At 41.8% G+C, this 57,671-nt stretch carries 43 protein-coding genes and 1 other RNA gene (2 of these 44 running past the window's edge); 37 read left to right on the forward strand and 7 right to left on the reverse strand.

The features are described 5' to 3' along the window. Positions 1-1,275, reverse strand: partial view of an NAD(P)H-hydrate dehydratase gene (locus HC965_RS19520; RefSeq protein WP_191033022.1) — the 5' portion only. Its footprint begins 237 nt before the window's first position; only the first 1,275 of its 1,512 coding nucleotides appear in the window; it begins with the start codon at positions 1,273-1,275; its stop codon lies off the left edge, out of view. A gap of 641 nt (positions 1,276-1,916) precedes the next feature. On the opposite strand from HC965_RS19520, the gene HC965_RS19525 reads away from it, so the two are divergent. The 8 genes from HC965_RS19525 to HC965_RS19560 all read left to right on the forward strand — a co-directional run bounded on the left by HC965_RS19525 (position 1,917) and on the right by HC965_RS19560 (position 8,504). Next, a complete protein-coding gene (locus HC965_RS19525; protein ID WP_191033166.1) occupies positions 1,917-2,141 on the forward strand; it encodes a winged helix-turn-helix domain-containing protein in 225 nt (74 codons plus the stop codon). 198 nt (positions 2,142-2,339) lie between these two features. After that, entirely contained in the window at positions 2,340-3,884 is a 1,545-nt protein-coding gene (locus HC965_RS19530; protein ID WP_191033023.1) for a peptide MFS transporter, read from the forward strand. A gap of 41 nt (positions 3,885-3,925) precedes the next feature. Further along, the gene (hpt, locus tag HC965_RS19535; protein WP_191033024.1) at positions 3,926-4,462 is read left to right on the forward strand and encodes a hypoxanthine phosphoribosyltransferase; all 537 of its coding nucleotides are present in this window, start codon (positions 3,926-3,928) and stop codon (positions 4,460-4,462) included. Positions 4,463-4,495: 33 nt separating this feature from the next. After that, positions 4,496-5,065, forward strand: a complete 570-nt coding sequence (locus tag HC965_RS19540; protein ID WP_191033025.1) for an adenylate kinase — start codon at positions 4,496-4,498, stop codon at positions 5,063-5,065. Between the two features lie 71 nt (positions 5,066-5,136). Beyond that, positions 5,137-6,300 carry a GTPase ObgE gene (gene obgE / locus HC965_RS19545; RefSeq protein ID WP_191033026.1) on the forward strand — a complete coding sequence of 388 codons (1,164 nt, stop codon included), beginning with the start codon at positions 5,137-5,139 and terminating at the stop codon, positions 6,298-6,300. After that, on the forward strand, positions 6,297-7,109 hold the full coding sequence (gene pgeF, locus HC965_RS19550; RefSeq protein ID WP_191033027.1) for a peptidoglycan editing factor PgeF: 813 nt from the start codon (positions 6,297-6,299) through the stop codon (positions 7,107-7,109). Before obgE ends, pgeF begins: the two co-directional genes overlap by 4 nt. Positions 7,110-7,162: 53 nt before the next feature. Further along, on the forward strand, positions 7,163-7,828 hold the full coding sequence (locus tag HC965_RS19555) for a B3/4 domain-containing protein (protein ID WP_191033028.1): 666 nt from the start codon (positions 7,163-7,165) through the stop codon (positions 7,826-7,828). Positions 7,829-7,862: 34 nt separating this feature from the next. Then, the gene (locus HC965_RS19560) at positions 7,863-8,504 is read left to right on the forward strand and encodes a M23 family metallopeptidase (RefSeq protein ID WP_191033029.1); all 642 of its coding nucleotides are present in this window, start codon (positions 7,863-7,865) and stop codon (positions 8,502-8,504) included. A gap of 8 nt (positions 8,505-8,512) precedes the next feature. Here HC965_RS19560 and HC965_RS19565 read toward each other — a convergent pair whose 3' ends face one another. Then, a complete protein-coding gene (locus HC965_RS19565) occupies positions 8,513-9,088 on the reverse strand; it encodes an RNA polymerase sigma-70 factor (RefSeq protein ID WP_191033030.1) in 576 nt (191 codons plus the stop codon). 233 nt (positions 9,089-9,321) lie between these two features. Between HC965_RS19565 and HC965_RS19570 the strand changes: the two genes are divergently transcribed. From HC965_RS19570 to HC965_RS19590, 5 genes are all read left to right on the forward strand, one after another. After that, positions 9,322-12,693, forward strand: coding sequence for a TonB-dependent receptor (locus HC965_RS19570; protein WP_191033031.1), 3,372 nt, complete (start codon positions 9,322-9,324; stop codon positions 12,691-12,693). Between the two features lie 11 nt (positions 12,694-12,704). Next, on the forward strand, positions 12,705-14,636 hold the full coding sequence (locus HC965_RS19575) for a RagB/SusD family nutrient uptake outer membrane protein (protein ID WP_191033032.1): 1,932 nt from the start codon (positions 12,705-12,707) through the stop codon (positions 14,634-14,636). Between the two features lie 251 nt (positions 14,637-14,887). After that, on the forward strand, positions 14,888-16,408 hold the full coding sequence (locus tag HC965_RS19580) for a sulfatase (RefSeq protein WP_223854960.1): 1,521 nt from the start codon (positions 14,888-14,890) through the stop codon (positions 16,406-16,408). Between the two features lie 6 nt (positions 16,409-16,414). Continuing rightward, a complete protein-coding gene (locus HC965_RS19585; RefSeq protein WP_191033034.1) occupies positions 16,415-17,359 on the forward strand; it encodes a FecR family protein in 945 nt (314 codons plus the stop codon). A gap of 32 nt (positions 17,360-17,391) precedes the next feature. Then, on the forward strand, positions 17,392-19,614 hold the full coding sequence (locus HC965_RS19590) for a beta-N-acetylglucosaminidase (RefSeq protein ID WP_191033035.1): 2,223 nt from the start codon (positions 17,392-17,394) through the stop codon (positions 19,612-19,614). A gap of 133 nt (positions 19,615-19,747) precedes the next feature. Here HC965_RS19590 and HC965_RS19595 read toward each other — a convergent pair whose 3' ends face one another. Beyond that, complete coding sequence (locus tag HC965_RS19595; RefSeq protein WP_191033036.1) at positions 19,748-20,641, reverse strand: AraC family transcriptional regulator; 894 nt, start codon at positions 20,639-20,641, stop codon at positions 19,748-19,750. Positions 20,642-20,812: 171 nt separating this feature from the next. On the opposite strand from HC965_RS19595, the gene HC965_RS19600 reads away from it, so the two are divergent. From HC965_RS19600 to HC965_RS19640, 9 genes are all read left to right on the forward strand, one after another. After that, positions 20,813-22,195 carry a sugar porter family MFS transporter gene (locus HC965_RS19600; protein WP_191033037.1) on the forward strand — a complete coding sequence of 461 codons (1,383 nt, stop codon included), beginning with the start codon at positions 20,813-20,815 and terminating at the stop codon, positions 22,193-22,195. A gap of 152 nt (positions 22,196-22,347) precedes the next feature. Next, the gene (locus HC965_RS19605; RefSeq protein ID WP_191033038.1) at positions 22,348-25,629 is read left to right on the forward strand and encodes a DUF5107 domain-containing protein; all 3,282 of its coding nucleotides are present in this window, start codon (positions 22,348-22,350) and stop codon (positions 25,627-25,629) included. A 106-nt stretch (positions 25,630-25,735) separates the two neighbouring features. Further along, positions 25,736-27,331, forward strand: coding sequence for a glycosyl hydrolase 53 family protein (locus HC965_RS19610; protein ID WP_223854952.1), 1,596 nt, complete (start codon positions 25,736-25,738; stop codon positions 27,329-27,331). A gap of 12 nt (positions 27,332-27,343) precedes the next feature. Beyond that, positions 27,344-28,699 carry a hypothetical protein gene (locus HC965_RS19615; RefSeq protein ID WP_191033040.1) on the forward strand — a complete coding sequence of 452 codons (1,356 nt, stop codon included), beginning with the start codon at positions 27,344-27,346 and terminating at the stop codon, positions 28,697-28,699. A 12-nt stretch (positions 28,700-28,711) separates the two neighbouring features. Continuing rightward, the gene (locus HC965_RS19620; RefSeq protein WP_191033041.1) at positions 28,712-31,807 is read left to right on the forward strand and encodes a TonB-dependent receptor; all 3,096 of its coding nucleotides are present in this window, start codon (positions 28,712-28,714) and stop codon (positions 31,805-31,807) included. A gap of 12 nt (positions 31,808-31,819) precedes the next feature. Then, positions 31,820-33,331, forward strand: coding sequence for a RagB/SusD family nutrient uptake outer membrane protein (locus HC965_RS19625; protein ID WP_191033042.1), 1,512 nt, complete (start codon positions 31,820-31,822; stop codon positions 33,329-33,331). Between the two features lie 33 nt (positions 33,332-33,364). Beyond that, the gene (locus HC965_RS19630; protein WP_191033043.1) at positions 33,365-35,707 is read left to right on the forward strand and encodes a beta-galactosidase; all 2,343 of its coding nucleotides are present in this window, start codon (positions 33,365-33,367) and stop codon (positions 35,705-35,707) included. A 5-nt stretch (positions 35,708-35,712) separates the two neighbouring features. Continuing rightward, complete coding sequence (locus HC965_RS19635) at positions 35,713-38,211, forward strand: hypothetical protein (RefSeq protein WP_191033167.1); 2,499 nt, start codon at positions 35,713-35,715, stop codon at positions 38,209-38,211. 105 nt (positions 38,212-38,316) lie between these two features. Beyond that, positions 38,317-41,115, forward strand: a complete 2,799-nt coding sequence (locus HC965_RS19640) for a sugar-binding domain-containing protein (protein WP_191033044.1) — start codon at positions 38,317-38,319, stop codon at positions 41,113-41,115. Positions 41,116-41,276: 161 nt separating this feature from the next. Here the strand turns inward: HC965_RS19640 and HC965_RS19645 are convergent, their stop codons facing one another. Together HC965_RS19645 and HC965_RS19650 are read right to left on the reverse strand one after the other, a co-directional pair. Then, on the reverse strand, positions 41,277-42,440 hold the full coding sequence (locus HC965_RS19645; RefSeq protein WP_191033045.1) for a lactonase family protein: 1,164 nt from the start codon (positions 42,438-42,440) through the stop codon (positions 41,277-41,279). A 175-nt stretch (positions 42,441-42,615) separates the two neighbouring features. Next, positions 42,616-43,056 (reverse strand): DUF6078 family protein, encoded by a 441-nt coding sequence (locus HC965_RS19650; RefSeq protein ID WP_191033046.1) that lies wholly within the window; start codon positions 43,054-43,056, stop codon positions 42,616-42,618. 456 nt (positions 43,057-43,512) lie between these two features. Here HC965_RS19650 and HC965_RS19655 point away from each other — a divergent pair, with 456 nt between their 5' ends. The 7 genes from HC965_RS19655 (at position 43,513) to HC965_RS19685 (ending at position 48,146) form a co-directional block, all read left to right on the forward strand. Further along, entirely contained in the window at positions 43,513-44,763 is a 1,251-nt protein-coding gene (locus HC965_RS19655) for a site-specific integrase (protein ID WP_191033047.1), read from the forward strand. Between the two features lie 191 nt (positions 44,764-44,954). Further along, positions 44,955-45,188 (forward strand): helix-turn-helix domain-containing protein, encoded by a 234-nt coding sequence (locus tag HC965_RS19660; protein WP_191033048.1) that lies wholly within the window; start codon positions 44,955-44,957, stop codon positions 45,186-45,188. Positions 45,189-45,320: 132 nt separating this feature from the next. Continuing rightward, positions 45,321-45,548 (forward strand): helix-turn-helix domain-containing protein, encoded by a 228-nt coding sequence (locus tag HC965_RS19665; protein ID WP_370539989.1) that lies wholly within the window; start codon positions 45,321-45,323, stop codon positions 45,546-45,548. Further along, the gene (locus HC965_RS19670; RefSeq protein WP_191033050.1) at positions 45,529-45,777 is read left to right on the forward strand and encodes a hypothetical protein; all 249 of its coding nucleotides are present in this window, start codon (positions 45,529-45,531) and stop codon (positions 45,775-45,777) included. The genes HC965_RS19665 and HC965_RS19670 overlap by 20 nt, the downstream gene beginning before the upstream one ends. 17 nt (positions 45,778-45,794) lie before the next feature. After that, positions 45,795-46,967 (forward strand): hypothetical protein, encoded by a 1,173-nt coding sequence (locus HC965_RS19675; RefSeq protein WP_191033051.1) that lies wholly within the window; start codon positions 45,795-45,797, stop codon positions 46,965-46,967. A 55-nt stretch (positions 46,968-47,022) separates the two neighbouring features. Then, on the forward strand, positions 47,023-47,358 hold the full coding sequence (locus HC965_RS19680) for a hypothetical protein (protein WP_191033052.1): 336 nt from the start codon (positions 47,023-47,025) through the stop codon (positions 47,356-47,358). Positions 47,359-47,360: 2 nt separating this feature from the next. Continuing rightward, positions 47,361-48,146: a phage antirepressor KilAC domain-containing protein gene (locus HC965_RS19685; RefSeq protein ID WP_191033053.1), complete on the forward strand. Its 786-nt coding sequence runs from the start codon at positions 47,361-47,363 to the stop codon at positions 48,144-48,146. 892 nt (positions 48,147-49,038) lie between these two features. Here HC965_RS19685 and HC965_RS19690 read toward each other — a convergent pair. Next, positions 49,039-49,617: an ORF6N domain-containing protein gene (locus HC965_RS19690; RefSeq protein ID WP_191033054.1), complete on the reverse strand. Its 579-nt coding sequence runs from the start codon at positions 49,615-49,617 to the stop codon at positions 49,039-49,041. A 1-nt stretch (position 49,618) separates the two neighbouring features. Then, the gene (locus HC965_RS19695) at positions 49,619-49,867 is read right to left on the reverse strand and encodes a helix-turn-helix domain-containing protein (RefSeq protein WP_191033055.1); all 249 of its coding nucleotides are present in this window, start codon (positions 49,865-49,867) and stop codon (positions 49,619-49,621) included. Between the two features lie 205 nt (positions 49,868-50,072). On the opposite strand from HC965_RS19695, the gene HC965_RS19700 reads away from it, so the two are divergent. From HC965_RS19700 to HC965_RS19735, 8 genes are all read left to right on the forward strand, one after another. Continuing rightward, entirely contained in the window at positions 50,073-50,405 is a 333-nt protein-coding gene (locus HC965_RS19700; RefSeq protein WP_223854953.1) for a hypothetical protein, read from the forward strand. A 233-nt stretch (positions 50,406-50,638) separates the two neighbouring features. Further along, positions 50,639-50,788 (forward strand): hypothetical protein, encoded by a 150-nt coding sequence (locus tag HC965_RS19705; RefSeq protein ID WP_191033057.1) that lies wholly within the window; start codon positions 50,639-50,641, stop codon positions 50,786-50,788. Between the two features lie 4 nt (positions 50,789-50,792). Next, the gene (locus tag HC965_RS19710) at positions 50,793-51,302 is read left to right on the forward strand and encodes a hypothetical protein (protein ID WP_191033058.1); all 510 of its coding nucleotides are present in this window, start codon (positions 50,793-50,795) and stop codon (positions 51,300-51,302) included. Positions 51,303-51,337: 35 nt separating this feature from the next. Then, on the forward strand, positions 51,338-51,676 hold the full coding sequence (locus tag HC965_RS19715; RefSeq protein ID WP_191033059.1) for a hypothetical protein: 339 nt from the start codon (positions 51,338-51,340) through the stop codon (positions 51,674-51,676). A 138-nt stretch (positions 51,677-51,814) separates the two neighbouring features. Beyond that, positions 51,815-52,211: a transfer-messenger RNA gene (ssrA, locus tag HC965_RS19720) on the forward strand. 279 nt (positions 52,212-52,490) lie between these two features. Then, positions 52,491-53,105, forward strand: a complete 615-nt coding sequence (locus HC965_RS19725; protein WP_191033060.1) for an RNA polymerase sigma factor — start codon at positions 52,491-52,493, stop codon at positions 53,103-53,105. A gap of 145 nt (positions 53,106-53,250) precedes the next feature. Then, positions 53,251-54,327 carry a FecR family protein gene (locus HC965_RS19730; RefSeq protein ID WP_191033061.1) on the forward strand — a complete coding sequence of 359 codons (1,077 nt, stop codon included), beginning with the start codon at positions 53,251-53,253 and terminating at the stop codon, positions 54,325-54,327. A 180-nt stretch (positions 54,328-54,507) separates the two neighbouring features. Beyond that, positions 54,508-57,671 carry the 5' portion of a SusC/RagA family TonB-linked outer membrane protein gene (locus tag HC965_RS19735; protein WP_191033062.1) on the forward strand. Its footprint extends 214 nt past the window's final position, so the window shows 3,164 of its 3,378 coding nt (coding positions 1-3,164); its start codon is at positions 54,508-54,510; the stop codon falls past the right edge of the window.

Below are 57,671 nucleotides of genomic sequence, written 5' to 3' on the forward strand. Positions count from 1 at the left end.
GCATTTGCCTTCGGGAGTGATGATCGCGGAGTAAGCACCTTTCAGTATAATGTGGACATGTGCGGCACGAGCCAGTTCACAGGCTTTTATCAGGCGTTCGTAAGAATCCTGGCATTTGCCGGTCAGGCGTTCCAGTTCCTTCGGGTGAGGGGTGAGGATAGAGCCTTTCGGCAGATGTGTAAGTGTGTGGCGGTGGTTGGCAAGGATGTTCAGTGCGTCGGCATCCAGTACAACAGGAGTTTGGCAATGTTCGAGTTGCTCGATAAGGGCAGCTTCTGTTTCTTCATTCCGTCCGAGTCCCGGGCCGATGCCGACGGCTTGATAATCGTCGGTGTCGGTAGGTACGGCGAAGTAGTTTTCGCTGGCGTCAGTCTCTACTATGGCTTCGGGGGCGGAAGTTTGCAGAATGTCGTTGTTGCATATAGGTGCGTGCACGGTAAGCAATCCTACTCCGGAGCGGAGACATGCACGGGCTGCCAATACGGATGCTCCCGCCATTCCTTTTGAACCGGCTATCAGCAGTGCATGACCGAAATTCCCTTTATGGGCGAATTGTTTACGGGGTTTGATAAGCGAGCGGATTTCTTCAATCTCCAGCATTTCATAGTTTGTCTCCGTTTCTTCTATTCCTTCTTCGCTCAACTGAATGTCCAGTAATTCCCATTCGCCTACAAATTCAGTATTTTCTGCAAAAAGGAAAGCGAGTTTCGGCAGTTGCAGGCTGAAAGTAACGTCTGCGCGGATAATATTGCTTTTTACATTGAATGTATTTTCTTCTCCCATCAGTCCGGAAGGAATGTCAATGGCTACTACCATAGAGGGGGAAGAATTAATATATTTCACTACGGCCGCAAACCCACCGCTTAACGGCTTGTTCAATCCCGAACCGAATAATCCGTCAATCACTAAATGGTCGGGTGTCAGAACGGGCGGCACAAACTGTGTACTGATTTCATGGAATGTAACTTCTTCCATCATTTCCACCAATTCTTTATTTGTCTGGCAGTCAGGCGAAAGATCTCCTTTCGTATTAAAGAGATATACTTCCGTTTTATATCCTTTTTCAGCCATCATGCGGGCTACGGCAAGGGCGTCTCCGCCATTATTCCCCGGGCCGGCGAAGATAGTGACGGGTGTTTCCGTTCCCCATCTGTCCGTGATAGCTTTGGTTAGTACTGTTGCTGCACGTTCCATCAGGTCTATTGATGCAATCGGTTCGTGCTCAATGGTATAAGCGTCCAATTTCTTGATACTGCTACTTGGAAATATTTTCATTACAATGTTTTTTTAGTTTTCGACCCACAAATGTACATGATTCTTCTGACTTTTCCCGTTTGTTGTGGGAAGAAAACTTGTTAATCATAGTTGGATAGTGTGTGGGATATTGTTGGATAAGTTATTATCTGTCTATTGGCAGACTAATCATATCAAGAATAGTCTAAACAGTACGGAAATGAACTAACCGCGCTGAAAATAACTAAACACACAATAAAGTTGAATTCCTCTCTTCCACTTTTTTCACAGGGAGGTAATTATCTGTCTAATAGGTGTTCTCGGTGAAGAAACAAAGAGGAAACCTCTTCTTCACGGTCTTCACGCCTTCACACTTTCATAGTTTGTACCTTGATTGTTCGTAGACTTCGGCTCAGATATAGCAATTGTCATCGCCTTAAATAGTTTGCATAAAAGAAGCCAACTATCGTTGTCCACCTGGCTGACTTTTGTTGTCTAATTAGTCGACTCTAGTTGTCTATATAGACAACTAGAGTTGGCGATTAGTAACGGTTACTCTTCATTACTTGCATTTTACGGAAAAAATGTTATCTTTGTAAGTAGATAATGCGAATAACATTATTTTCCTATGCTCACAATGATTAAATCATAAATAATAGATTGTTTAATCTTCTAAAGTTTGCATTATGGAAAAGACAAGAATTGGCTTAAATGCAGGAAAAGTATGGCGCATCTTAAATGAAAAAGGTGAACTTTCAATGTTCGATTTGTGTCATGAGTTAGGTTTGACGTTTGAAGACGTAGCTCTTGCTATCGGTTGGCTGGCTAGAGAAAGCAAAATCTTTCTGAGAAAAAGAGAAGGAATGCTTCTTATTAGTATCGAGAACGTTGAATTTACTTTTGGCTAAAGTGATGCCTGATTTACATTTAAGGTGGAATTCCGCTTTATTATTTACGTTGTTGAAAACTTAATGAAGTGGATAAGTGGGATTTTTTGCATTTTTCTATAATATGCTTCTGTTCTGATAAGATTCTTCTTTTTTGCAGCTTGTTCACTTACTTTTTCCTACCTTTGCACCCCATAAACTACTAAAACACATAAATACATGAGTGCATTGAAAGGGCATCCGAAAGGCCTTTATCTGATTTTTGCGACAAGCACGGCAGAACGTTTCAGCTACTACGGAATGCGTGCAATCTTTATTCTCTTCCTGACACAGGCTTTATTGTTCGATAAAGAAGCGGCAGCATCTATTTACGGTAGCTATACCGGATTGGTTTATTTAACTCCGTTGATTGGCGGATATATTGCCGATAAATACTGGGGAATCCGCCGTTCCGTATTTTGGGGCGCAGTGATGATGGCTGCCGGACAGTTCCTTATGTTTATGAGTGCTTCTACGCTGAACAATACCGAACTGGCACATTGGCTCATGTACGGCGGACTTGGATTTCTGATTTTGGGCAACGGTTGTTTCAAGCCCACAGTCTCCTCTTTGGTGGGACAACTCTACGAACCGGGCGATAAACGACTGGACGCCGCTTATACCATTTTCTATATGGGCGTAAATGTCGGCTCTTTCGCAGCCCCCTTGATTTGCGGTTATTTAGGAGATACCGGCGACCCGCATGATTTTAAATGGGGATTCTTGGCAGCCGGAATCATGACACTCTTTACTGTTGTACTTTTCGAAACTCAAAAGAATAAATATCTTTTCTCTCCGTCCGGCGAACCAATCGGTATCATTCCCGATGCAAAACGAGAGAAGAAAGAAGATAAGGCGGAACACATCTCCCATCCGAAGATGGATAAACGGACAATCATGCGTAATAGCATTATCATTACTCTTCTGACCGCCTTCCTGCTCGTATTCTTTGGCTATATATTCAGCGGTGACTGGATTAGTATCGGAATTTTCACAGCTTGCATTGTTTTCCCGGTTCTTATTTTGCTGGACGGCTCGCTGACTAAGATAGAACGTAGCCGTATCTTCGTAATCTATATCGTAGCCTTCTTCGTCATATTCTTTTGGGCAGCCTATGAGCAGGCAGGAGCATCCTTAACGCTTTTTGCATCCGAGCAAACCAACCGCGATATTCTCGGCTGGGAAATGCCGGCTTCCTGGTTCCAGTCCTTCAATCCGCTTTTCGTGGTCGTATTGGCTTATATCATGCCGGGCGTATGGAGCTTCCTGAACAAACGAAAGATGGAACCGGCTTCTCCGACCAAACAAGCTATCGGTCTTTTACTGCTCTCTTTGGGATACCTTTTCATTTGCTTTGGAGTGAAAGATGCCATCCCCGGAGTAAAAGTAAGCATGATTTGGCTGACCGGGCTTTACTTCATTCATACGATGGGTGAAATCGCCCTGTCACCTATCGGACTATCTATGGTTAACAAATTGAGTCCGTTGCGTTTCGCATCCCTGATGATGGGAATTTGGTATCTCTCTACCGCCACAGCCAACAAATTTGCAGGTATGCTGAGCGGGCTTTATCCGGAAGATGGAAAGGTGAAAACAATCCTGGGTTATCAGATTGCAACGATGTATGACTTCTTCATGGTATTCGTCGTAATGTCGGGTGTCGCTTCACTTATTCTGTTCCTTCTTTCGAAGAAATTACAGAAGATGATGCACGGGGTAGAATAAAAAATTGTATTTTTGCGACAACTTTTTTAAAATTACCGGTTATGGATACCATTCAGATAAAAGACAAACTATTTACCGTTTCTATTAAGGAACAAGATATTCAGAAAGAAGTGATTCGCGTAGCGAACGAAATTAACCGCGATTTGGCAGGTAAGAATCCGCTTTTCCTTAGTGTGTTGAACGGTTCGTTCATGTTTACCGCCGATTTGTTGAAGCATATCACAATCCCCTGTGAAATCTCATTCGTCAAGTTGGCTTCTTATCAGGGTATCACTTCCACCGGAGTGATAAAGGAAGTAATCGGTCTGAATGAAGACATTGCCGGACGTACGGTTGTTATCGTAGAAGATATTGTGGATACGGGACTGACAATGCAACGCCTGTTGGATACACTGGGTACACGCAATCCCGCCGAAATCCATATCGCTTCTCTGTTGGTGAAACCGGAAAAACTAAAAGTAGCCTTGAATATTGAATATGTAGCGATGGAGATTCCGAATGACTTTATCGTAGGTTACGGACTGGACTATGACGGCTTCGGGCGTAATTATCCCGACATTTATACAGTAGTAGATTAAATTCAAATACAAATTAATTTTTAGGTAAAAAAGATGTTGAATATTGTAATTTTCGGTGCTCCGGGTTCAGGAAAAGGAACGCAGAGCGAACGTATTGTAGAAAAGTATGGAATCAATCACATCTCGACAGGAGATGTATTGCGTGCAGAAATCAAGAACGGCACAGAACTGGGTAAAACTGCTAAAGGTTATATCGACCAGGGACAACTGATTCCTGACGAATTGATGATTGATATTTTGGCAAGCGTATTTGATAGCTTCAAAGATAGCAAAGGTGTAATTTTCGACGGTTTTCCGAGAACAATTGCACAGGCAGAAGCATTAAAGAAAATGTTGGCTGAAAGAGGACAGGATGTTTCTGTTATGGTAGATCTGGATGTTCCTGAAGAAGAACTGATGGTGCGTCTTATCAAACGTGGCAAAGACTCCGGTCGTGCGGATGACAACGAAGAGACTATTAAAAAACGTCTGCATGTATATCATTCACAGACTGCTCCGCTGATCGACTGGTACAAGAACGAAGAGAAATACCAGCACATCAACGGCTCGGGTACTATGGAAGGTATCTTTGCAGAAATCTGCGAAGCAGTAGACAAATTGTAATAATAAACAGATAGGTCAGTGGCCGGAGTATCTTGCTTTGGCTACTGACTATTTTAACTCACTAAAAGAATATGGCTGAATCGAATTTTGTTGATTACGTAAAGATATACTGTCGCTCGGGTAAGGGCGGAAGAGGCTCTACGCACATGAGGCGCGAGAAATATTGTCCTAACGGAGGTCCCGACGGGGGCGATGGCGGAAGAGGAGGTCATATCATCCTGCGCGGTAACCGTAACTACTGGACATTGCTTCACCTGAAGTATGACCGTCACGCAATGGCAGGTCATGGCGAATCGGGAAGTAAAGGTCGCAGCTTCGGAAAAGACGGCGCGGATAAAATAATAGAAGTACCCTGCGGAACGGTAGTTTATAACGCCGAAACCGGAGAGTATCTTTGTGATGTGACGGAAGACGGACAGGAAGTGATTTTGCTCAAAGGCGGTCGTGGCGGTCAGGGCAACAGCCATTTCAAGACGGCAACCCGCCAGGCTCCGCGTTTTGCGCAGCCGGGGGAACCGATGCAGGAAATGACCGTTATCATGGAGTTGAAGCTGCTTGCCGATGTCGGCCTGGTAGGTTTCCCGAATGCGGGAAAGTCTACATTGCTTTCTTCCATTTCGGCGGCAAAACCGAAAATTGCCGATTATCCGTTTACTACTCTCGAACCGAATTTAGGTATCGTTTCCTATCACGGCGGAAAATCTTTCGTGATGGCGGATATACCGGGAATTATTGAGGGAGCCAGCCAGGGTAAAGGCTTGGGACTGCGTTTCCTGCGTCATATCGAACGCAACTCATTACTGCTGTTTATGGTTCCGGCAGACAGCGACGATATTCGTAAAGAATACGATATCCTGCTGAACGAACTGCGTACCTTCAATCCTGAAATGCTGGACAAACAACGTGTGCTGGCTATCACCAAGAGCGATATGCTCGACCAGGAATTGATGGACGAGATTGAACCGACATTGCCGGAAGGCATACCACATGTATTCATATCTTCTGTTTCCGGTTTGGGTATCTCCGAGTTGAAAGATATTCTGTGGGCGGAACTGAACAAGGAAAGCAACAAGATAGAAGCAATCGTTCACCGTCCGAAGGACGTGACCCGTCTGCAACAGGAACTCAAAGACATGGGCGAAGACGAAGACATTGACTATGAATATGACGAAGATGTGGACGATGACGACGACCTCGACTATGAATACGAAGAAGAAGATTGGGAAGATAAATGATTTCACTTACAAAATATAACGAGTTGAAGGGATATGAATCATTGGAAGCATATCCCGAAGTAGCTCATTTCGTCACTACACGTCACAAAGGTATCAGTACGGGAGCTTACAGCTCATTCAACTGTTCGCCTTATACCAATGACTCATGTATGAATGTCTATCGCAACCAGAGTTGGTTGTTTCAAATCATGAAGCATCAGATTAAGGAATTATTTATTCCGGAGCAGATGCATGGTTGCGCTAGTCTGGTAATCAGTGAATCTTTTTTTGAAGAATCATTGGAAATAAGACGGCACCTTCTGCGAGGAGTAGATGCATTGATTACCAATGTGCCGGGATATTGTGTTTGTGTCACGACTGCGGACTGCGTACCTGTATTGTTGTACGACAAGAAGTTACAGGTAGTAGCTGCCGTCCATGCCGGATGGAAAGGAACAGTGAAGCATATCGTTTCCAATGTAATGGAACACATGAAGGCGAAATTCGGGACGCAAGGCGAAGATGTGGTGGCCTGCATCGGTCCGAGTATTTCTCTCGAATCATTCGAAGTAGGCAATGAAGTCTACGAAGCTTTTAAAGAGAGCGGTTTCGATATGTCCCTAATTTCTGCAAAAAAGAAGAAAACAGGTAAATATCATATCGACCTGTGGGAAGCCAACCGGATGGAACTGCTTCATGCCGGAGTTCCTGCGGAACAAATCGAACTGTCCGGTATCTGCACCTATATTCATCATGATGAATTTTTCTCGGCACGCAGACTGGGTATTGATTCCGGTCGTATATTGTCGGGGATAATGATTAGAAAGTAATAATTGGCGTCCGCAACTTTATTTGGACGCTGATAATTGGTTTATGATAAGTTATGTTTGAAATAAAAGTATCTCAGGAAATAAAGAATGCGTGCCCGGTCTTTGCCGGAGCAGCCGTATATGCCGCAGTGAAGAACACTGCTTACTGCGAAGGTCTTTGGCAGGAAATCAATGCTTTCACCGCACAACTGACTTCTACTACACAGATGGAAGACATCAAACGCCAACCTGTGATTGCCGCCACCCGTGAAGCCTACAAGCGTTGCGGGAAAGATCCGGGGCGTTATCGTCCGTCGGCAGAAGCCTTGCGTCGTCGCCTGATGCGTGGGATTCCTTTATATCAGATTGATACATTAGTAGACCTTATCAATCTTGTTTCTCTCCGTACAGGTCACTCTATCGGTGGTTTCGATGCGGATAAGATACAAGGCACACATCTTGAACTCGGTATCGGCAAGGCGGAAGAACCCTTTGAAGGTATCGGACGCGGAGTATTGAATATCGAAGGATTGCCCGTATACCGTGACTCTTTTGGAGGAATCGGAACGCCAACGAGCGACCATGAACGCACGAAAATGGATCTCGGAACAACCCATATTCTCGCTATCGTCAACGGTTACAATGGAAAAGAAGGTTTGAAAGAAGCTGCTGAAATGATCCAGTCTTTATTAAAAGAGTATACGGAATCAGATGGCGGTGAACTTTTATTCTTCGAATAATCAGCTCTGTTTGAGTTGAAAAAAGAAAATATACATGAAAAACATATTAATCTTACTTACAGTTTTATTATTGCCTGTCGTTGCCAATGCGCAGAATAAATCTCCTTTCTCTGCCAGGGAGATAAAAGATGTCCGGGTACCCACTCCCGGATTATTTGCCAAAGGCAATCATATCTACTTGCATTTGGACTCTTTGCAAGAGCATGAATATGCTTTTCCTTTGCCCGGCGGCAAGGTGATTTCCGCCTACGGAACTCGTGGAGGACATTCGGGCACAGACATCAAAACTTGTGCAAAAGATACGATTCGTGCAGCTTTTGACGGAATAGTACGCATGGCTCAACCCTATTATGCGTATGGAAACCTGATTGTCGTCCGCCATCCCAACGGACTGGAAACTCTCTACAGCCATAACTTCAAGAACTTCGTCCAAAGCGGTGATACCGTGAAAGCCGGACAACCCATCGGACTGACAGGGCGTACAGGCCGTGCCACTACCGAGCACGTACACTTTGAAACCCGTATCAACGGGCAGCACTTCAATCCGAATCTGATTTTTAATCTAAAAGAAGGTACATTGCGGAAAGGATGCATTAAATGTACAAAAAACGGGAATGGGATTATTGTAAAGCCGCAGGCTGATAACCGCGTCGCCCGAAATACTCAGACTCATTAAAACAAGTTCTAATTGAGGGACTCCCATATCCCCCAAAGAACAATCAGAAGTTCTATCCGGGATTTGATATGGCGGATAGCTTTGTAAATATGTGCTTCCACTGTCTTTTCACTGATATTCATTAATTGCGCAATCTCCTTATAGCTAAGATTTTCTTTCCTGCTCAATATAAATATTTCCTGTTGCTTCGGTGGAAGTTCCGCTATTATTTTATCAATATATTTATTCAATTCTTTGGCTTGCAGTTCTTCTTCTATATTGCAGGAGTCAATGCTTAAGTGGGCGTAAGCGCTTAAAACGGATGTCTTATAGAAGTTTTCATTGAAAGCCTTTTTTTGGCGGTTGAAGATAAGATTGCGGGTAACGATGAACAGATATCCCTTGAGATTATCATTCTCCCTCAAGAAAGAACGCGTCTCCCATAGTTTGATAAATACTTCCTGCACTATTTCTTTAATATCCTCGGATGAATTGATATATAGCCTGCTAAAATTATAAACCTGCCCGCAATATACCCTATACAGGTACTCGAAAGCTTCATGGTTATCTGATTTTAGCAATACTATGGCTTCTTGGTCATTCATCTTTTTGATTTAACGGAGATTTCAGAAGCGAAGATATGAAGAATAATTCAAAAACGACACCTTTCAAAAAAAAAATAAAAAAAGGCAGATTCGGACTAAGGGATAGATACGACTTAAATGTATTTACGATATGTCTTTAAAAAAGGCATATGATTGATTTAATTTTTAGAGAAAAATTGAGTTCTGCAGAAACTCCATGAAAAAAAACTTTGTATTAATTTTAAATTGTAATTATGAAAACAAGTACATGCGGCAGATGGTATTTAAGGCTTATCGTGCTACTGGTCTTATTTTTTCCCTTGACATTGAGCGCAGCTCAAGGGAGAGTGGCAGTGAAAGGACAGTCGATAACTTTGAAGCAAGCCATTAAGATTATTGAAGCAAATTCAAAATTTAAATTCTTTTTCAATCCGAGTGATCTTGATGCATTGCCCGGCAGAGATTTAGACTGTGAAGGAGAAATCGCTGAAGTTTTGAAAGAGGTATTCGCCAATAGCGGGGTTACGTATGTCATTATGGAGAATGACATCATTCTGAAGTTGGAAAAGAATAAAGCCGGTTCACAGCAAAAGAAGGTCGAGATTATCGGCGGTGTAGTAGACGGAAGGACAGGAGAGTCTGTGGTCGGAGCTACGGTGCAGGTGAAGGGGGCGGCCAGTGGCGTCATCACGGATATAAACGGAAAGTTTACAATCAAGGCGTCTCCCGGAGATATACTGGCTATTTCCTATATCGGTTATGAGACGAAAGAAGTGAAAGTCGTTAGTGGTAAAGTGCTTGTTGTAGAACTTGTGGAAGATACCAAACAACTGGAAGAAGTAGTCGTGACAGCTTACGGTAGCGGACAAAAGAAAGCCAGTATGGTAGGTTCCGTGCAGGCGATTCGTCCTGCGGAATTGCAAGTGCCTTCAGCTTCTCTTTCCAATTCATTTGCCGGACGTTTGGCGGGTGTGATTGCGGTTCAGCGTTCCGGACAACCGGGAGCCGATGGTTCCGACTTCTATATCCGCGGTATCTCTACGATGAATGGAGCTACCAATCCGCTGATTATCCTGGACGGGGTGGAAATCTCTTCGGGCGACCTGGACAACCTCGATCCCGAGATTATCGACGGCTTCTCTATCTTGAAAGATGCAACGGCTACGGCCATGTATGGTACGCGTGGAGCCAATGGGGTTATGATTATCACGACGAAATCGGGACGTAATATAGACAAACCGATTATTAATTTCCGCGTGGAAGGACAGATTACGGCTCCTACCAGCAAACCGAAATTCGTGAACGGTGCCACTTATATGGATTTATTTAATGAATCTTTGTTGAATAGCGGTTCGACGGAAGCTGCTTATACACCCGAAGAGATAGCAGGAACCCGTTCCGGTCTGAATCCATATGCTTATCCGAGTGTCAACTGGTATGACGAACTTTTTAAGGATCAGTCATTCAATCAGAATTTTAATGTTAATATTCGCGGAGGTGGAAGACGTGTGGACTATTTCTCCAGTGTGACCGTCAACCATGAAACGGGTATGATAAAGAACCGTTCAAAGGATTTCTTTTCTTACAATAACAACATTAATGTGATGCGTTATTCATTTCAGAATAACATTAATGCATATTTGAGTAAGGATTCCCGCCTTTCTTTACGTTTGAACGTACAGTTGAGAAAGACGAAACAACCTAATATCAGTGTGGGTGATTTGTTTGCGGGAGCCATCAATACCAGTCCGGTAGAAGCGCCGGTTTATTTCCCGAGTGATGGTGTTACTACACACATCAAATGGGGTGTCAACGACCGCTTGAAACCGGGACAACAACAGAACCCTGTTGCGCAACTGGCATCCGGCTATCAGGATAACTTCCGCAGTACGGTAGTAGCTGCATTGGAATTTGAACAGAAGCTGAATTTCATTACCGAAGGACTTCGATTCAAGGCATTGGCTTCTTTCAAAAACTGGTCGAGCACGACTAACAGTGCCGCGGCGGGTTGGAATAAATATCATTTGCAGGATTTCTCAGTAGATGATAGTGGTTTCTACTCTTTTGTAACCCGGCTTCAGAATGAAAGCGGGGGAGAAGTGTCTACAGATTTGAAGCCGGGCGTAACCAATTCCGGTGACCGTCGTTTCTATTTCCAGGGTATCATGGATTATAACCGGACTTTTGGAAAGCATGATGTGAACGCCATGTTTATTTATAATCAGGATGAAGTAGTCACCCAGTTGTTCAGCGGTGACCTGATTGCCGCGCTTCCGAAGCGTAAACAAGGTATTGCAGCCCGTTTCTCCTACGCTTTTGACGGAAAATATCTGGCAGAAGTGAATATGGGATACAACGGTTCTGAAAACTTTGCCAAGGGACACCGCTGGGGATTCTTCCCCTCTGTCGCTGTGGGATATAATATCAGCGAAGAAGAATTCTTCAAACCTCTGAAGAATGTCTTTTCAAACCTGAAAGTCCGTGCTTCGTGGGGACTTGTGGGTAATGATAACATTGGTGGTGCCCGCTTCGTGTATTTGCCGGTTGTCAATTTAGGTGGTGCCGGATATACTACAGGACTGGACGGAAATGTGACTTATAAAGGTCCGGTCTATTCACGTTACGGTAATCCTGAAGTGACATGGGAAGTCGGTAAAAAAGTCAATATAGGTTTGGACTTGCAGTTGTTCAACTCTCTGAACCTGACTATGGATTATTTCCATGAAGACCGCACAGACATTTTCCAGCAGAGAGGAACAATCCCTCAATACTTGGGTACTGCCGGAACACAGGTATTCGGGAATCTGGCGGCAATGAAGAACCGGGGTTTTGATTTTGCGGCAGATTTCAATAAGAAAATTGGGAAAGATTGGTTTATCAGTTTCAAGGGTACTTTCACGTATGCTCATAATGAGATTACGGAATATGATGAATCACCCAAATATGCTTTCCAATCCAGTATCGGACAGAGCGCGAATATTCCTAAGATTATGATTTCCGACGGTCTTTTCGTAAACCAGGATGAAGTGACCAATGCCAACCAGCAGATTGGCGGCAACCTGAGCGCTGGTGATATCAAGTATGTGAATGTCTCCAAACTACACGGTTATGACGACGACATCGTCGATATATCCGACTGGGTATGGGCGAAACATCCGACAGTCCCGGAAATAGTCTACGGCTTCGGCCCCTCTATCCGTTGGAAGAACCTTGATTTCTCTTTCTTCTTCCAGGGAGTTGCCAATGTGTCATTGGTGATGAGTGATTTCCACCCGTTCGGCGATAACAGCCTGCGCAATGTATTGACTTGGATTGCTGACGACCACTGGTCTTCGGAAAATCAGAACCCTAACGCTTCTTATCCGCGCCTGACCAGAGATACAAGCGTGAACAATACGAAAGCATCTGACTATTGGCTGCGCAACGCTTCATTTATTAAACTGAAAAATGCGGAGATTGGCTATACATACAAGAATATGCGTTTCTATGTCAGTGGAATGAATCTGGCTACTTTCTCTCCCTTCAAACATTGGGATCCCGAACAGGGAGGAGGTAATGGCTTGAAATATCCTACGCAACGCGTTTTCAATTTCGGCTTCCAAATGACTATAAATAATAACCGCTAATTTGAATAATGATGAAAAAGATATATAATTTATTGTTATCAGTAGTGTTCGTGAGTTTCTTCCTCGGTTCGTGCGATTATCTTGATATTGCGCCGAATGAAACTGCAACAGAAGAAGATGCATTTGCTTCCGAACAGGCTGCATTGAATTATTTGTATTCCTGCTATTCCTTTATGCCTGCTTATCAGAATTCCCATACTTTCATCGGGTACGCGGGTGATGAAATAGTGAGCTGTTTCAATGGCGAACCTATCAAATTATATTTTCAGGGTGGATACACTTCCGGCAATATAGGTAATGTGGATGCGACATACAGTAATATGTATAAAGGAATCCGCCAGTGTTATCTGCTGAAAAAGAATATCGCTTCAGTACCCGGATTGAGTGAAGATAAAATCAATGATTATGCCAATCAGGCGGATTTTCTGATCGCTTATTATCACTCCGTATTGATGCAACATTACGGCCCGGTTATCCTGGTGAAAGAGCTCCCGGATATGAATACGTCTTATGAGAAAATGTTACCCCGTTCTCCGTATGACGAATGTGTGGACTGGGTGGCCGAGCAATTCAGAATCGTGTCGGAAAAGTTACCGACCGAGCGTACCGGTTCTTCTTACGGACTGGCTACAAGTGTGGCAGCCAAAGCGTTGAGAGCAAGATTGTTGCTTTATGCCGCTTCCCCCTTGTTCAATGGAAATTCAGAATATTATAGTGATTTTGTCAACCATGACGGTACTTTGCTGATGTCGCAGACTTACAGTAAAGAGAAGTACAAAGTGGCTGCCGACGCGGCACTGGAAGCAATCAACTTTGCGGAAAGTCATGGATATAGATTGTATTATGCTGAAGATGACGCTATCGGAACAACGACTTATCCTTACCCGGCGGACAAGACCCAGAGACAACTCCGCCTTACTTATGTCGACAAGAATGGAAGTAAAGAAGTGCTTTGGGCAAATACACGCCTGGAAGAGATGTATAGCATACAGAATAAATCAATACCTTTCCTCTCCTTCGGCGGTGGTTATGGTCCTTCGATCACGATGCTGGAGCGATTTTATACAGAAAACGGGCTTCCGATAGAGCAGGATCCGGATTATGAATACGATAAACGTTTTGAGACAACCACATTGAATGATGATATACGCGGAGAAGGAATTACCTTGAAGTTGAATGCTCATCGTGAACCGCGTTTCTATGCTTGGATATCTTTCCACAACGGTTTTTATGAATGTCAGACAGAGAAGACAGTAGCCAACGGTACGGCAGGAACTACTTACCAGGTGGCTATGGATCGTTCGAACGGTAAAGGATTAAGATGGCTCACGCAGTACAAAAAGACTGATAACAGTGGAAAAGTAAACAGGGGAAACAACTTTTCTCCGACCGGTTACTTAAATAAGAAAGGTGTTCATCCGGGTGCTGCGGCACGCAAGTCGGACAATACCCCTTCATTGAGGTATCCGTTGCCTATCATTCGTTTGGGTGAACTCTATCTTGACTATGCGGAAGCATGCGTCGGATATGGTGAAGCCGATTATGTATCCGAAGGTATGAAGAAACTGAATGTCATTCGCGGGCGTGCCGGTGTTGATCCTGTATTGACAGCGTGGGCGAAAGCGAAAGACCCGTTGACGGATTATTCTTCAACAGGTATCGACGGACGTCTGATGCAAATAGTCCGCCAGGAACGGATGATTGAACTGTATATGGAAACTCATAATTTCTGGGATCTTCGCCGTTGGAAGTTAGGAGCAAAATATTTTGGCGTATATCCGAAAGGATTGAATGTTGAGGCCACTACTAATGACGAATTCTTCAAAGTGATAACAATGACCAGTCATATTCGTGAATTCCGTACTCCGGCGAATTATTTAATGCCTATTCCAGTCGACCAGGTAAGTAATAATCCGCAAATGGTACAGAATCCCGGTTATTAGTGAAAAGTAAAAAGCAGAACCTGTTTTAAAGTTTTTTGGGAAATGGGTTCTGCTTGTATTACTCTGTAAATGTCTTATTTTTGGAAATTTATATTTATCTTCGTTGCGAATTTATCAATAAATATAATATGGAGAATAAAATAAGGGCTTTTGGATAAGGGAGACCTTGGACTTAATTGTATTTATTATGTAACGAATTCTATTTTGTAATAATGAATAAACAAAACATTTTTTTATCGGGAATTACTGCTATGGCAGCATTGCCTTCTTTTGCACAGAACACGGCAGTAACAGAGAAACCGATGAACATATTGTACATAATGTGTGACGACCATTCGTATCAGACTATCAGTGCATATGATCATCGTTTTATAGAAACTCCTAATATTGATAGAATAGGTAACGAGGGAGTTGTTTTTACCAATAGCTTTGTAGCCAATTCTATTAGCGGTCCCAGCCGTGCCTGTATGCTGACAGGAAAACACAGTCACAAAAATGGTTTTATAGATAATGCGCACCGGTTTGACGGAAGTCAGCAGACTTTTCCTAAGCTGTTGCAGAAAGCAGGTTATCAGACGGCAGTGGTCGGCAAATGGCATCTGACCTCTAATCCCACAGGCTTTGATTACTGGAATATTCTTATCGGTCAGGGAGATTATTACAATCCTTACTTTATAGACAATGGCAAGAAAGTGCAGAAAGAAGGATATGCCACTAATATAGTTACCAACCTGGCCTTGGAATGGCTGGAGAATAAACGGGACAATGAAAAACCTTTCTGTCTGTTATTGCATCATAAAGCTCCGCACCGTACCTGGATGCCCGATACTTGTGATTTGGGAGCATTCGATCATGTGAAATTCCCGCTGCCCGAAAATTTCTATGATAAGTATGAAGGCCGTGTAGCCGCATCCGAACAGGAAATGAGCATCTTTAAAGACATGGATCTCGTCTATGACTTGAAAATGGCGGATAAAGAAAATGAGATTCATACAAAGACCGGACTTGAGAAAGGCGGCCGTCATATGTACAATCGTCTGAATCCACAGCAAAAAGCTGCCTGGGATGCCTATTATGATCCGATTATCAAAGATTTCAAGTCCCGCAATCTGAAAGGAAAAGAACTGGCAGAATGGAAATACCAACGTTATATGCACGATTATCTGAGTGTGATTCGTTCGGTAGACCGTAATGTAGGTCAGGTTTTAAAGTATTTGGAAGAAAAAGGGCTTTTGGAAAATACATTGGTCGTTTATACTTCCGACCAGGGCTTTTATATGGGAGAGCATGGATGGTTTGACAAACGTTTTATGTATGAAGAATCATTCCGTACACCTTTGCTGGCACGCCTGCCTCATGGAAAAAAAGGACATGTAGCGCAAATGGTGCAGAATATTGATTATGCTTCTACTTTCCTGGAACTGGCGGGAGTTGAAATCCCCGGAGATATTCAGGGAGTATCCTTATTGCCTTTGTTGAAAGGGGAACGTCCGAAGGACTGGCGCAAATCATTGTATTATCATTTTTATGAATATCCCGCTGAACATGCAGTCAAACGCCATTATGGGGTACGCACTGAACGTTATAAACTGATTCATTTTTATAATGATATTGATGTTTGGGAATTGTATGATTTGAAAAAAGATCCGGGTGAAATGCATAACTTATTCGGAAAGCCGGGATATGATAAGATAACAGCGAAGCTGAAAAAAGAATTAGTAAAACTTCAGACTCAATATGATGACCCTATTGAGTCACAATTAAAAAAATAAAACCTTATGGACGCCAAAGAGTTTATACAAATCGTAAAGAAGATGTTTTCCAAAGGGCTTACCCCTGTGGAAAAGACCAAACTGGCCGATGAGGGACCTGTGTATCGTTTATTACTGAAACAATGGGATAAATTCTTTGGCACTTCTATCGAAAACAAAGAAGTCGAGGAGGAGATTTGGAGTAATATCACAGATGTCTGTTGGAATCATAAGCCAGTGAAAAAGAGGGGAAGATATACATTGATTTTGAACCTCCTGACCGCTGCGGCGTGTGTTCTGCTTGTGGTGGGCACATGGGCTCTTATCAATTCCAGATATTCTTTTGATACGATTGTTCTCGGACCGACCGATGAACGTATGGCATATACTCTTCCTGATAGTTCCGTTGTGTGGCTTACAGCAGGGAGTACGCTTTCCTATCAGGAGAATTTCTTGAAGGAACGTAAGGTAGATTTGGTCGGAGAGTCTTCTTTTGATGTCAGGAAAATGATGGATGGCAATCCTTTCAGAGTCTTTTTTAAAGATGCCGTAGTTGAGGTTAAAGGGACTGAATTCAATATAAAATCTGACAATGAAGTGGCGGAAGTTACTCTCTTTGAAGGAAAAATAGATTTTCAAGTCAAAGGACAGGAGGCGATAGAGGTGAATCCTGCACAGCGTATCATCTATCATTTTGATACCAAAAAGATGGAAAGCGAGATGTTGGATATTGAGGACTATGACTGGCGAACGGGAGGATATAACTTCACGAATAAGCCGCTTGGAGAATTAATTAATTTGATAAATAAAAAGTATCATACAAAAGTTTGCTTTGCCAATAAAAAGAATAGAGAGCATCTGTTTACAGGAACCATTCGTAAAGATGAAGAATTGGAAAGGGTATTGCGGAAAATCTGTATTAGTTTTAGTTTGGAGACAAAGCAGGACAAAGATACTATCGTTTTATATTAAGAATTAATTCCCCCATTGATATATACTATATTATGAAGAAAAGCAAGATTTATTTCGTAGGAGCCTTTCTCCTCTGTGTTACCGGTGCTTTCGCACAAGAATTAAGTTTGCAACCTGCCCCCCAGCAAGTCGTTGCACGCGAGAACAAAGTCAATTTACCTTCCACCTATCTGCTGACCGGTGAAAAAGAAGCTAATCCTCATGCAGTGAAAGTCCTGCAAGAATTACTTTCGGACAAACAGAGCGGCAAGAATGGAATCCGTATTTATATCGGCGAAAAAGACGATAAGAGTGTGCGTAAATACAAGAATCTGATTCCCAAACACGATGAAGGATACTATCTTGCCATTAATGAGAAGGAAATTGTCCTGGCAGGAAATGACGAACGGGGCACCTACTATGCCTTGCAGACTTTTGCCCAACTATTGAAAGACGGAAAGCTGGCAGAAATAGAAATAAAGGATTATCCTTCCATCCGTTATCGTGGTGTAGTAGAAGGATTCTATGGAACTCCCTGGAGCCATCAGGCGCGTCTTCGCCAATTGAAGTTTTATGGAGAGAATAAGATGAATACTTATATATACGGCCCGAAAGATGATCCGTATCATAGTGCTCCAAACTGGCGTCTGCCTTATCCAGAGAAAGAAGCTGTGCAGTTGCAGGAACTGGTAAAAGTAGCCGGCGAGAACGAAGTCGACTTTGTATGGGCTATCCATCCGGGACAGGACATCAAATGGAATCAGGAAGACCGGGATTTACTACTTGCCAAGTTTGAGAAGATGTATCAGCTTGGTGTACGTTCGTTTGCCGTATTCTTTGATGACATTTCAGGTGAAGGGACGAATCCTCAGAAACAAGCGGAACTACTGAATTATATTGATGATAATTTCGTGAAAGTAAAGTCGGATGTGACTCCCCTTATCATGTGTCCTACGGAATATAATAAAAGTTGGTCTAACCCGAAAGGCAACTATCTCACTACACTTGGTGAGAAACTGAATCCTTCCGTCCAAATAATGTGGACAGGCGACCGTGTCGTTTCGGATATTACCCGTGACGGCATCAACTGGATTAACGAGCGTATCAAACGTCCGGCCTATATTTGGTGGAACTTCCCCGTATCCGATTATGTACGCGATCATTTGTTGCTCGGACAAGTTTACGGCAATGATACTACCATAGCCAACGAGATGGCGGGATTTGTCACCAATCCGATGGAACATGCGGAAGCGTCGAAGATTGCCATTTTCAGTGTAGCAAGTTACGCATGGAATCCAACTAAATACGATACGTGGAAAACATGGAAAGACGCTATCCGTAATATCCTGCCCGGAGCGGCTGCCGAACTGGAGTGTTTTGCTATGCACAATTCCGACCTGGGACCCAATGGACATGGCTACCGCCGGGAAGAATCTATGGATATCCAACCGACTGTGGAACGTTTCATCAAGAGCTACGTCAAAGACGGCAGTTATGAAAAGGCTGATTTTGAAACCTTGCAGAATACGTTTGAACGTATGGAAGAAGCAAGCGATATTCTGCTTACAAATACAGAGAACGAACCGCTTATTAAAGAAATGACTCCCTGGCTGTATCAGTTCAAACTAATGGGAGAACTAGGCGAAGAAGTCTTGAAGCTGGTAGTAGCCCAACAACAAGATTCACAATCTTATTTTTTACGGAAATATAATCGTGTCAAATCTTTGCAGCAGCAAATGTTCCATACCGATCAGAATTACAATCAGAATCCTTATCAGCCGGGTGTGAAGGTCGCTTCAAAGATTATCAAACCGTTGATTGACGAAATGTTTGTAACAGCAGTGAGTCGCTATAATCAAAAGACCGGAAGCCAACTGGATGCTATTACAAATTATATGCCTCATAAGTTGGTCAGCAATGTGGAACAGATAAAGAATCTGCCATTGCAGGTTAAAGCCAGCCGGATACTTATCTCGCCGTCCAATGAAGTGGTGAAATGGGCAGCCGGAAATGTAGTGGAGATAGAACTGGATAATGTTTATCCCGGACAAAGTATCGACATTAACTTCGGTAAAAAAGAACCTTGTACATGGGGACGTTTTGAAATTTCTGCAGATGGCAAGGAATGGAAAGCAATAGAATTAGCACAGAAGGATGCCCGCCTGACTGCGAATCTACAAAAAACTCCTGTCAAGTTTATCCGGTTTACTAATATCAGCAATGAAGAACAACAAGTCTATTTGCGCCAGTTTGTTCTGACTGTTGAAAAGAAATAATTCTGTTATACAGGGATTTTGATAGATAAGAGAATCTCATAAATAAAGAAACTAGATAATAGAAAGCTGTGTCCGGTCTTGAAAAGGCTCCGATGACACAGCTCTCTTTTTTTGATTCTTTGCGAAAAGAGAATTACCCTTTCTTGGATTTACGATACTCCCGTGGTGACATTCCCATGATTTTGCTGAACAGGCGGGAGAAGTAATAAGTATCCTCTATACCTATCTTATAGCATATCTGATTAATTTTCATATCCGTCGTATCAAGCAGCAGGCAGGCTTGTTGTATCTTTAATAAATTAAAGTAAGTCAGCGGACTATGTCCCGTTTTCTTTTTGAATAGCATGGAGAAATGTGAAGGAGAATACCCGATTTGGTCGGCAATATCTTGCAAACTGAGATGTTTCTCCATATTTTCTTTCATATAATGAATCGCCAGTTCGCTTACGTTCTCATCTTCTGTTTGATTCTCACTTGCGGTAGCATTGCGGTATTGTTGCACATATCGCAATGTACCTAGATAGAAATGGAACATAGAAAAAGCATAGCGCAGGTTTTCATTACTATACCCATTCTTTAGCGTATTGAATATTTCTTCAAACAGATTAATCCGGGTACTGATACGTGAATGTAATTCGGGCTGAATATCCATCGGCCTACCTGCTTCCTGCGCATAAAACGGAGCTAGAATCCCTTTGAAGTGTATCCAGTAAATAGTCCATGGACATGATTTGTCGGACGCATAAGCATGGGGAACTCCCGCGGGAAGAATAAAGTATTGGTTTGCGGATACCGTATATTCCTGGTCGCCGATACGATACCAGCCAGCCCCGTCTATGCAATAGATAAATACATATTGATTGACAGGCTCTTTCCGTTCCCGAAAATGATGCTTGGCTTTCGGATAATAACCAATATCAGTGATATGGAGCATGGAAGTGAGAGGATCCTCTTCCATCTTGTCTACGATAATGCGGGGAAGCACTAAGGCTCTTTCTCCGGTAAATCCATCTTTTAATTTTACCATAATCTCATAGTATATGATTCGACTGTCGGACGCAAATATATAACAATGCATCCTATCTGTCAAATAATACATGAAAAATAAGATTGTCCATCTTTATAAAATGAAATTCTATTTTTTGTGTACCTAACTAGCTCTATCTTTGCAACATCAATTAATCAATCTTCTAATGGTATGAAAAGTTATAATAAAAAATTCGTCTATTTTATCTGTTTGGTTTCCGCAATGGGTGGTCTGCTATTCGGATATGATTGGGTAGTGATAGGAGGAGCCAAACCTTTCTACGAACTCTATTTCGGTATAGCCGATTCACCGACAATGCAAGGACTGGCTATGAGTGTAGCTTTGCTTGGCTGTCTGATTGGTGCAATGGTGGCAGGTATGATGGCAGACCGCTATGGACGCAAGCCGCTCTTATTAATTTCCGCATTTATCTTCTTATCTTCAGCATACGCTACCGGAGCTTTTTCGACATTCAGTTGGTTCCTGGCTGCCCGTTTCCTGGGCGGTATCGGAATTGGAATTGCTTCGGGATTATCACCGATGTATATTGCTGAAGTAGCTCCGACATCAGTCCGTGGAAAACTGGTTTCACTAAATCAATTAACGATTGTGCTTGGTATCCTGGGAGCGCAAATCACTAACTGGCTGATTGCAGAACCTATTCCGGTCGATTTTACTTCCACTGATATTTGCGCTTCATGGAATGGACAGATGGGATGGCGATGGATGTTTTGGGGAGCAGCATTCCCGGCGGCGATATTCTTGTTGCTTGCCTGCTTTATACCGGAAAGCCCCCGTTGGCTGGCAATGAAAGGCAAAGATAAGAGAGCTTGGAATGTATTAAGTAGAATAGGCGGTGATGATTATGCCGGGCAAGAACTTCAGATGGTAGAAAGTACAAGCGGTTCAAAATCAGAAGGTGGACTACGGTTATTGTTTAGCCGTCCATTCCGCAAGGTACTTATATTGGGTGTTGTGGTAGCAGTATTTCAGCAGTGGTGCGGCACGAATGTTATTTTCAATTATGCGCAGGAGATATTCCAGTCAGCAGGTTATTCGCTGGGAGATGTGCTCTTTAATATTGTAGTGACCGGAGTAGCAAATGTCATCTTCACATTTGTGGCGATTTATACCGTTGAACGTTTAGGACGCCGTGCACTGATGCTTTTTGGAGCCGGAGGTTTGGCAGGTATCTATCTCATTCTCGGCACGTGTTACTTTTTTGAGGTAAGCGGTTTCTTTATGGTGATATTGGTAGTATTGGCTATCGCTTGCTATGCAATGTCCCTGGGCCCTATCACGTGGGTATTGCTTGCTGAGATATTCCCTAATCGTATACGTGGTGTAGCTATGGCAACCTGTACTTTTGCTTTATGGGTAGGGAGCTTTACACTAACCTATACTTTCCCTTTACTGAATAGTGCCCTGGGTAGTTACGGTACATTTTGGATTTATTCGGCTATTTGCGTAGCAGGATTCATATTCCTTTTCCGTGTTCTGCCCGAAACAAAAGGAAAATCTTTGGAAACACTCGAAAAGGAACTCATAAAATAAAGTTTGACAGGTTAGTAAGCTGACGAGTAAACAGAAGCGAGTTAGCCATATGAATCAGACAGGGAGACGATAGAATCTCCTTGTCCCTGGAATCTCTTGGCTTTTTATTCTGAAATCAATAAGTAAAAAATAAATATATAATCAGTAATAGTATGGTAAAAGCATGGAAAGAAAAGGTTGTTATTCCTACCTATGAAGTAGGGAAACCTGAAAAGAATCCTATTTTCTTAGAAAAGCGCGTGTATCAAGGCAGTAGCGGGGTAGTGTACCCTTATCCTGTGATAGAGTCTATCTCCGACGAAAAGACGGATAAGGAATACGAAGCGATTTACATCGAAAATGAATATATCAAAGTGATGATTCTCCCTGAATTGGGCGGTCGTGTACAAATGGCTTACGATAAAATCAAGCAACGTCATTTTATCTATTACAACCACGTAATTAAACCCGCTTTAGTAGGGCTGGCAGGCCCATGGATTTCGGGCGGTATCGAGTTCAACTGGCCTCAACATCATCGCCCGAGCACTTATATGCCCGTAGATACAACTATCGAAGAAAATCCTGACGGTAGCGTTACGGTATGGGTGAACGAAATGGAACGTATGTTCCACCAAAAAGGTATGGCAGGCTTCACACTTCGTCCGGGACATGCCTTCCTCGAAATCAAAGGAGTACTTTACAACCGTACCGAAGTGCCGCAGACTTTCTTATGGTGGGCGAATCCTGCCGTAGCAGTGAATGATTATTATCAGAGCGTATTCCCACCCGATATCAATGCAGTATTCGACCACGGAAAACGTGCCGTCTCCAGTTTCCCTATTGCTACGGGCACTTATTATAAGATGGATTATTCTGCCGGAGTCGATATTTCGAACTATAAAAATATCAAAGTTCCTACCTCGTACATGGCTGTAAACTCACGTTTCAACTTCGAAGGTGGTTATGAAAACGATACTCGTGCGGGTATGCTTCATGTAGCCAATCATCACATTTCTCCGGGTAAGAAGCAATGGACATGGGGAGATGGCGACTTTGGCCGTGCATGGGACCGCAATCTGACAGATGAAGACGGCCCATATATCGAACTGATGGCAGGTGTATATACCGAGAACCAACCGGACTTCACCTGGCTGCAACCCTATGAAGAAAAGAGCTTCGTACAATATTTCCTGCCTTATCGTGAATTGGGAGTAATAAAGAATGCAAGCCGGGATTTATTAATGAACATCGACCCGGAAGGAGAGGACAGTGTACGATTGAAAGTATTTGCCACTTCCCGGCAAACGGTGAATGTCGTACTAAAAGGCGAAAACAATAAAATCTATTATAATAAGGAAGTCACGATTACTCCTGAAGAATTGTTGGATGAAACCATCAATACATCAAGCGAACAGTTCAACAAACTGAATCTCGAAATCACCGCAAACGGGAAAGAACTACTCTACTGGCATGCCGAACCGGAAGAAGTAAAACCTATTCCCGATGCCGCCGAAGCTGCTTTATTACCACAAGAGATAAAGACAACAGAACAACTCTATTTGACCGGCCTGCACCTGGAGCAATACAGACATGCTACCTACAATCCCGTCGACTACTACGAGGAAGCCCTGCGTCGTGACCCGATTGACGTGCGTAGCAACAATGCGCTAGGTTTATGGTATATCCGCAAAGGCCGTTTCCATAAAGCCGAGCAATACCTGCTAACAGCCGTAAAGACATTGCAAAAACGGAACCCGAATCCTTACGACGGTGAACCTATCTATAACTTAGGACTTGCCTTAAAATATCAGGGACACTATAATGAGGCTTACGACCGTTTCTATAAATCTTGTTGGAATGCCGCCTGGCAAGATGCGGGTTACTTCGCCTGTGCTCAAATCTCCACCATGCAAGGCCGTTTGGAAGATGCCTTGGATGAAGTTGACCGTTCCTTGATTCGTAACTGGCATAACCATAAGGCACGTGCCCTGAAAGTAACTATCCTTCGTCAAATGAATAAAGCAGCTGAAGCCCTGCAACTAATAGAAGACTCATTAGCTCTTGATAAGTTTAACTTTGGCTGCCGCCATGAGAAATATCTATTGACGAATAAGCAAGAAGACCTGGCAACCTTACTAACAATGATGCGTGGCGAAGCGCATAATTACGACGAAATAGCTCTTGATTATTGTGCCGCCGGATGTTGGACAGAAGCCGCTTCCTTATGGAAAATAGCTATCACCGAAGGTATTACTACCCCAATGACCTACTATTACTTAGGATGGTGTCTGATTCAAGGCAACCTTTCCGGTGCAGAACAGGCATTTATGGACGCAAAGGCAGCCTGTCCCGACTACTGTTTCCCTAACCGCCTGGAAGCCATCCTTGCCCTACAATGTGCAATGGAGCAAAATCCGGGCGATGCGAAAGCACCTTATTATCTAGGTAACTTATACTATGACAAGCGTCAATATGACTTAGCTATGGAAGCATGGGAAACATCAGTAAAACTGGATAATAAATTCCCGACTGTATGGCGTAACCTGGCTTTAGCCTATTTCAATAAGAAGAACGAGGAAGCAAAAGCCATCGAATATATGGAACGTGCTTTCCAACTCGATACCACCGACGCACGTATTTTGATGGAACTGGACCAGCTTTACAAACGTGTTCGCCGTTCCCATGCAGAGCGTCTGACATTCTTGCAAAAATATCCTGCATTAATAGCCCAACGTGACGACTTGGTATTAGAAGAAATCACCTTACTGAACCAAACAGGTGAATACGAACAGGCAAAAACATTGCTTGACGCACATATCTTCCATCCGTGGGAAGGCGGTGAAGGAAAAGTACCTGCCCAATATCAGTTTGCCCGTGTAGAATTGGCAAAGAAAGCATTAACTGCCGGAAATCATGAAGAAGCCATCTCATTATTGGAAGAATGTCTGGAATACCCGCATCACCTAGGAGAAGGAAAACTATACGGCGCACAAGAAAATGATTTCTACTACTTCATGGGTTGTGCTTACGAAGCTTTAGGCAACCAAGTAAAAGCCATTGAATGTTGGGAACAAGCCACTGTCGGCCCTACCGAACCTGCTGCTGCCATGTACTATAACGACGCAAAACCGGATAAGATTTTCTATCAGGGACTGGCATTGTTGAAGCTCGGACGCATGGATGAGGCTAACGGACGCTTCCATAAATTGACTTCTTATGGTGAAAAGCATTTGTTTGATAAGATAAAAATGGATTATTTTGCAGTGTCACTACCCGATTTATTGATTTGGGAAGACGACTTGACGATACGAAATATTATTCACTGCAAATATATGATGGCATTAGGATATTGGGGATTGAATCAGAAGGAGAAATCCATTCGGTTATTAGAAGAGGTAGAAAGATTGGATATTAATCATCAGGGTATTCAGGCGCTGCGTAGCCTGATAGGATAGGGCTATTTTGTGACGATACATTTTGTATCGTCACAAAATCCTGTTTATTTATATATTATGAACCTTAAATAGCAAGGATATGAGAAATATTAAAAACAGTTCAATTATGAAAATCACAAATCTTATGGTAATTGGATTCTATGTTGTATGCGGGATGACTGCTTGTTCGGACGATCCTGTGACAGTTGCCGATCCCGATCCGTCTATTGTAGTTGTGAAAGTTCCAAATGGGAGTTTTGAAGACGATGCCACTGAAACAGCTTCTCCTAAGGGATGGACTGTTAGCGGAGAACATTCTGCGGCAAAAGTCGTTGCAGGTGGATGTGAAGGTAATTGTGCACTGCATTATGAAGCAGCTTCCGCATATACCGTAACCACTACCCAAACTATCAATGGCTTGGCAGACGGCATCTATGACCTTGAATTTTATTATAAAAGTACTGGCGGGCAAACAGCCTGCTATGTTGCTGCCGGAACTGATGCCACTAACCGGAAGATTACCTCTCTGCAAGCATCCCCGACTACCTGGATCCGTTCTTATGTACGTGGCATTAAAGTAGAAGGAGGAATATGCAATATTGAATTGCACAGCCAATCTGCCGGAGCGAATTGGAGTCGTTTCGACGCACTTCGGTTGAAAAAAACAGAGAAAGCATATGATTTACTGAAAGGTGGTGATATTTCACAACTGACTTATGTAGAACAAATGGGAGGGAAGTTTTATGAAAACGGAGAGGAAAAAGATTGCATTGAGATTCTTAAAGACAACGGCTTCAACATTGTCCGCCTCCGTTTGTACAATGATCCGGGAAATCCTGATTACACACCATCCAATCGTTTGCCTGAAGGTATTTCAGGCCCGGAAGATATTTTGCGTCTGGCTAAAAGAGCAAAAGAGGCCGGAATGCAAATACAGCTAACCTTTCATTATAGCGATTACTGGACGAATGGAGAAACACAGACCAAGCCACATGATTGGGAAGGATTGGATTTTCCCGCTTTAAAGAAAGCACTTTATGATTTCACTTTCGATTTCATGAATAAAATGAAAGCGCAAGGTACTACCCCTGAGTTTGTGGCATTAGGTAATGAGTCACAAGCCGGCATACTGTATCCGGACGGAAGCTATGAGAACTTTGCGCAACTTTCAGAACTGTATAATGCAGGTTATGATGCGGTGAAGGCAGTATCGCAAGATTCAAAAGTAATCATCCATCTGAATGCTGCCGGAGATAAAGACCAATATAACTGGTATTTTGGTGAACTAAAGAACAGAAACACGAAATATGATGTAATCGGAGCTTCCTACTATCCTTATTGGACACAGAAAAGTGCTGCACAGATGCGTGAGTGGGCGGACTATATTTCTGCAAAGTTTGATAAAGACATTCTGATAATGGAAACCGGCTATAGTTGGAACAGCACCTTGCCTGACGGAACTCCGGGACAATTATCACATAATGGGCCATATAAAGATTTCTCCCCGCTTGGACAGAAGAACTATATGCTCGAACTCATCAAAGAAATAAAACAAGCGAAAGATTGCCGCATACTTGGCTTCCTCTATTGGGATCCTGTCTTTATTGAAGTTGAAGGTATGGGATGGGAACTGGGTGCCAAGAATTATGTCAGCAATACTACATTATTTGATTTCTCGGGAAACAGGCTTGAAGTATTGGATGCATTCAAATATAACAACTAAAAAGAATATACCATGAAGAACGTTTTAATAACAATCGGAAAACTATATCTGTTACTGGCAGCGTTGTGTTTCGTTGTTGGTTGTGATGATGATAAGGAAGATGTGGCTCCCGGTCTTTATGTGGCAAGTGAGGAGATAGAGACATTTCCCGGTGACACGGTATTAGTTTCGGGAACAGCTTCCAACTATACAGGACTGGAAAGCATAACATTGAGTTGCGAGAATTGGGGAATTCATAAAGTATACGACTTGAAAGGGCAGAAGCCTAAAGTCTTTAATTATGATTACCGGCTCATCGTACCGAAAAACGCAACATTTGAAGACCATTTGCTGATAACGATTCGTGATGTCAACGGATGGGAAACAAAGAAAAACGTATTGCTGGCTTATATTGCGGATATGACAAGTCCGGTTATGCAAACACAGCTTCCCGAACGTATATCGGTGGACTTTAATACAACAACGAATAAAGGAAGCTGGAATCTGAATGTGAAATTCACGGACGACCGCGAATTGAAAAGTATTCGTATGCAAATACCGGATATACAAATGGACGAAACGGTAGAAGTAAGCGGTCGCAGTGGAGAACTGAAGCGTACGATTGATTTTACTACAGGTGAGTTTCCTGTTACCTTGACCCTGTCGGATGCAGGCGGAAATGAAACGATTGTAAGGACTACAATAGTCGTGATGTTGGCGGAAGAAGAAGACCCGATTCAGGATTATGCACAAATGTATGTTGTAAATGCCGGTGAGAATCCCGATGATTACGTGAATGGTTATTATCGTTATATGGATCGTAAAGATGCATATCAATATGAAGGAAAATTCTACGCTTCGACCGACAATACAGAAATCTATTTTGTACCGACCAAATCAATGGAAGGCGATTTATATGGAACGAGTCCATATGTCAGCAGCAAACTGATGAATAAGAATGGATATGTAGTTCCCGTCATTCTTCCGAAAAAAGGATATTATGGAATTTGGATTGACCTGAACGCACATACTTATAGTATTTGGGAGTATGAGATTCCTTCCGGTTCATACACGGGTGCATTGTGTGTATCGGGCACAGGTTTTACGATTGGTGACTGGGGTGCGCCTGCTGAAAATATGAAGAAAGTGGATAACGACTATCGTTACGAGTACGATATGGAACTGGTGGATGGTTATTCCGGTGATTACCAGTATTATTTTTATAGTCCTGATTGGGCACATGTATTTAGAGCTGATACGGCAGGTAACTGGTGGTATGAGTCGGCAACGGGGTCTTGCATCATCTATAAAACCGATTACGCAGGAAAAGTAAAAGTGACTTTTGACACGGCCGCTCCATGGGGTACAATCAAGAAAATAACCGAATAAAACGAAATAGGTATGAAAACAATATATTCAATAAGTAAAAAGGCGGGATTGCTTTTATCCTTCCTGTTGCTGGCTGTTTCACTGATGGCACAGAACTCGATTCATGTGAAAGGAGTAGTAAAAGACCCGGCCGGTGAAGCCATCATCGGTGCTAGTGTGGTTGTTAAAGGTACTACCAATGGTTCTATTACTGATTTGAACGGTAATTTCAATCTTTCGGACGTACCTTCGGGAGCAATAATAACAGTTTCCTATATCGGTTATATCTCTCAGGAAAAGAAGGTATCCGCCACTTCGATGGAATTTGTTCTGAAAGAAGACAATAAGACACTGGACGAGATTGTCGTAGTCGGTTATGGTACTGCTAAAAAGAGCAGTATCTCCGGGGCGGTGGCTTCGGTAAAAGCCGATGAGTTGCCGACTGCGGCATCCGCTTCGGTCGGTTCCATGTTGCGCGGACGTTCATCGGGTATGAATATCACACAGAACAGCGCCAATCCGGGTGCTTCGATGAATATTTCAATTCGTGGAGGTCTTTCCGGGCAAAACCCGTTGATTGTGATTGATGGAGTCCCGCAGGTTGCTTCTAAAACAGTAACGGCAGGAACAGCCTATAGCGGCGGCGAGAAAGACAATGGCCTGATAAACCTGAATCCGAATGATATCGAAACCATAGATATCCTGAAAGATGCATCGGCTGCTGCTATCTACGGTTCGGATGCTTCGGGCGGTGTGATATTGATTACTACCAAACGTGGAAAAACCGGTAAGCCCGATATTTCCTATTCAGGTTCGGTAGCCTTCCAGTACATAAAAGACGCACCGAAATTTCTGAAAGCACGTGATTTTATGATTGAGCAGAATAAAGTATTCGATGAACTGGGACGTGGAGATGAAAAGAAATATACCGATAGACAAATAGCAGACTTTGTAGGGGATGGAACAGACTGGATGGATGAAGTAACCCGTGTAGGTATTGTAAATGAACATAACCTTTCGGTATCGGCAGGTACGGATGCTACAAAATACCTGTTCTCACTGAGCTACTACGACCATCAGGGAATTGCGAAAAACAACTCCATGAACCGTATCACAGGCCGTTTGAATGTCGATCAGACTATCAACCGTATGCTGAAAGCCGGTATTAATTCTACATTCTCGCAAATCAAGTATCACGATGTACCGTTGGGAAACGGACGGCAGGATAATTCAGCTTTGATTTATTCGGCCATGACATTTATTCCCACCGTGCCGGTATATGATGAAGAAGGCAAATATTCTGTTAATCCGATTCGGGATATTTATCCCAATCCGGTTTCATTGCTGGACATTACCGATCAGACAGTGAGCCGTGATCTCTTTGTCAGTGGTTATTTGGAATTCAGACCTATCAAAGATTTGCTGCTGAAAGCTACTGTCGGTTTTGATATGAAAGATGTGCAGGCAGACCAATATATTCCTACTACAACGAAGAAGGGATATAGCATGGACGGTCAGGCTTCCAAGCAGAACGCAAAATCTCAAATGAACCTGTTTAATGCCATTGCCAATTATACGAAAGTTTTCAATGAAATTCACGATATAAACCTCATGGCGGGTTTCGAATACAAGAAATCGTCTTGGGAAGGAATGGGTATTGTAGCTTCCCAATTCCCTTATGACGGTTCGTTGATGAACAATATCGGAACAAGCGAACAGGAGAAACCGACAATCAGTTCATACAAAGGTGCCAGTGAGATGGCGTCTTTCCTGGCGCGTCTGAACTATTCGTTGGCATCCAAATATATCCTGACTGTCAATCTCCGTGTAGATGGTTCGTCCAATTTCTCGAAAGAACATCAATGGGGAGCTTTCCCGGGAGTATCCGCAGCCTGGCGTATGAATGAAGAAAACTGGATGAAGAATATCGGCTGGTTAAGTAACCTGAAACTTCGTGTCGGTGTGGGACAGACCGGTAATGCCGGTAATCTGACAGGTATCAATACCTATTATACCGTTTCACAAGGAGCTTTCGCACCGAATGGAAGCCTGGTAAACGGAATGGCTATCTCCAAGATAGGAAATGAAAAATTGAAATGGGAGACATTGACTGATTATAACGTAGGTATTGATTTCGGTTTCCTAAATAATCGCCTGTCCGGTTCTGTCGACTTATATCAGCGTTTACGCAAAGATGTCATCATGTCCAAGAACCTGATGTCCTACCATGAAGTAAAGACAATAGATTATAACTCAGCAACGGTTTACCGTTCCCGTGGTATTGATATAGGTATTCATAGTGTGAACTTTGATAATAAAAACTTCGGTTGGACTACCGACCTGAACTTCTCATACTATCGTAATCATACCACTAAGCGCGACCCTGATTTTATTCCCGCCGTCTATCAGGACTATGTGGAAGATTGGGGAAATGTGTATGGTTACAAGACCAATGGTCTGATTCAGATGGACCAGTCCTATAAACATTTGCAGAAATCCGGTGCGGGAGCTATCTTATATCAAGACTTGAATGGTTACCAGCTCGATGCGAACGGAGAAAAAATGCGTGATAGTGAAGGACGCTATATCCGTATTGCCGGAGAAGATGGTATTTTGGATGATGCAGACAGGGTGATACTGGCTAATAACACCCCGATTCCTTTTAGTATTAACAACACTTTCCGATGGAAGAACTGGGATGCTAACATTTACCTGTATGGCTCTCTGAACGGATGGAAAGTGAATGACATTAAATTGCAGTCTATTTACGGCATTGAGGATATTACGTATGGCGTTAATGTCCTGGATGAAGTGAAAAAGCGCTGGTCGCCCGCCAATCCCAGCGGAACAATGCCGGGTGTAGCCGAAGCATCTTCGGGAGTCGATCCCAGCAAGAGTGACTTTTTCCTAGAAAAAGCCTGGTATTTGCGTTTGGATAATGTTTCTATCGGTTACACTTTCCCTGCACAGTGCTTTAAAAACAAAATACGTTCAGTCCGTCTGTATGCTGCGGGACGTAACCTCGCTGTATTTACTCCTTATAAGGGGATGGACCCTGAAACCGGAAACGGTATCGGTGCTTATCCGAATCAGGCTTCATTTGCTATTGGTTTAGATGTGAAATTCTAATATATGATGAGTATGAAAACAATAAAATATATAGCTGCAACTCTGTTGCTGTTTTCCGTGACTTCTTGTGAACTGGAACGACTGGACTATACGGAAATCTCTCCTGATAACTTCTTCAAGACAGAAACCGACCTGAAACTGGCAGTCAATTCGCTCTATTATGATTTTAATCCCGGTGACTTCAAGTCTGTTTATTCAGCAGACTATTCCGGTTATCAAATCATCGGAGATATGACTACCGACGCATTATGGACTTGCTGGGCATGGGAATCGGATGAACTCTACTTCCAACAATGGTATGCAACTGTGGGCGGAAGCATACAGAACCATACTTATGCCAATTTTGAACGTTATAATTATCTCTCGAAAGCACGGAATACGATTCGCCGTATTGAAGCTTCGCCGGTGAGCGAAGACGCTAAATCTCTTTACTCGGGTGAGGCAAAAGCATTGCGCGGGTGGATGGGACTTTATCTTTATGATATGTTCGGCCCTGTACCTGTGGCCCCGGATGAAGTCCTGGATGACCCTCAAACGTTTGTTTACCTGCCGCGACTGACAGAAGAAGAGTATGACGCAATGATGGAAGCCGACCTGCGGGATGCTATCCGTGACCTACCCGAAGTGCCCGAAGCCCGTGGACGTATGTCCAAAGGTGCAGCGCGCATGATTCTATTGAAATATTACATGATAAAGGGATATTTTGATAAAGCGGAAACTTTGGCACGCGAACTAATGGAGATGGAAGGACGTGTATATAGCTTGCAGACTGATTATAATTACATTTTCTCAAAAGAAGGAATAGGTAATAATGAAGTGATTCTGCAACTGGCCTGCAATAATACTGCCAGTTGGTATTCAAACTATATGACCGCTGAGGTACTTCCCGCCGATTATCCTTGGTCGGAGAAAGCAACCGGATGGGGTGGTTATGTAATGCCTTGGGACTTTTACGGTACCTTTGATGAAGGTGACGCGCGTCTGAAGAATGTGATAACCGCATATACCAACAAGAAAGGGGAAAAGATAGACCGTACAAACAGTGCACAACTGGCTAAAGGTGCATTACCTCTTAAATATGGAATGGACCCTGACATGAAAGACGGTCAGAGTGGTATTGATGTGGTGATTTACCGTTACTCGGATGTACTGCTTACACTTGCCGAGTGTATTAACCGCAATGAAGGACGACCTACTACTGAAGCCATTGGTCTGGTAAATCGTGTCCGTAACCGTGCCGGTTTGCCTGCCTTGGATGATTCTAAAACAGCTTCAGCAGAAACATTCAATGAGGCCTTGCTTTTAGAACGCGGACATGAATTTTATCTTGAAGGACTTCGTCGTCAGGATCTCATCCGCTTTGGCAAGTATGTGGAATATGCCAATAAACGTATTGACGCCATCAATAAATCTGAAGGACGAGGTTACTTCAATGTACATGAAGGGCACAACCGCTTTTGGATTCCCCAAAGTTTCATTGACGAGTCCAAAGGGGCTATCAAGCAAAATAATTACGATAGATAATTGCAAAGACAAATATAAGAAAGATTTAAGCTTATGAAGAATATAATAGTAACATCGGCACTTTGTGCAATCACCACAGTAGGTATGGCGCAACAAGTATATGAACTTTCGGCACCTGCAAAAGAAAAAACGATTTACACAGGTCATCTGAAGATGGGCGGAACCAGCCCTTCCGGTGGAAGCATTGATGTAAATAGCTACTATATGTCCATAGACGGAAAGCCGGTCATCCCAGTGATGGGCGAGTTTCATTACAGCCGTTATCCGCACGAACAGTGGGAAGAAGAGATACTTAAAATGAAAGCAGGAGGAATCAATGTCCTGCCAACCTATATTTTTTGGAGTCTTCATGAAGAACAGGAAGGTGTATTCAATTGGAGCGGTAACCTTAACGTACGCAAGTTCTTTGAACTCTGTAAGAAACATAATATGAACGTCATCGTCCGTATCGGCCCTTTCGGACACGGCGAGATACGCAACGGTGCTTTGCCCGACTGGCTCTTTGCCAAGCCGCTGGAAGTCCGTTCGAATGATGAAAATTATCTTTTCTATACCAAGCGCCTTTATGGAGAAATAGCGAAGCAGATTGAAGGGCTTTACTACAAAGATGGCGGTCCGATTATTGGTACGCAGCTAGAAAATGAACATCAACACTCAGCCGCTCCATGGGGTGTGAACTATCCGGGTGAGCCGCTGGATATGACTACTGCCACTTATGATTCTTCGATAACGATGATTGGAGTGAGTGTGCAGGACAAGCAGATTACTACTGCCGAACTGGGTGACTTGCATATGAAAACCCTGAAAAAGATGGCGGAAGAAGCGGGTATTATCACTCCTATCTATACAGCTACGGGCTGGGGAAATGCTGCTGTTATCGGTAATGAAGCAATTCCCGTCACTGCTGCTTATACTTATCCATTTTGGGCAGAGCCGGAAATGTCTCCTTTCTGTATGTTTAAGGATATTCAGAAGAACCCGGATTATGCGCCGGTGCGCTATGACACAGATAAATTTCCTTCTTTCTGTGCAGAGATGGGAGCAGGTATTCAGATGATTTACAAACGCCGCCCGATTGTCACAGCCAAAGCTGCCGAAGCTTTGATGGTGCGTACGTTGGGTAGTGGTGCCAATGGCATCGGTTATTATATGTATCATGGCGGTTCCACACCGAAGATGATTGGCGGTGTAGCTTCATTCAATGATGAGCCGATGGGAATGCCGAAAATCTCTTATGACTTCCAGGCACCGTTAGGTGAATTCGGATTGGAACATGAATCCTATCGTACACTGCGCCTGCTGCATTCTTTCCTCACGGACTTTGCCGACCGTCTGGCTCCGATGGAAACGGTTCTTCCCGAAGATTATAAGGCGATAACTCCCGGTAATCGTGAAACCTTGCGCTATGCAGCCCGTATGAAAGATAATTCGGGTTTCGTCTTTATGGTTAACTTTCAAGACCATGATGCCGAACGAATCGACCAAAAAGATTTGCAACTTCGTCTGAACTTAGGAAATGAAACCTTGCAGATTCCCGCTAAAGGAACATTCACCTTACCGAAAGATGAAAGTATCATCCTGCCGTTCAACTTTTCTATGGAAGACGCTGTATTGAAATACGCCACCGCCCAACTGCTGATGAAGATTGATGATAACGGTAAAGACCATTACTTCTTCTTCACTCCCGATGGCATGAAAACAGAATATGTTTTTGATAAGTCAACGGTACGCGGAACAAATGTATTTGCACCGCTACCCGGCATAAAAAGTACTTTCAGCATCAAGACAAAAAGCGGTAAAACGATGAAAGTAACGACTCTGACTCGTGAACAGGCTTTGAATAGTTGTAAAGTGAACGGAAAGTTGCTGATTACCAAAGCAACAGTTCTTCCGGGCCGGGATGGAATACAACTGCAAAGTCTTGGCAACAACACCTTCAATTATATCCTCTATCCTTCCAAGCAGGGATTCAAAACTCAGACGATGGAAGTAGAGGCTGTGAAACCGGACTTCTCTTTCAAGAAAGTGGGTGCCCGCCGTCTGACAGTGCATTTCGAAGATAATGGACAATTCCCGCAAGTGCAGGAATACTTCCTTCGTCTGAACTATACGGGAGATGTGGCGATGGCATTTATAAACGGAAAGATGGTTCTCGACCATTTCTATCATGGTGCTCCGTGGACAATTGGCTTGAAGCGTTTCGCCGGACAAATGAAGAAAGAAGACCTGGGATTCTACTTCCGTCCTCTGCGCTCGGACGCTCCATTCCTGATAGACCTGCCCAAAGAAGCTGTTCCCGATTTTTCAAAAGGTTCGGTTTGTACCATTAACAATGTAGAGATAATTCCCGAATATGTAACAACACTCAAATTCTGAGAATGATGTGTCGAATCCTAATAATTAATTTATTTCTTGTGCTTGCAGCAGTTCTGCAAGCGCAGGAACTGGTATACTCGGATGCAGCGGGAACTATTCGCTGGAAAAAGACTAAACAGGAAGTATCTTTATTCGGAGCCAACTATTGTCTTCCTTCCGCCTGTGATTTCCGTGCGGCAGCTTATATGGGTGGCGAGCGGAAGCAAATGATTGTAGAAGATATGGAGCACTTCAAACGTATGAACTGGGATGGTCTGCGCCTATGCTTTTGGGGAGATTTTCAGAATACCGACAGTGAAGGAAATCTGTTGGAAAATGAACACTTGGACTTATTGGATTGTCTGATTGCGGAGGCTGCCAAGCGGGATATTTATATGTTGTTAAGTCCCATTGTTACTTATAATTCACAATGGCCTGAAATGACCGATACTACCAATACAGGGCTTGCCAAGTATTATCCGAAAAATACGCTTACTCATGATGAGAAGGCTATCAGGGCGCAGGAGAACTATTTGAAACAGATACTCCGGCATCGGAATCCTTACACGGGACGTTGCCTGAAAGACGAGCCGAATATTCTATTTGTAGAGTTTATAAACGAGCCGAGTCAGTTCCCGGAGGATATTCCCGGAATGGTGAGTTATATCGACCGTTTGTATAAGGCTGTGAGAAGTACAGGATGCAAAAAACTCACCTTTTATAATGTAAGTCAGAATTTTGGAGTAGCTCCTGCCATACGGAAGTCGAAAGTGCAAGGTTCTACACATGCCTGGTACCCCGGAGCATTGAATAATGGATATAGCCTTCAAGGCAATGGATTGTTGTTTGTCGACCGTTATGAGCAGATGTTGAATCCGGAGTTGAAGGGTAAGGCAAAGATTGTCTATGAATTTGATTCTACTGATATTTCTTCAGGATATATGTATCCGGCCATGGCGCGTGAATTCCGCAGGGGAGGTATTCAGTTTGCCGCGATGTTTTCGTATGATATGTTGCGTACGGCTCCGACGAATTTAGGATGGCAGACCCAATATTTCAATATGGTATACACTCCCTCGAAAGCGGTCAGTGGAATGATTGCGGCAGAAGTAATCCGCCGTATCCCTCGCGGCAAGCATTTCGGGTATTATCCTGAGAATAATATCTTTGGTGATTTCCGGGTGAGTTATGACGAACAGTTGAGTGAATTGAATGCGGACGATATGTTTTATTATTCTAATACTACATCTACCCGGCCGAAGAACTTACAAGCGTTAAGTCATATCGCCGGGGTCGGCTCTTCTCCTGTGGTGAGTTATTCCGGTACTGGTATTTATTTCTTGGATAAACAGTCTGATGACACTTGGCAGTTGGAGGTGTATCCCGACATTATGGAGTTGGATGACCCTTTTAAAATGGTTAATCCGCATCGGATTGTGAGAAAGGCTAGTTGCAATAGCCGTACTATGAAAATACAGTTGCCAGGTCTGGATACAGTGATAACTGTTTTACCCGGAAAGTATAAACTGTCAGCAGGAAAATTAATAAGTGAGGAAGAACTTCCGGCCAAAGATTTGTATCAAAGCCCGATGAAAGAATGGAAAGTGGCCAACCGGACTGTATCTGAATTTATAGCAGAAAAACAAGTGACATTCAAATGCGAAGTGTTTGCTCCGGAACGTCCTAAAGAAGTATCGCTTTATCTGATGTTGAAACCTTGGGGATGTAAACGTATCCCGATGATAGCGAAAGACGGATTTTATTATGAGGCACAAGTCGATTTGAGTTGGTTGGAAAAGGGCAGTTACCAGTACCATTATGCAATAGAAACCGGCGATGATATGCTGCTTTTCCCGGCTGGAACACATTGCTTACCGGATAGATGGGATTATTACGAACAGGATACTTATGCGTTTCGTCTGACGTCTGCAACTACTCCTTTATTACTCTTGGGAGAACGGGATAACTGGAAGCACATACGATACTCGCGTACTTATCTAAGCCCGGAAACGACGTTCAAACCGGTTTCTTCGGGTGAAGAATTGATTCCCGCATATCAACTTTCAGTCGTGGATTTAGAGAAGAAAGACAACTACGTGACTCCTTGTGATGCGACCTTCTCTCATTTTATCGGTGATAGGATGCCCTGTCGTGATATGGGTAAAGTTTCTCCTTCATTTATCAAGATTCGTGCTTATGGATTGAACGGTACTGATAAAGCTATTTGTAATATTGTGGATAAGGATGGCAGGGGATATGGTGCTGTATTCCAATTGGACAGGGAAACGTCGGATATATTGATACCTGTTTCTTCCCTTGTCCCGATGAAAGCTGCTATGTTACCTCAAGATTGGCCGGGAGTAAATTCGTATTGGTATCCTGCTTCCATGCAAACGAATACTTCTCCTTTGGATTGGACGATTGCGGAGTTTATTCAGGTTTCACTTCGGGATGAATTGTATAATGCCGGTAATCAGAAGAATAAAGGTATTGTTGTAGAGAAGATAGAATTGTTATTTCAATAACGGATAGAATATAGATGGGCATATTGGGTAATCAGCGTCATATGCCCATCTAGTAGTATTCAAGTATTACGTAGTTTATTAAACAAATAGAGAGATTAGAAGCTTATGAAATCTTTTTTATTGATAGTATTGATAGGAATTTCAAGTATTTCTACTGCTCAAAACCGATTGGATTTGAGCGGAACCTGGGGATTAGCCCTGGATAGTATGGATGTCGGAGAAAAGGAACAATGGTACATGAAGTCCTTTTCTGATGCTATAAGTCTGCCCGGTACGACAGACCAAGCACGAAAAGGCGTTCCTAATCAACTTGTTCCCAAGCTGGAAAAACCGCAACTACTTCGTTTGACCCGTAAAAACTCCTATGTAGGTGCAGCATGGTACAATCGTGAAATTAGCATACCTAAACATATGGCAGGACAGCCATTGGAACTTTCTTTAGAGAGAGTGCTTTGGCAGAGCCGGTTGTGGATTGATGGAGAAGAAATCGCGGACGCTCAGGAAAGTCTGATTACTCCTCATCGCTTCTTGATACAGAAAGGTTTGTCAGCAGGCAAACATACGATAACTTTGCGTATTGACAATAGGAAACGATACGATATTTCTGCGAATGACCTGGCGCATGCCTATACAAACGATACTCAAATTATATGGAATGGCGTATTGGGTAAAATGAGTTTGCAGGTAAAGCAAAAAGTTAGTATCCAAAACGTAAATGTCTATCCTGACGTCAAAAATGGAAAGATAAAGGTCATTGTCGCTTTAGAGAATAACGGAGATAAGTCGCGAAAAGTAAAGCTCTGTCTGCAAGTTGAGCAACTTGACGGACAACAAAAGTTTGAAAGAAAGGAAGTTCAGGCTACACTGAAGGAAGGCGTACAAAAACTGGAGTATGATTATCTGTTAGGTACGGATATAAAGAAATGGGATGAATTTACTCCGGAATTATATAGACTGTCTGTTACCTGCCAGTTTGATAAGAAGAAAACTGAACGGAAAGAAGTCTCTTTTGGAATGCGTGAGATAGACAATAGTCAAGGCATTATAACCGTAAACGGAAATAGGATTTTCCTGCGTGGAACATTGGAATGCTGCATCTTTCCCTTGACAGGGACTCCGCCGATGACAGAAGACGGTTGGATGAAAGTGTTTTCTACAGCCAAAGAATGGGGATTGAATCATTTAAGATTTCATTCCTGGTGTCCCCCGGAAGCAGCTTTCAATGTTGCTGATAAGTTAGGATTCTATTTGCAGGTAGAATTGCCCAACTGGTCTTATACTATAGGGAAGGATAAGTCTATGACTAAATTCCTCTATAATGAATTCGACCGTATGATTGAAGACTATGGAAACCACCCTTCATTTTGTATGATGAGTGTCGGTAATGAACTTCAATATGATTTTGAGTTGCTGAATTCTATGGTTAAATACATGAAAGCGCAGGATAACAGACGCTTGTATGCCACTACGACCTTTACTTTTGAGAAAGGGCATGGAGCGAAACCCGAGCCGGAAGATGATTTCTTTGTCACTCAATGGACAGATAAAGGTTGGGTGAGAGGACAAGGTATCTTTGATCAGGAACCGCCTAGCTTTTATAAGGATTACAGTGAAGCAATGCAGGGCATGGATATTCCTCTTATTTCTCATGAGATTGGGCAATATGCAGTATTCCCGAATCTGAAAGAAATTGATAAATACACAGGAGTATTGGACCCCTTGAATTTTAAAGCGGTAAAGCAAGATTTGCAGAACAAAGGATTGTATCCGAGAGCTGACGAATTTCTGAAAGCGTCGGGAAAACTGGCGGTTTTATTGTATAAGGAAGAGATAGAAAGGGCAATGAAGACGAAACAGTTTAGTGGGTTCCAGTTATTGGATTTGCATGATTTTCCGGGGCAGGGCACTGCATTAGTCGGTCTTTTAGATGCTTTCTGGGATTCCAAAGGACTGATTGAAGCCTCTGATTTCAGGCAATTCTGTGCACCGGTTGTTCCGTTGGCGCGTTTTGCCAAAGCTACTTACTCGGGAGATGAGACATTTTCCGCATCCATTGAGATAGCCAACTATTCTAATGCTGCTATCAATAACAAACAGATAGCATGGCAATTGTCCACTGAAACAGGAACACCTATTTCCAGTGGTAAACTGAATGTTGAAAGCATATCCAAAGGAATGGTAACGTCCTGTGGAGAAATTAGTGCCGGACTCCGACGGGTGGAAAAGGCTTCAAAATTATATTTCACGGTATCTATCGAAGGAACCCAATGGAAAAATACATGGGCTATTTGGGTATATCCTGCTATCAAATCATTGAATGTCGGGGATGTCTTGTTGACTCAGAATGTAGAAGAGGCATTAGCTGCGCTGAACGCGGGAAAGAAAGTATTGCTTTCTCCCAAAATGAATTTACTGAAAGGATTGGAAGGCAAATTTCTTCCGGTTTTTTGGAGCCCTGTCCATTTCCCCCGACAGGCCGGAACGATGGGACTTCTGTGTAATCCTCAACACGCTGCTTTACAGCATTTCCCAACGGAAATGCATAGTAACTGGCAATGGTGGAATTTAGTAAAAAGGTCGAAAGTACTAGTCGTAGATTCAATACCGCCGGTTGAACCGATTGTTGAGTCTGTTGATAATTTCACAAACAATAGAAAATTGGTATCCATATTTGAAACCAGGTGTGGAAAAGGTAAACTGATAATGAGTGCTATGGATATTCTCTCAGAAGAAGATAATAAGCCCGAAATACAACAGATGCTTTATAGTTTGGTTTCGTATATGAACTCCGGTAATTTTGCTCCCAAAACAATTCTTAGCGAAAATGATATTAAGAGTTTGGTACTGAAGCAGGAAAGCGAAACGGTAGAGACAAAAGCTACTTCTATCTATAGGGATTTATAGTATAAAAGAAGAAGGTGTCAAAACTCACCTTTCAACGAAATCCCCCATGCTACAACTATCTGAACTGCACTTCTAAAGTTTTATATTCAACTTTTGGGATGCAGTTCAATTTGCGGCATGGGGGATTCTAATTTATTAAAGGTTTTGGTATTCTCCTCTTTTTACGGCACAAACTTTATGCACACAGGTTTATCCACCTTTATATCTTTATGTATATCAGTCAATAATCCCGTATCAATATTCCTTTCATACACTTGAATCACATTACTATCCCGGCAAGCCACCAACAGATACTTTCCATTAGGAGTAATGATAAAATTCCTCGGATGGATTCCCGTCAATTGATAACCTGCCTTAGTCAACATTCCGTTACGCGAGTCAATGTGGAAAATGGCGACGCCATCTGCTTTCAAACGATTACTGGCATACAAGAACTTTCCGTCCGGGCTGATATGAATATCCCCACTACCTTTCGCTCCGACTGTATCGGCAACTATGGTTTGAATCTCCCTTAAATTCTCATCTTTATATTCGAAAGCGATTACCGTGCCCGAAAGCTCATTAATCAGGTAAGCATACTCTCCACTAGGAGAGAATGTCAAATGGCGAGGTCCCGACCCTGCTTCTACACTGTAAGCGGCATGATAACCTTCGGCAAGGAATGGTGCTTTATTCTCCGCATTTGCATTCGGATTGATAGTCATTTTATGTATCTTATCGGTTCCTAAATTATCGGCAAGCAGATATTTTCCGTCAGGAGTGATACGGACGCAATGCAAATGTGGCTTTTCCTGTCGTTCCTTGACCGGCCCCGAACCTGAAAACGTCAGAATATCCGAAGCGGGGAGAAGGGAGCCGTCTTTGGCAATCGGGAAAAAGGTGATACTTCCACCGCTGTAATTAGCAGTTACCACATAGTTGCCATTGGTGATGATATAACAAGGATCTTCCCCACCTGTTTTTTGGGCATTCAGAAACTGGAAAGTTCCTTTTTCTTTGTCGAAGGCCAATGCGTTTGCTGCCGCCCGTTCGTCGTTGAACTCACTGACTGCATAGATAAATTTCCCATCCGCAGAAGAGGTAAGATAAGACGGATTCTCTACTTCGACTTCGCTAAGTGGAGTCGTTGTCCCATTCTCCTCGTCGAAACGGAAGCTATATATTCCTTTACTGGTTCCCGATGTATAGGTTCCTACGAGCATGGTCAGTTCTTTTTCTCCTTTTTCGGTTGTTTCCATTTGAGTCTTCTTTTTAGATGCACAGCTACCGGCAATTATTCCAAATACACAGATAGCGGTGAAAGTTTTGAATAGATATCTTTTCATGGTAGTCTTTTATAAGTAATCTATATGGTTGTTTATTAGATGCTTAGAGTTTCCTGTAATTTCCTAAGTAGGAAACTGGCGTTTCCCGCCGTAGATACTGTCGTTTCCTTACTAGGACACGCGCGTTTCCTACTATGGAAACTGGCGTTTCTCTACGAGGAAACGGACGCATCCTTTAATCCCAGTTGTACTCTTCTATATAGCTGTCGAAATATTCCTTTTGGATAACGCCGAGAGACTTGGCGATAGCTATGACTTCCTGTTGCTCGGCAGGAGTCAGGTTCAACTCTCCTTTTCGTTTCAGGTAGTAATTCTTTCGTCCAAAATAACTAATCATCCGATACCGGAAAGTATCCGCCACACGTACGGTCAGGGCATTTACTGTACACATAAAACCTTTCGCAAAACGAACTTTCTCATTCGAACAGTAATAATCGCACTTGTCTTTTTTCATAGACTTTAGTCGGTTAGGGTTCATAATCGGTAAGAATACTTTCTTTGTCGGTGCGTATTTCAGTGCTATGTGTCGCAAGCAAGTTGAGGCGTGAGAGCAGTTTTCGGCGGCGCACATGCCGAAAGTGAAAGGTACTTGAGAGTAGTCGAATGATTCTTCCATTATCTATCAATTTAAATGATTGTGATATTTCCACAAAGGTACGGATAAAGTTTCGATGGAGTTATAATAATTGCAAAGGAATGATGAACGATAACAAAAGATTTTCTATCTTTGCACCGAAGAATGCGGGATGACCGATGGAATATAATGTACCATTTGTTACTTCTTTATTCAATGAATAGGGATTTATAATCGTTTTCTTTTGATTTTCAGCTTGTTGCTAAGTCATGGGGTTGACTGGATTTGACCACCTAACCGATTTTTTAAGAGAAAATAAAAGATAATAAAAAGAAAGGAAATGCCGATAAATAGGGTGTTTCCTTTTGTTTTTATATGTACTGATATTCATTGATATTTTCCTTTTTTTGGCTGTTATTTATGTACCTTTTGTCCCCCGTTTGTCCCCCGGTAAGGAAATCTTTTATATCTTTGCTGCCAATCTAATAGTTAAAAGCTATGCCAAGAAAAAAAACAATACTATTCAGTTCCACCGATGAATTATTAGAAGGTTATGGGCTGAAATCTCAAATAGGAGAGAAACAGGCTTCTAAAGCAAAAAATCTTGTTTATTTACGGGGCAAAAAACTTGCTTCTGGAAATGTTTCTTTATTTCTTGATGTATGTAGAGATGGGAAGCGCACTAAACAGTATTTAGGTACTTGCCTAAACTTGGAAACGAGTATTGAGATAAAGAACGAAAACGAGAAAACATATAGTATTGCTAAGACTGTTGTAAATGAAAAAAATGTAGAATTACAAAAGAATGAGGCGGGATTTACTATATCTAAAAAGTCAAAGGTTAATCTTATCACTTACATTTTATATCAAGCTGATGAAGCATTAAAAAGAAGCGGCAATAAACATGGCTATTATTATACATTGCAGGCTTTAGCAAAACATATTTCTTTGTATTCCGGTGATAATACCCAATTAAAGCAAGTAGATAAAGATTATATTAAAGGCTTTATATTCTATCTGAAAACAGCCAAGAATATTAATTATCAAAGGACGGGAACGTGTAGGGATAAAACAATAACATTGGGACAGAATACACAACACAATTTATTTATGAAATTTAAATATGTTCTACGGAAAGCGGCTAAAGCTGATGTTATAGCCTTAAACCCTATGGACAAACTAGAGAATGACGATAAGCCAAAAGACGAGGAAGGAACGCGCGAATTTTTAACCGTGGAAGAAATCAAGAAGTTAATTGTTACTCCTTGTAAAAATGATATATTGAAACGTGCTTTTCTTTTTTGCTGTTTAGTAGGTTTAAGATATAGCGATATTGCGGCTGTCACTTGGGGCGAATTGGCTAAAGATAACGATGGTAGTGTAATATTGAGGTTTAAAATGAAAAAAGTAAAGCGAGGCGAAAACGCATATATTAGTAGCGAGGCTTTGAAATGGCTACCAGAACGAGGCGAGGCAAAAGATAACGAAATAATATTCCCCTTGCCTAAAAATGATAGTGCCAATAAACAGTTAGCTAGATGGGTTAAATCAGCAGGAATAAATAAACGTATTACATTTCATTGCTCTAGGCATACGGCGGCTACTTTAAACTTATCATTGGGGACACCGATAGAAACGGTTTCTAAGATGATGGGACATACTAAGATTGCAACTACACAGATTTACGCTAAAATTATCGACCAAAAGCAAAAAGAGGCTGTGAATAAACAAAACGGTATATTTGATTAAATGCCGGGCTGAAATATTTATTAATGTTAATTTGTTGATTTGTGGATTATAGTAATCTATTGTTTATAAATGAAATATGATTTAGTATTAAGACGGTTGTTTAGAATGTTGATAATAGTTGTCGGGTAGGGAGCTACCAAAACAACTACTTACAAACATAACGGTATATTATTAATTTAAAATATACCGTTATGAATGAATTTAAAACCACAGTAGACAATTTGTCAGAAAGCAACGTATGTGAGCGCACATTAGTTGGCGTAGACGAAGCCGCCCGTATTCTTCACAAATCAAAGCACACTATTTACCAGTGGGTAAGACGTGGCGAGATTCCATGTTATAAAATAGGGAAAAATCTATTATTCCGCAAAGACGAGCTAGCGGCGTTTATCGGTATATGTAGAATCTTTATTACACCTAATTAATTTCTTTATTGAAACACAACACCAACCGATTAAACACGAAAAAGCATGGAAACAGATATTAAAGTTCAATTAGACAGAATTGAAAAACTAACGTTATTATCAGCAAAGAATGTATTATGCCTAGATGACGTTATGCTACTGACAGGTTTAAGCAAATCACACCTGTATAAACTCACTTGCTCGCATCAAATCCCATTTTACAAACCTAATAAGATAATCTATTTCGACCGTTCCGAGATTGAAAACTGGATGAAGCAAAATCGGGTCGCGACTACCGACGAAATCGAAACGGAAGCTATCAACTACATAGTGACAGGCAAAACACAGAAAGGGGGACAACGTGGCAAATCTATGCACTAACGAAGTCGCCGCCACGCGCGCGCTATTTACCAACAACCCGAATAAATCATTTTGCCGCCTGGATATTGTGGGCGCCATAAACAAACCGATTAGTAACGTTTGCCGAATCGTCTACAATCTAGTTAATGAAGGATTTATAGAAGTTGTAAAGAAAGACAAATCACCTTACACGGGCGCGATTGTAGAATTTTTGAGACTGAAAAATAATTCACAGTTAAGTATATTCTAATTATATTCTTTTATTCAATGATTGACGGCTTTAAAACAAGTAGTCTCCCCCTTGATGTGTACCAACTAGCCGAAATTTTAGGCGTAAACATAGACCCGCAAACGGTTTACGCCAAAGTTTCTAGCTTGATATTTGGATTCATCGACAGGGTGGATACTAGTACGGGAGAAATTCGCAAAGTATGTACCTTGCACGGAAGCCTACATAAGTACGCTAACGGCGGGGTGCATAATGCCGATTCTTTCCGGCTGTCTGACTTGTGCCGGGTATTTACTGAATTGCAAGAGCTTTACGGGATTAATTCGGATATTACGCGGCTTTATAGCGTCGAATTTGGCGTAAATTTAAAACTTCCCTATGATCCGCAACGAATATTGAAAGCGATAAGGATGTACAAGGGCTATACATTTACTCCGATAGGAAAGATAGGGCTTATCTACGCAGCCGATTCGTATAAGCTAAAAATATACGATAAGGGAAAACAGTGCGGCGTGCCGGGCTTTGGTAGTATTCTACGTATCGAGATAAGCGCAACAAATACATATTTAAAGAAAAAGCACATTTATACGCCAATGCTGGGAGACTTGCTTAGTGTCGATGTTTGGGAAAGGTTCGAGGCTCTTTTACTCGATACGTTGGAAGATATTGTAATTGTTGAGGCTATCCCGTTGGAAGGATTAAGCAAGAAAGAACGAGATTTATTTGCGTTATTTCTTGGTGATGATTGGCAAGCGCTTGACAAGGTTAAACGATGCAGGATGAAAAAGAAGTTTATCGCATTAGCCGAACGGATCGGAGCTACACAGATAAAAGAGAATTTAAAGAATCTCATTTCAATAGAATGTAAGTGTCTGCGAGACATGGATAACGATAAATGCAACCGAAACGGCGTTTTTGCAAAGGAAATTTCCGATGATAAAGTAAATGAAAGCGACAATATCCAACAGGAACGAAATGTCAAAAGTGTAACCGAAACGGCGTTTTTGTATGCCTCGTCAAATAGTGAAAAGTGCAACCAAAACGGAATTAAGATAAAGGGCGTTTCGGTTGCATTTTCATCACCGGAAAACGAACCACCGCCAAACGCCAATAACCCGCCGTTATTCAATGCGAAAAAGTACAACACCAATTCAAACACCGGAAAATGTAGAGGAAAGCCGCCCGATCCGGCTGAACTCAACACAGGATGAGACAACCAAAGATTAACCAAAACGATATATTCACTCAATAAAACACGTTAAAACTATGGATGCAATAAAGAAAGCCGAACGGCGCAAAGCAATGGGAGAAACAAAGAAAGTTCCGGTACGTATCGACCCGAAGCAATGGGAACGACTCGATGAAATCCGCAAAAAGTTCAAGTTTAAAAGCAATTACGAAATTATGCAGTATATTTTATCCTGCTTTCTTCGTGTTGCCGACCCAGACAATGATACGGAGATTGAACCCGTACCGGAAGAAATCGAAATGATGTTCAGTGATTTGTCAAACTCTGAACGACATTTCGAGTATGTGAAGCCGAAACGCTCCATGAATAACGCTTCTTTAAACAGCAGTAAACACAATTTAAAATCAAATTAATTATGAGTAAGATTACTATTTTCAAAAACGAGAGATTCGGAGAAGTGAGAACCGCAACAAGCGAAAGCGGAGAACCTTTGTTTTGTCTGGCTGACGTGTGTAAAGCGATAGAGCTAACAAACCCATCATCTGTAAAAGGAAGATTAGACAGGGAAGATGTACAACTGATTGATTTACACGCTCTAAAACAGAATGAGGGCGTAATAGTAGGCAATTCACTTGCAAATTTCGTTACTGAAAGCGGCTTTTATGATGTATTGCTCTATTCCGATGCGCCACAAGTGAAACCGTTTCGTAAATGGGTAACAAGTGAAGTGCTGCCAAGTATTCGCAAATACGGTGCGTATATGACAGGCGAGACACTGGCGCAAATGCTACAAAATCCCGATAGACTTATAGACCTGTTAACCGCTTTGAAATCAGAGAGGGAACGAAACACGGCGCTTTCTCTCAATATCGAAGCGATGCAGCCAAAAGCGGAGTATTTCGATACGGTGTTACGTTCGTCTAAGTTGATAGCGACTAATGCAATAGCCGCCGAACTAGGGATAAGTGCCCGAAAATTAAACAGTTTCCTGTGTGAGTCTGGAATACAATACAAACAGGGTGATTTATATTTTCTCTATTCTGATATTCGGGGAAAAGGATTAGAAGGCTATAAGACATTCACCCGCACCGACTCGGATACAGGTGAAACCAAAACAGTAAAGCACATGTATTGGACGGAAAAAGGAGCTTTTTTCATTATTAATTTATATCAAGGAACGACATCTAAACTACTGAACTAAAGATGAGTAATGACAACTTTTACTACCCCCAACGAGCACCCCCACCCGAAAAAAATATCCCGCGTGTAAAAAGATGGGGTGAAGTGGGTTTAACAGAATCGCGTCAAAAAATAAAAATCGTGCCCCCCTTTTGCCATGTCTCGAAGCGTCCGCACCCGTCTAGTATTGTTTACCGTTGAATACGGAGACGCAAGACAGCCGAACGCCTCGCCGCCTTATCAAGTTATCGCGCAAAGAAAGATTATTCCGCTACGGGCTTGTATTTGCGTAGCAACATAAAGCGAACTGAACCAAGCAAGCGAGACGAAGAAAAGTGTATCAGTTCGAAACGGTTTGCTATTCTCTGGCGCTTCCTGTTTGAATACGGAGCGATCCGGGACAGGTCAAGGGACAGCAAACGGGACAGGTTGAAACCGTCTCAACTTATTATAGTTCAATATATTTCCGGCTTAGATTGGAAGTTTTCGGGACAGGTTGAGGGACAGGGTAAGGGACAGGCGACACGCAAATAGATACGCAAACGAGTACGCAAAAGGAAACAGTAAGGAAACAGTTTAAGCAAATAGTATTCAATCACATAGCACAAACCTTGCAAGTATTGAGGAAATAGTGAGGAAACGGCAACGGACACGCAAACGGAACGCAAATCAACCAACAAATGAACCAATGCAATATCGGTGCAACTGATTGAATATTCATTCGTTATGAGGCTTTATAATCGCGATGCAACCAACGAAGCAACCAACAACTAACCAACGGGCAACCGGGTAGCCTACACCAAAGTAGCCTACTACGATTTTTTCGTACTTTGCTACTGACTACCGCGTCTACTACTGTAAAATTTACAGCCAATCGGACAGCCAATGAGACAGCCAATCGGACAGCCTATTTATTATTTCTTCTTTGGAGTGACGAAGCCGATAGGATTACGCGGCTTATCTGCTAAAGCCTTTTGCGCCTGTAATTCGGCTAACGTCTGATTGATTAACTCTAACTGCATCCGGGTGTCATCGTTAATGTCGTTGTAGTCTGCAAACACTTCTTCGATGTACTCCTTTAGTTCCTTGACTTCGCTTTGGAGTTCACGTACTGGATCGGTCGGCGGGTTTAACAGTAACTGGCGAACCGCAACGAAAGCACGCATAATATTTATATTAACCTCAATCGCTAAATCAGAGTTGAGCACACTACTAAGCATTGAAACGCCTAGTTCTGTGAAAGCATAAGGCATATATTTAGGATGCTGACCGCGTCCACCGTTTAAGGTGCTAAAATTGCACCTTAAAGAATCCCATTCATCCTTTGTTAGTTCAAACATGAAGTCACTAGGAAACCGTTTAAGGTTATTCTTTACCGACCGCTTTAAATACTTCGTTTCCGTTCCGTACATTTCCGCCAAATCAAAATCTAACATCACTTTACAGCCGCGTATGTCGTATATCTTACTTTGTATTACTTCGAGTTGTTCCATCTTATTCTACCTTGATATTGATATTCTTTCCGCAATGCGGGCACGCAATTCCGGTTGTGTTGTTCTTTGGTTGGTCGAATAGTTCCGAGATGTCGCATCCTATTGCATTTGCAATACGTTCCAACACTTCGACGGACGGATTACCGTTAATATGTTGACTTAGTCCAGTTGGTGTTATCTCCATTCGCTTTGCCACTTCGCGAACTTCTAAACCATATTCTTTGATTGCTTTTTTTATATTTAAACCCATAGCTTTAATTATTGATTATTTTGCAAAGATAGAGTTAATATTAAAATCAAAGCTATCACTTTGATTAAATAATATTAAAAAGAAGTCATTGCTTTGTTTGATTATTGTATAATCAAAGTTATAACTATATATTTGCATGAACAAATCAAAGATATAAGTTATGAAACGATACAATTTAAGCGAAATAATGAAATCAGCCCACACAATGAGAAAGTTTAGACCTGAAAAGTACCCGACCTTCTCGGAAGCATTAAAAAAAGCTTGGAAGGTTGCTAAGTTCAACAAAGAAGTAGCAGACCGTAGAGCCGAAACAATCGCCTATCACGAAGCGAAGAAACAAGAAGCACAGGAATACGCCGCCCGCGTTGCTCGTATCGAAGCAGAGAAAGCCGAACGCCTCGCAATGGAAGTAGAATCCGCAAAGCGCGAACGTGAAGAACGTGCCGCAAAGGTTGAGGCTGAATGTCTGGCATACGGCTACGGTCGGGGCGATCATTATTCATCTTTCAGCGGTTGGGGAAATTATTGCGGTGATTGATTACTAACGAACTAAATACATATTCAAATGAAAGAACTAGAAATCAGTATTAAACAGGATTCGGGCATGTGGCGAATAACTGTTAGTTGCGAGGCGAATTTAGCAAATGCAGGAATTATTAAGAACCTATTCGGGTGTCTACGGGAAGATAACGGTGTAATTCGTTCCGGTCTGCTTACTCCAAACATAATGAAGTTACTTAGTATACAAACCGAATTGTTAAGTTATTCACTATGAAAGCGATTTATGTACTCGGACTAACAGCGGGCATTATCCTGCTATTTGCTACGGAAGCGGAGACAGCCGCGCCGAATATAACGGGGCTTGCGTTGTGTGTAGCCTCATCTTACAAACTCGATTTATTCACATCTAACAAAATATAAAATCATGGAAGAAGTAGTAATTTTGGGCGCGGACGGTCGCCCGGTGAAAGGTATGCAACTTGATAGAGGTACAATTCATCTAGGAGAAGCAAACGGCGGCTATATGGGTTGCACTAAAGAAAGTGTAACCGAATTACAGCAGGAACGGTTAGAACGTTTCACGAAGAACCGAAAAGCACACCAAAAAGAGTGCATGAGTGCGGCGTGCGACATCACCCCTATTATGTTGGCGGGGTTTGATAATCCATACGACGAAATACACAATCTAATATTGCAGGGATATAATAACGCTATAGAAGCACAAGGTTTATTTTACCGGGTGGTTAATCAAGATGTAGAGATGAGGCGTTTATATAGGCGGGTGACCGAGGAAATGACAGCGAAAGAACTTGCTACCGAGTTTATTCTATCGTCTGGGAATGTCGAAGCGTTTAGAAGGTTCTGCGAGGAAAGAACCGGAAGCGCGCCGGGTGGAAGAGAGGAAGCGGGAAAGGTTCGGTTATTCGTTCGGTAATGAATTTTATTAGTAACTTTGGCAAAAAAAAGAAGATGATGGCTAGTAATGGTAAGAAAATAGAAACAAGGGTAGATTTGGAAATTTCCGAAATATTAGAGAAGGTTGCAAAGCGTCAAAAAACCTCTGTTTATGAACTTGTTAGAGGGTATATTAATAGTGGGTTAGCCGATTCAGGAGACATTGAATTAGAAGGAAATGAAGGTTACCGCGAAGTATCAACCAGCGTAACCCAAAATGAATACGGATTATTAAAGGCTTTGGCGAATAAGTATAATACATCACCACGCATAATAGCTAATAAATGCTTAAGCAAGGGTATTGAGTTTGCATTTAAGAGTGCAATAGAAAATAAAGCACAGAATAAACGATAGAAATGCGGAATAATTTCTATCTTTGCATCAAAGAAAGCAAGAATATAGGGAATAAAATGTACCATTTGTCCCTTATTCGTCCCCCGGACTTTTAAATGTTCTTGTAATCTTTTCATTTTTAGACCGTTACGAAGTCATGGGGTTGACTGGATTTGACAGCGGGTAGAAATGGTGGGTAAGCATGCAGTGGGTCGGTAATTTCCACTCAAATCTCAGTTATCAAAATTTTATCTGGCGAAACTAATTACGCTCTTGCTGCTTAATCGAATCACAGTAGATTAGCTTAATCCAGGCACTAGGTGCCAGGACGAGACATCACTCGGAAGCTGTTGCTCCGAAGCATTCCGGTTCAGTGGTGCAGTAATATCGGGGATAGTTGGAAGTGGCCTCGCACTTCTAATGAAACTAAAGAGGATAAGGCAGGAGTTGATGGCTTTGGTTCTGTTCCTGCACGAAAAATTAGGCAAAGATAAGCATGTAGAAAGCTTATGATTTCCTCGTTTGGACGAGGGTTCGATTCCCTCCAGCTCCACAAAAACAAAATGATAAGTTTTGTAAGTTCTTGAATTTTAATAATTCAGGAACTTTTCTTTTTCTAAGCTCCTCTTTTTACTCCCTCAACTTTTATGCTCATTTGATTCAAGGTGGTTAGCGACTGTCAAACATGTAAACAGGAATTAGAGAAACAAGAGAAATATGGTTTCTCTTGTTTTTTCTTTCTACAGTACTGAAATGATTTATTATAATAAAAAAGTTTTTTGTTTTTGAATATTAGAATATATTTGCAATGCATTACAATTAAAACAAAAAAAGCATGACCGCCTCTAATAAAATGGATGATAAAATTCTGTGGAACCTTTTAATAAAAGGTGATCAAAAGGCTTTGGAGATACTTTACCAAAAATATTATCCTCTTCTGTTGAATTATGGTTTAAGGTGCAGTACAGACAGAGAATTGGTAAAAGATTGTATTCAAGATCTTTTTATAAATTTATATCAGAATACTCATATCAATGTTGCTAGTGTAACTGTTCGTTCTTATCTGTTAAGAGCCTTAAGGAATAATCTTACCTATAAATTAATATCTGATAAAGAGGTGGATTCATTGGATAATTCAGTTTTCCATATTCCGGTCAATGAAGACCTGTTTGAACAGTTATTTCCTAAAAATGATCGTGATGTATGGTTGGCTCGCCGTCTATTGGAGGCTATTTCACAGTTATCTCCAAATCAAAGAACAGTTCTTTATTTACGTTATGTGGAAGATCTTTCGTATAGGGAGATTGCAGATGTCATGAATATGAATATACAATCATCTATGAACTTATCTAGTCGGGCCTTGACAAAATTACGTAGTTTAATGGTTCAAGATGAGTGTTTTTTAGGTATATGGCAATTATTTCTTATGAAAATGGTATTATCTATATAAATAGCAGTGGCTATATTGACTTGATTATTAGATAAATATAAAAGAAACAGTACTTCTTATTACTTTTTACTCAAAAAAAATGTTCGAATAGTGAGTAGGTTTTTCCTTTAATTCCATTCTAATTATACAATAAAAGAGGATAAAAATGAAATATAGTAGAATGGATATCAGAAATATTGTACGCAATCTTATAGATTATTTTAAAATGCAGAACGAAACTCCTTCTCAAAAGGAAATGGCTGAGATATGGAGTAAAATAAAAGAAGGCATTGAAAAGAAAAAACGAAGAAGGAGAAAGAAATATATACTTGTGACAATAGCTTTTGCAGCCGCTTTTATTGGGTGTATATGGTTGGGACTTGAATGGTCTTCTTTTAACGATAAGTCGGATATTTCCATAATAGCAGCCCAAATGTCAAATGAAAGTATAGAAGGAGAAGATATCCGTTTAATTGTCTCTCAGGAAGAGGTTCTTCATGTGAAGAAAGGATCTACAGTAACTTACTCACAAGATGGAATTGTGAGTGTAGATGAAGAAAAGGTTTCTAAAAATGTTACAGAAAACTTGTACAACCAGATTATTGTTCCTAAAGGCAAATATACCCGTTTGATTTTAGCTGACGGTTCTAGTTTGCATATTAATGCGGGTACCAAAGTGATTTATCCTAAGCATTTTGAGAAAAGTAAACGTGAAATCTTTGTAGACGGAGAGATTTTTATTGATGTAAAACGGGATGAGTCTGCCCCTTTTGTAGTGAAAACGGCGCAATTTGAAGTACAAGTATTGGGAACTGCTTTTGATATAAAGGCTTATAGTGATACATTCGAAAATGCGGAAGTTGTTTTAGTACGTGGAAAGGTAAATGTGAAAAGTAAATCGGGCAAAGAACTATCTCTTTCTCCTGATGACAAGGCCGTAATTTTATCTGATGGCCTGATTGAAAAGTCTTCAGTAGATGCGGAAGAATATGTACTTTGGACTAAAGGTATATTGTCTTTGAATAATGATCCTTTGAATGTAGTTCTGGCAAAATTGAGTCGATATTACGGAGTTGATATTCATTGTACCGATAATATTTCAGATATAAAGATTGCAGGTAAAATAGATTTGGAATGTGGAATAGATGAAGCACTGAAAAGAATATCTGTTACAGGGAGCTTCTCATTTTCAAAACAGGAGAATGTCTATATGTTAAAACCTTTGGAGACAATTGTACAATAAAATATGAAACCGAATGTTTAATCTTAAAAAAGAAATACGTATGATTACATGAAAGCTTTATCGAATTAAAGAATCCAAGCAATACCGCAAATATTGCTTGGATTAAGTGAGGAACACCAAATTCTGGTATTATATCAATCTTACAAAATTATGGAAATAAAGTTGAAAAACGCAATCATAATGAATCGATTAACGAAAATTATGTTTGTACTGGGATTCCTGTTGACTTCAGTATGGAGTTATTCGAGTAATTCCGTATACGCACAAAATCAAAAGTTTACTTTTGAATTTAAACAAACCTCTATTAAAGCGATTTTTCAGTATATTGAAAAACATAGTGAATTCATTTTCATGTATCGCACTGATTTACTTGATACATCTAAAAAAGTATCAGTAAAAGTAGAGAAGCAAGGTGTGGAGCAAATCCTTGGGCAGGTGCTGAAGGGAACGGCTATCACTTATGAAATAAATGACCGTCAGATTGTTTTGAAAAAAAGTGTAGATGAACAAAAAACAGTTCCGCAACAATCCAAACAGAAGCAACTGATCCAAGGGCTTGTCAAGGATGAGAAAGGAGAAGTGATTATTGGAGCAACGATTCACGTGAAGAATACAGGAATTGGTACGGCTACCAACATGGACGGAAAATTCACTATTGCTGCTGACGATTCGGAAATATTAGTAATTTCATATGTTGGTATGACGGCAAAGGAAATAAAGATCCAAAAAGGAACTTCATATTATAAAATTACTTTGGAGCCTAATGCAACGTTAGATGAAGTCGTGATAAATGCCGGTATTATTTCAAGAAATAAACTGGGGTTTACAGGCTCATACACCACTGTCAGTCAAGAAGAATTAAAGTCTGTAGGTGGCATAAACCTAGTTCAGGCGTTGAAGTCTTTAGATCCATCCTTTGTAATTATGGATAATAACCTGGCAGGTTCAGACCCAAACACCATGGCTGCCATAACCATGCGCGGAGGTACTACCGTCGACTTCAAGACGGATATCGACGATTACAGTGCCAACTCCAATCAGCCTTTGTATATCTTGGATGGATTTGAGACTACACTTGAAACTATTAATGACTTGGACATTAACCGCATAGAATCCATTACTTTATTGAAAGATGCCGGTTCTACCGCCATTTACGGTGCGAAAGGCGCCAATGGTGTAGTGGTAGTAGAAACCTTAAAGCCTAAAGAAGGTGAATTGATGGTCAATTATAGCGGCAATTTCCAACTTGCCGTAGCCGATCTTAGCGCATACAACATGATGAATGCTGCTGAAAAACTAGAGTTCGAAGCATTGGCCGGACGTTATGGAGATTTGAACGATTTATTGAATAATAGCAGCAATATCAAGCTTTATAATGACAATTTGGCACGCTTGGCACAAGGTATAGATACTTACTGGTTAAAAGTACCTATACGGACTGCATTCACACATGACCACTCCTTAAATATTTCTGGTGGTTCCAAATCTATTTTATACCAGATAGGTGTTAATTACAGAAAAGTAGAAGGAGTAATGAAAGGCTCCGACCGTGAATCATTCGGTGGAAACGTACGGGTAAGCTATCGTACCGGAAAAGTAAACATTGCCAACAACTTGACCGTGGGCATAACCAATTCGGACAACAGCAACTGGGGCTCTTTCCAGTCATTTGCTAATGCGAATCCGTATTTTAGAATGCAAAATGACGACGGCACCATTCCAATGATGTTGGACGAAATTAAAATCATGAACGGTCAGACTGATACTCATTCAGCTTCTGCTGTTAATCCTTATTATAATGCGATGCTTTATGGATATAACAATAGCGGCTCTTTCAACTTAACCAACAATACCTCATTCGACTGGTTTATAAACGACCAATGGAGATGGCAGGCATCGTTAAGTCTTTTTACAACCAAAGTAGAAACGGAATCATTCAAAGATCCGCGCCACAGCGATTATAGAGATCAAACTGACTATACGAAAAAAGGAAGTTATAGCAGTTCGTACAATTCGGACTGGGGATATCGTGCCAATACTAGTATCAGCTACGGACAATCGTTCTTGGAGTCACACAACCTGACCTTCATAGGAAGAGCAGCCATAGAAGAAATGAATAAGAACGGTAAGAGCTTCTCTGTGACCGGTTTTCCCGAAGGAGTGATGGGTATCCCAAGCTATGCTACCGGTTATCCGGAAAACGGTAAACCCGGATATAGCATAAAAAAGAGCAGATCGGCTTCTTTTTTGTTGGCATTTAACTATAATTACAAGTATCGTTACCTTTTTGACTTCAACTACAATTTGGACGGTGCTAATTCTTTTGGGAAAAACAAGAAATTTCAAGATTTCTGGTCTGTAGGATTGGGATGGAATATACATAAGGAAGCCTTTGCGGAAAGTTGGAAGTGGTTGCAGGAATTCAAACTCAGAACGACGTACGGAATCAATGGTAATCAGAATGTAAGCAATGTAAATGAAGATGTTTACCAATACTATTCCGGCAATGACGTTTTCGGCCTGGCTTCTTATTTAAGTCAATATGCTAACCCCGACCTTAAATGGCAGATTGCCAAGAAATTCTCAGCTGGCTTGAACTTCACAACGATCGACAATCGTTTGAATGTTACATTTGATGTATATAGGACAAAAACAAATCCTTTGGTGGTTAGTTTAGCTCAACGCCCGTCTACTGGTGTGGGAAGTCTTCCTGTTAACGTAGGTTTTCTGGATACGAAAGGGATGGAGTTTAAAATCAACTATAACATCATCCGGAATACAAAGGAACGAATTTTCCTGCGCGTTGGATTAACCGGTTCTACCACATCTTCCAAGTACGGAAATTTTGATAATAAATTGGCGGAGCTGAACCAGGCATATCAAAGAACTTCCGAAGAAGAAGGGACAAACGCCAATCAGAACATCAATTCACTACTCCAATATGAAGATGGACAAAGTCCTACTACCTTATGGGCAGTACGTTCGTTAGGTATTGATCCTGCTACCGGAAATGAAATATTCTTAACTAAAGACGGTAAACCTACATTCACTTATAATGCGGATGACCGTGTGCCTGTTGCAGACAGTAATCCGGATATTCAGGGAGTGTTTAATGTAAGTTTCACGTATAAAAGATTAGAAGTTTCCATGTTCTTCCGTTATAAATTAGGCGCTCACAACTTCAATAGAGCTCTATATCAAAAAGTGGAAAACATAGGAAAGACTTCTTTGGTATATAATCAAGACCGTCGTGCCTTGTATGACAGGTGGAAACAACCCGGAGACATTGCCCAATTTAAGAATATCGTGGCAGGTTCCACTCCTAACACACCGGTTTCATCACG

This window comes from Bacteroides sp. GM023, from assembly GCF_014750685.1.
Lineage (GTDB): Bacteria > Bacteroidota > Bacteroidia > Bacteroidales > Bacteroidaceae > Bacteroides.

Bases quoted from the DNA above. Each gene is read 5' to 3' on its own strand.
- HC965_RS19610 (WP_223854952.1), top strand. From the start codon at position 25,736: ATGAAAATCACAAATCTTATGGTAATTGGATTCTATGTTGTATGCGGG.
- HC965_RS19590 (WP_191033035.1), top strand. From the start codon at position 17,392: ATGAAGAAAAGCAAGATTTATTTCGTAGGAGCCTTTCTCCTCTGTGTT.
- HC965_RS19660 (WP_191033048.1), top strand. From the start codon at position 44,955: ATGAATGAATTTAAAACCACAGTAGACAATTTGTCAGAAAGCAACGTA.
- HC965_RS19675 (WP_191033051.1), top strand. From the start codon at position 45,795: ATGATTGACGGCTTTAAAACAAGTAGTCTCCCCCTTGATGTGTACCAA.
- HC965_RS19650 (WP_191033046.1), bottom strand. From the start codon at position 43,056: ATGGAAGAATCATTCGACTACTCTCAAGTACCTTTCACTTTCGGCATG.
- HC965_RS19635 (WP_191033167.1), top strand. From the start codon at position 35,713: ATGTGTCGAATCCTAATAATTAATTTATTTCTTGTGCTTGCAGCAGTT.
- HC965_RS19615 (WP_191033040.1), top strand. From the start codon at position 27,344: ATGAAGAACGTTTTAATAACAATCGGAAAACTATATCTGTTACTGGCA.
- HC965_RS19575 (WP_191033032.1), top strand. From the start codon at position 12,705: ATGAAAAAGATATATAATTTATTGTTATCAGTAGTGTTCGTGAGTTTC.
- HC965_RS19630 (WP_191033043.1), top strand. From the start codon at position 33,365: ATGAAGAATATAATAGTAACATCGGCACTTTGTGCAATCACCACAGTA.
- HC965_RS19620 (WP_191033041.1), top strand. From the start codon at position 28,712: ATGAAAACAATATATTCAATAAGTAAAAAGGCGGGATTGCTTTTATCC.
- HC965_RS19715 (WP_191033059.1), top strand. From the start codon at position 51,338: ATGATGGCTAGTAATGGTAAGAAAATAGAAACAAGGGTAGATTTGGAA.
- HC965_RS19540 (WP_191033025.1), top strand. From the start codon at position 4,496: ATGTTGAATATTGTAATTTTCGGTGCTCCGGGTTCAGGAAAAGGAACG.
- HC965_RS19600 (WP_191033037.1), top strand. From the start codon at position 20,813: ATGAAAAGTTATAATAAAAAATTCGTCTATTTTATCTGTTTGGTTTCC.
- HC965_RS19730 (WP_191033061.1), top strand. From the start codon at position 53,251: ATGAAATATAGTAGAATGGATATCAGAAATATTGTACGCAATCTTATA.
- HC965_RS19565 (WP_191033030.1), bottom strand. From the start codon at position 9,088: ATGAATGACCAAGAAGCCATAGTATTGCTAAAATCAGATAACCATGAA.
- HC965_RS19725 (WP_191033060.1), top strand. From the start codon at position 52,491: ATGACCGCCTCTAATAAAATGGATGATAAAATTCTGTGGAACCTTTTA.
- HC965_RS19700 (WP_223854953.1), top strand. From the start codon at position 50,073: ATGAGAAAGTTTAGACCTGAAAAGTACCCGACCTTCTCGGAAGCATTA.
- HC965_RS19580 (WP_223854960.1), top strand. From the start codon at position 14,888: ATGGCAGCATTGCCTTCTTTTGCACAGAACACGGCAGTAACAGAGAAA.
- HC965_RS19605 (WP_191033038.1), top strand. From the start codon at position 22,348: ATGGTAAAAGCATGGAAAGAAAAGGTTGTTATTCCTACCTATGAAGTA.
- HC965_RS19685 (WP_191033053.1), top strand. From the start codon at position 47,361: ATGAGTAAGATTACTATTTTCAAAAACGAGAGATTCGGAGAAGTGAGA.
- HC965_RS19530 (WP_191033023.1), top strand. From the start codon at position 2,340: ATGAGTGCATTGAAAGGGCATCCGAAAGGCCTTTATCTGATTTTTGCG.
- hpt (WP_191033024.1), top strand. From the start codon at position 3,926: ATGGATACCATTCAGATAAAAGACAAACTATTTACCGTTTCTATTAAG.
- HC965_RS19625 (WP_191033042.1), top strand. From the start codon at position 31,820: ATGAAAACAATAAAATATATAGCTGCAACTCTGTTGCTGTTTTCCGTG.
- HC965_RS19710 (WP_191033058.1), top strand. From the start codon at position 50,793: ATGGAAGAAGTAGTAATTTTGGGCGCGGACGGTCGCCCGGTGAAAGGT.
- HC965_RS19585 (WP_191033034.1), top strand. From the start codon at position 16,415: ATGGACGCCAAAGAGTTTATACAAATCGTAAAGAAGATGTTTTCCAAA.
- HC965_RS19640 (WP_191033044.1), top strand. From the start codon at position 38,317: ATGAAATCTTTTTTATTGATAGTATTGATAGGAATTTCAAGTATTTCT.
- HC965_RS19595 (WP_191033036.1), bottom strand. From the start codon at position 20,641: ATGGTAAAATTAAAAGATGGATTTACCGGAGAAAGAGCCTTAGTGCTT.
- HC965_RS19645 (WP_191033045.1), bottom strand. From the start codon at position 42,440: ATGAAAAGATATCTATTCAAAACTTTCACCGCTATCTGTGTATTTGGA.
- HC965_RS19680 (WP_191033052.1), top strand. From the start codon at position 47,023: ATGGATGCAATAAAGAAAGCCGAACGGCGCAAAGCAATGGGAGAAACA.
- HC965_RS19570 (WP_191033031.1), top strand. From the start codon at position 9,322: ATGAAAACAAGTACATGCGGCAGATGGTATTTAAGGCTTATCGTGCTA.
- HC965_RS19655 (WP_191033047.1), top strand. From the start codon at position 43,513: ATGCCAAGAAAAAAAACAATACTATTCAGTTCCACCGATGAATTATTA.
- obgE (WP_191033026.1), top strand. From the start codon at position 5,137: ATGGCTGAATCGAATTTTGTTGATTACGTAAAGATATACTGTCGCTCG.
- pgeF (WP_191033027.1), top strand. From the start codon at position 6,297: ATGATTTCACTTACAAAATATAACGAGTTGAAGGGATATGAATCATTG.
- HC965_RS19705 (WP_191033057.1), top strand. From the start codon at position 50,639: ATGAAAGCGATTTATGTACTCGGACTAACAGCGGGCATTATCCTGCTA.
- HC965_RS19690 (WP_191033054.1), bottom strand. From the start codon at position 49,617: ATGGAACAACTCGAAGTAATACAAAGTAAGATATACGACATACGCGGC.
- HC965_RS19695 (WP_191033055.1), bottom strand. From the start codon at position 49,867: ATGGGTTTAAATATAAAAAAAGCAATCAAAGAATATGGTTTAGAAGTT.
- HC965_RS19555 (WP_191033028.1), top strand. From the start codon at position 7,163: ATGTTTGAAATAAAAGTATCTCAGGAAATAAAGAATGCGTGCCCGGTC.
- HC965_RS19560 (WP_191033029.1), top strand. From the start codon at position 7,863: ATGAAAAACATATTAATCTTACTTACAGTTTTATTATTGCCTGTCGTT.
- HC965_RS19665 (WP_370539989.1), top strand. From the start codon at position 45,321: ATGCTACTGACAGGTTTAAGCAAATCACACCTGTATAAACTCACTTGC.